The organism is Leptolyngbya sp. FACHB-541 (genome assembly GCF_014695875.1).
Taxonomy (GTDB): domain Bacteria; phylum Cyanobacteriota; class Cyanobacteriia; order Elainellales; family Elainellaceae; genus JAAUTN01.
Genome location: NZ_JACJPC010000098.1, coordinates 230687 through 274639, shown reverse-complemented (window position 1 = coordinate 274639; position 43953 = coordinate 230687). Strand labels below are relative to the sequence as shown.

The window sequence follows — 43953 nt, the reverse complement described above, 5'->3', positions numbered from 1 at the left end:
ATCCAGTTGGATAACGGTAGATTTCACAAAGCCAAGCGACTGAAGGTGCCAGACAACATCGTTTTGATGTTTCAGCCGCCCCATTGTCCCGAACTCAATCCGATCGAGCAGGTGTGGCAGTATCTCAAGCGACGACTGCGCTGGAGTTTGCCAACAACTTTAGACCAATTGCGCCAGCAGGTGAAAGAACAACTCGGCGCACTAACACCAGAAGTGGTTGCCTCAATTGTGGGGCGGCAGTCTATTTTAGATGCTCTATCTGTAGCCGGACTTTAGAGAATTGGTATTAGTTTGTATAAACCCTGCATTAGGGTAAAGTTTGCTTGATTTATGTTCCGTTTACATAAGTTCTGTAAGTGACAAATAACGAATGGCAAACAATCCATGCCCCGTCCATTTAACAATGGCTACCCTAGAACTATTCGGGTGAGATTTGGCATTTTTCCGCGAAAACGGCCAAACGTCAGCCTTTTAGTGAATCAGGAGATGAGGGTATGGGTATCGCCACAGTTAACCCAGCAACAGGAGAGACATTAAAAAACTTTGAGCCGCTCAATGATCAGGAAATTGCTCAGAAGCTAGATCAGGCGCAAAAGACGTTTGAGTACTATCGCCACATTCCGATCGCCCAAAAAGCTGAATGGATGAATGCAGCGGCAACACTGCTGGTTGATCGGCGAGAGGAGTTTGGCAAAATCATGGCACTGGAGGTAGGCAAGCCTATTGCTTCAGCGATCGCTGAAGCCGAAAAATCCGCCTGGGTTTGTCGCTACTACGCTGAAAATGCTGCTCAGTTTTTAGCAAACGTACCGATTGAAACGGATGCGAGCCGCAGTTTTGTGAGCTATCAGCCGATCGGAGTGGTGCTAGCCGTGATGCCCTGGAATTTTCCGTTTTGGCAAGTTTTTCGCTTTGCGGCACCTGCTTTGATGGCAGGTAATGTGGGGCTGTTAAAACACGCTTCTAACGTGCCCCAATGTGCCCTAGCGATTGAAGAAATTTTTCGAGAGGCAGGCTTTCCGACTAGGGCCTTTCAAACGCTGCTGGTCGGTTCTGATAAGGTGGCTCAGATTGTCACCGATGAGCGGGTGAAAGCCGCTACTTTAACCGGTAGCGAACCCGCTGGAGCTAGCCTTGCCAGCCTTGCCGGAAAGCTAATTAAGAAAACGGTGCTGGAATTGGGCGGCAGCGATCCGTTCATCGTGCTGGAAAGTGCCGATTTAGAAACAGCCGTTTCCACCGCTGTAACTGCCCGAATGATTAACAGTGGACAGTCCTGCATTGCGGCAAAGCGGTTCATTGTGCAGGAGGCGATCGCCGACCAATTCACCGAAAAGCTGGTGGCAAAATACGCTGCTCTGAAAGTGGGCGACCCAATGAATCCTGAAACGGACATTGGACCGCTGGCAACTCCTGGCATTCTCAAAGATTTGGATCAGCTGGTGCAAACCTGCATTGAGAAGGGCGCAAAAGCGTTAATCGGCGGAAATCCCCAGGATGTGCTAACCCGGTCAGTCGTAGCGCTTCAGCATGGAAACTTTTATCCTCCTACTATCCTGGCTGATTTTCCTCCGGGCACCCCAGCCGATGACGAAGAATTTTTTGGCCCGGTTGCGCTGCTATTTCGTGTGCCTGACATTGACGCTGCAATTCGCCTGGCAAATAGCAGTCCCTTTGGGTTAGGAGCAAGTGCCTGGACGGGAATACAAGAAGAAGGCGATCGCCTTGCCACAGAGCTAGAAGCCGGAGCCGTCTTCATCAACGGCATGGTCAAATCCGATCCGCGATTGCCGTTCGGGGGGGTCAAACGGTCAGGCTACGGACGCGAACTCGGCATCCAGGGTATTCACGAATTCGTCAACATCAAAACTGTTTGGATGAAATAACCCCACCCCCACTCGCTGCACCCACTCCATCTACAGTTCAAAGGAAATCAACATGAGTGAAATGAATACAGCAGAATTACTCGTGCAATGCCTGGAAAATGAAGGCGTTGAATACATCTTCGGCTTGCCGGGTGAAGAAAACCTGCAAATTTTGCAGGCGCTCAAAAACTCCTCAATCCGCTTCATCACCACTCGCCACGAGCAGGGTGCAGCGTTTATGGCAGATGTTTACGGGCGGCTAACTGGCAAGGCTGGAGTTTGTCTATCAACGCTAGGTCCAGGTGCAACCAACCTGATGACGGGCGTTGCGGATGCCAATCTCGATCGCGCTCCCCTGGTTGCGATTACCGGACAAGTGGGCACTGACCGAATGCACATTGAATCTCACCAATATCTAGACCTGGTGGCAATGTTCTCACCGGTCACTAAGTGGAATACTCAGATCGTCAGACCTAGCAACACACCCGAAATCGTCCGTAAAGCTTTTAAGGTAGCGCAGACGGAAAAACCTGGTGCCGTACACATTGACTTGCCGGAAAATATTGCTGCGATGCCAGCCGTGGGACGACCGCTGAAAACCGATGGACGAGAAAGAACCTTTGCAGCCTTTCACAGCATTGAGAAAGCAGCCACTCTGATTTCGCAGGCAAAAAATCCATTAATCCTAGTCGGAAATGGTGCAATTCGGGCTAATGCTAGTGAAGCGCTGACCGAGTTTGCGACCCGGCTTAATATTCCTGTCGCCAATACGTTTATGGGCAAAGGAGTAATTCCCTACACGCACCCTCTAGCACTTTGGGCTGTCGGGCTACAGCAGCGGGATTACATTAGTTGCGGATTTGACAACACAGATCTGGTAATTGCGATCGGCTATGACCTGATTGAGTACTCCCCGAAGCGATGGAATCCTACGGGCGAGATTCCGATTATCCACATTGATGACACCCCCGCCGAGATTGACAGTAGCTACATTCCGGCGGCTGAAGTGGTGGGAGATATTTCTGACTCGCTGGATGAGATCTTTAAGCGCAGCGATCGCCAAGATAAACAAGACCCCTACGCGCTGTCCCTGGGAGATGAGATTCGCGATGATTACAAGCAGTACTCTAACGATGATGGGTTCCCAATTAAGCCGCAAAAGCTGATTTACGATTTGCGCCAGGTGATGGGACCAGAGGATATTGTGATTTCGGATGTGGGTGCTCATAAGATGTGGATGGCGCGTCACTATCATTGCGATCGCCCCAACACCTGCCTGATTTCTAACGGTTTTGCAGCAATGGGCATTGCTATTCCAGGAGCTGTTGCTGCCAAGTTGGTTGCTCCCGATCGCAAGGTTGTTGCCGTTACGGGAGATGGTGGCTTCATGATGAACAGTCAGGAGTTAGAAACTGCTCTACGCGTCGGCACACCCTTTGTCACGATCATCTTTAACGACGGTGGCTATGGCTTAATTGAGTGGAAACAACTCAATCACTATGGGGAGTCAAACTTTGTTCACTTCACCAATCCTGATTTTGTCAAACTGGCGGAGAGCATGGGTTTGAAAGGTTATCGGGTTGAGTCCAGCACCGACTTTATTCCCAAACTCAAGGAAGCTTTGGCTCAAGACGTGCCTGCTGTGATTGATTGCCCTGTAGACTATCGGGAAAACCTGCGCTTCAGCCAGCGATCGGGTGACTTGAGTTGCAACATTTGAGCTAAATCCTGAGTTGGGCGATCGCCATCGCTCTAGAACAAGGGTCCTAAGCCCCTTGTTGCTTCTGGACATAGAACTGTCTTGTGTAGGACCGTATTAAGTAGTATTAAGTAGAATACTAAAGTGCAGAGGCAACTTATGCTCAAATCAGGATTAGCGCTCTTTTTTGGTTTACTCCTGACCAGTTTGTGCTGGATGAGTGGGGAGCTGCCTGCGATCGCCCAAACCACCTCAACCATAACCCTTGCATCTGCCACCGCATCATCAGGAGAAAAATCATTGTTTTCGTTTTCAGGAACACCCCCGACTAACTTAGGTGTAAAAGCAGGCAAACTGCTGGAATGCCCCAACACCCCCAACTGCGTCAACAGCCAGACCCCTGCATCTGATAGTGAACACAGCATCCAGCCGATTTCTTACAGCTCAACTCCAGAGCAGGCTTTAGCAAACTTAAAAGCTGTGATTCAAGACCTGCCACGGACCAAAATCGTGAGTGAAACCGACGATTATGTCTATAGCGAGTTCGCTACTGCCTTGATGGGCTTTGTTGATGATGTTGAGTTTTACCTGGACAAAAGCCAAAGTGTGATTCACGTCCGCTCCGCTTCCCGTTTGGGAAAATCTGACCTTGGCGTAAACCGCAAGCGTGTAGAAGAAATTAGAGCAAAATTTGCAGCGCTAGAAGCTTGATGTGAGTTTCTAGAAGCGTAAAAACGGGATGGAGGTAAAACTTCCATCCCGTTTTTCATATTTGTAGGTGTCTGTGGCGAAGTCGCCTTGATGTCTCAATCTGTAGGCGATCGCCAGTTTTGTAGTCAGTAAGGGTGCAATGCAGGCACCCGGCATTCTAGTTGAACCCTGCCAATACCAGTGCCGCACCGCAAATTAGCGCCAAGATCGCCAACACAGAACCAGCGTTGGGACTGCCTTTCCAGGAATAATTTTTATCTTCCATGATCCCTTTCCTATTTGTTAAGTTTATGCCTCTATTGTTGCACTATATTACGCGCAGTTCATTACCCCTTGGTCGGAGAAATTAGGGAAACGGGGGCGATCGCAATTCACCCTACAAATCTGGGCACTGTAGTTAGCGTAGTTTCACTTGAAGTATTGGCGATTTAGATAAATTGCTGCAATGCTCGCCACTTTTAGAAGAAAGATGATTATTAAAGAGTTAGATCAATTTACAGCAGAAGATAAGTTTGCTAAAGCCGGAAGAGTAGCCGAAGAACAAATGGCTCATTACTTGAACAGAGCCTTCAAGAATGATGAAAGTGTGCGAGTTTTTAACGGAATTCGACTAAAGAAAGAGCAGGATGCAGCACAGATTGATCATCTGATTTTGTCTCAACATGGAATCATCATTATTGAAAGCAAAAGTGTCACCAGCGAAGTTTATATTAATCCGCATGGAGAATGGAGCCGACAGTTCGACGGCAAGTTAAAAGGAATGCCTTCTCCAATCCTTCAAGCGAAACGACAAGGTGAGTTTCTTCGAGAATATTTGAATGATTATACTGAACTGTGTTTTAGGAAAATTTTGGGCTTTCAATTAACCTTTGAAGCAATGCCAATCGACCTAATTGTGGCGATCTCAGACAATGGAATTGTTCATCGTCCTGATGGAATCGCACTTGAAGAAGTTTGTAAAGCTGAGCAAGCTTGCGATCGCATTCGCACTATTTTAGAGAAATATCGCAAAGCTAATAGCTTGCTTGGCTTTAATTTCAGCTTAAACACCAGGGAAACAGGATGTCAGTTTAGTGAAGGAGCACTATCCAGACTTTCTCATCTTTTGTTGGAACAGCATAAACCTAGTCGAATGAGTCCTTCGCAGCAAGAAGAGAATCAGCCAGTTCTAGCTTCCACTTCAAAAAGTAAATCTGTTGTGGTTGCAAAATCTCAGCCTACAAAAGTAGACAAACCTGCTGCAAAACCTCAACCTGTAAAAGCTACGAAAATCCAAACTGGAAAGTACATTTGCCGTCATTGTCAAAGGAATGAACTATCAATAAGCTCTGGAAAATTCGGCTACTATTTCAAATGTTCGCAGTGTGAGGGAAACACCCCAATTCAATCCGTTTGCCAAGCCTGTCACACTAAGCAAAGGATTCGCAAAAGCGGTCTTCAGTTTTTTGCAGAATGCGATCGCTGCAACACATCCGGCTTGTTCTACACCAATCCTTCGGTTTAGAAAAGCTACAGAACCCGCAGCAAACTAGCAACGCTATTCACCGCTTCAAAGGTACGAATTTCGTCTAGCGCCTGATGAAAATTGCCCTCGCGCACATGATGCGTGACGACAACGATTTCAGCCTGGTTGTCTCGCAGTCCAATTTGCACAACCGATTCTAAACTGACGCTGTGATTGCCAAAACAGGTGCCCAATTTGCCGATCACGCCAGAACTGTCCTGGGTAAGGAATCGCGCGTAAAAGCGGGTGACTAGCTCAGACATGGGGGCGATCGCACAATAATGCTGATGAGAACAGGCTAACAGGGGGTCAAGCTGAGGTGGTTGGCCGTCTGTAGCTGCGCCTCGACCAACTTTGAGAATGGCGGCGATGTTGAGAATATCAGAAACAACCGCACTGGCTGTCGGTCCGGCTCCGGCACCTGGACCAAAGAACATGACCTGACCAATCGGTTCCCCTTCAACCAGAATGGCGTTGTAAACCTGATTGACGCTAGCCAGGGGATGGGTTTTGGGAATCAGCGTCGGGTGAACCCTGACCTGAAGCTGGTCGGGTGGGTCTGCCAGATTTGTTCCAGGTGAGGTGTCGCGTTTGGCGACCGCTAGCAGCTTGATCACAAAGCCTAGCTTGTCGGCATAGGCAATATCGGCAGCGCTGACCTGACGAATGCCTTCACAGTAAACCTCCGGCAGCTTGATCCGTCCGCCAAAGGCTAGAGATGCCAAAATTGCAATTTTGTCAGCTGCGTCAAAGCCATCTACATCAGTGGTAGGGTCAGCTTCGGCGTAACCTAGCTTTTGGGCATCGGCGAGAATTTCGGCAAAGTCGCCGCCCTCGGTTTGCATCCGCGTGAGGATGTAGTTGGTCGTGCCATTGACGATGCCCATCAGCGTATGGATACGGTTGGCGCAAAGCGATTGCTTCAGTGGCTCAATTACGGGAATGCCGCCGCCGACTGCTGCTTCGAGCAAGACGTACACGCCTGCTTCGGTAGCTGCGGCAAAAATTTCTTCCCCAAATCGGGCAATTACGGCTTTGTTGGCGGTGACGACGTGTTTGCCATTGGCGATCGCCTTCAAAATCAGCGATCGCGCCGGTTCCAACCCACCCAGCAATTCCACCACAATTTCCACAGCGGGATCGGTGACAATCGCTTCCAAGTCAGTGGTGACTACGCCAGGGGAAAAAGCCACCAAACGAGTTTTGTCAGGAGATCGCACCCCCACTCGGTAAATTTCTAGCTCTTGTACTAAAGGATGTCGCTGCGCTGGATCAAGCAAAATTTGCGCCGTTCCAGTTCCAACCGTCCCTAATCCCAACAAGCCAACCTTGAATGCCATCTGAATCCACTGTGAGAAAGTCTTTCACAATTGTAGGGGCTAGGGGCTAGTCCCTAGATAATGCTGGATCAACCCAATCACCGTAGCAGGCAATTCTAAATGAGGCAGGACTCCTGCGCCAACGATCGCACAAAAGGCTTCTACTGTCTCTGGATTGAGGTTGGCTAGCCGGAGCCCAGTGGAGAGGCTGCTAAAGCGAGATTGATCGCCCCAAAAGATGACGGTGGGAGTTTTAAGCTGCTCCATGTAGAGGGAGAGGTCAAAGCAGAGATCGCCTTTAAGCGAGGCGAGGGCAGAGTATTCGGCGTTGAGCTGTTGGGCAGATGCCAAATAGGCAGCAACCATTTCCTCGGTGACACGCGATCGCTCGGCAAACAAGAACTGCTGCAAGAAGTTGCGTACAGCCAGTTCGTTGGCGGCTCCGACAGTGTAAATCAGGCGATCGAGTCCGGGTGTTCCGGCTAGCTGGGCAGGGATGCCTTGTTTGTAATTTGCGCCAAAGTCGCTGTAGCCAGAAGGAGAAACTAGAAACAGCATTTTGAATAGGTCTGGACGCTGGACGGAAAGGCGAAGGGCGATCGCCGCTGTCAGTGAGGAAGCAAAGACTGTTGCTGGAACGCTGTTAGTGCGCTCTAGAAATTCTGTCAAAATGGTCAGGTAATCTTCTACTCGATAATCGCGAATAGGATGGGTGGATTGTCCCCAGCCGATCAGGTCAGGTGCAATAACCCGATGAGTGGCGGCAAAGGCTGGATAAACCTTTGACCACTCATAGGCGGAAGACCCACCACCCAGACTATGCAAGAAAACTAGCGGCGGCAAATTGGCTGAATCTGAGCTATCTCGCCAGGGTTCACCAACGGGTGTGTAATAGGCCATCACACCTAGTGAAGTGTCGATCACCTGCTGCCCAAAACCGATCGGCTGATATTGCAGCACAAAGCCTCCTCATACAAGTTCTGTCAGTCATCTAGATCTGCACAACGCAGAGAATTGAACTGGTGCTTCCCTTCTCTGCGAAAGTGGATCACTCCTGATTCTCGCAAAATTCTAATGGGGTGGGACAACGTTATAGTTTGAATGTTCGAGAACTTTGAACTATTGAACCGTAGCAGGAGCTGATTCATGCCACCACTGACGCTTTACTACTGGACAACGCCCAACGGTCACAAGGTCACCATGTTTTTGGAGGAAGTTGAGCTGTCGTATACGATCGCTCCGATTAACATTGGCGCTGGCGACCAGTTTAAGCCTGAGTTTTTGGCGATCGCCCCCAACAATCGGGTTCCAGCCATTGTGGATCATGAGCCTGCGGACGGTGGAGAACCCATTTCGATATTTGAATCTGGCGCAATTTTGCTGTATCTAGCAGACAAAGTTAGCAAGCTGATCTCTGATACAGTGCGTGGACGAGCCGAAGTGTTTCAGTGGTTGTTTTGGCAAATGGGTGGTTTGGGTCCAATGGCTGGGCAAAACCATCACTTTGTCCAGTATGCGCCTGAAAAAATCCCCTATGCGATCGATCGCTATGTAAATGAGACAGGACGGCTGTACACGGTGATGAATAAGCGGTTGAGCGATCGCCCCTTTCTTACTGGAGAAGAATATTCGATCGCCGATATTGCTTCCTATCCCTGGATTGTGCCCTACGAGCATCAGAGACAAAATTTGGAAGACTTCCCTCACCTCAAGCGCTGGTTTGAGGCAATTCAGTCTCGCCCTGCAACCGTTCGTGCCTACGCTAAAGCTAATGAATTCAAGAACCAGCAGATTGATATGGAGAAATCACGAGCAATGCTATTTAACCAATCCTCAAAAACCGTCCAATAATCAGCAAGACTGCTAGCTGGCGTAATAGCCTGGCTGTCCTAAGATGTTGAGTTCCGCTGCGCTTCACCCAACCTACGCAGCTCACACAGGTTGAAAAGAGTTGTAGGTTGGGTGGAGCAGAGCGAAACCCAACGCTTTGGATTTGCTGCACTATTGTTAATGAATTGTGAGGGGCATACCGCTTCGGGATATGTCTCTCACTTATTTGCTCACTTTTTAGCCAGCTAGTCGGCTTATGCCTCTGCCGCTTCTAATTGTCTGGGTTGTGTAGAAAACTGAGAGGCTTCAAGGTTGGCTATACTTGAACCATACAAGTCAACAAACCGCTTGAACAACCACATTGTTTCATGGTCTGAGATTCGAGTGCGGTTGAATAAACGACTGATATTGCGCTCAGCTAGCTTACTTAAGTAGGGCAAATCCTCAAATAGCGTTAGGCAAGAGGCGATGTGCAGAACCATTTGCAGCAGGGGCTTTGGCCATCTCAAGTCGCTATAGATGTCGATAAAGAACTTATGTTCCGTTTCACTCAGAGGTAGAACGTTAAACATCACGATGATACTCTTGCCGTTGTACACCGGAATCTTTAGTTCAACTGTGTGAGGCGTGTGCAATGTTAACTCTACCTCAACAACGGGCTGTCTCCAGATTCTCAGGGCGTTAAATGGCGAATCCAAAACGGTTTGAAACTTGATGATTCCCCCATCTTCGGTAGGCTGCAAATGGTTGACCGAAATGACTCGTAGGTTACTCAAACTAAAGTGATGGACGTTCTCCAAATGCTTCAGGTTGAGCAAATGATAAATTTGGCACAGGTGGGGAAAGGGTAAGATATATTCTTGGCTAATCAGGTGATACTCCTGGAGCTCCAGCATTCTTGTAAGAGCCTTCCCTTGAACTCCACACTGACTTAACTCACTGCGACGACAAGCCAAGTTAGAGTTTAGAGATTGCAATGCAACGGAGCCATCTGGATTAAGCTCTTTCTCCGGCTTGAGAAATAGCCAGCTAACGAAGAAGAAAGAAGCCGTAAACAGATGTGCAATCTCTATTGCTGAAAGGTACCCGTCGGCAAAAGCAGCAAAGCCTCGGTCGGTGATGCCAAATACCCAAGAGGGAATGCCCAAAGCCCAAATGCTGCTTTTAAATTGGTTGAAATAAAGGGCGGGGTGAATAGAGCGATCGCTTTCCATGACTTCACATCTTCTTCAGGCTTGATATTCTTGGAGCTTAGAGGCAGGCATCGTGGACAAGAGGGCTTGTCCCCGCTCATTCAAGTTCAGGCTCTCTTAAGAATCCTAAACTTTCTTGCATTTGTACCTTGCTTATGCATGTACTAATAATAAGCTAATAGTTTTGACTCCCGTTTACCCTCTACCTCAGGTTGAGCTTTGTTAAGCGACGAGGTAGAGCCCGTCCTTTGCCTCGTTGTCTCAAGAGGTAGCAAGACAGGTACCAAAAACGAAGGGATGTGTCCTTGTTTCAAGGAACGCATCCCTTCGCTTTGGCTAAAAAGGAAGAAGAACTTATCCTGCAGCAATCATCACGTTGTTGGATTTGATGACCGCAAAAACTTCTTTCCCTGGTTTCAAACCTAGCTTGTCAGCCGAAGTGCGAGTGACAATCGAGACTAGCTCGATGCCGGGAGCGATCGCCAAGGTCACTTCTGCGTTCACCGTTCCTTTGACTACGTGTTTCACTTTTGCTTTCAAGACGTTACGGGCACTGATTTGGATTTGGATTGCCTGAAGCGCTGTGGCATTCTCCGAATCCAGGGTTTCTTCCTTTAAATCCTCAGCCTCGATTGGGTTGGTGTCTGGATCAGGAACGGGCGATCGCCCCCTCTGTCGAATCATTTCTCGCAGGATTTCTGTTTTGGTGCGCTGAGTTTGCTGACAAATCTGCTCTAAAATTTGCCGCTCTTCGTCTGAGGATTGGAAGGTAATCCAGCCTTGCTCTTTTCTTGGCATTATCAAATACCAAATATGTTGGTATAAAGTTGGTACGATATGATTTCGAGTCTAGTTCAGTTGGAAGGTCAACCTATAGAACCCATAGAGCCAATGGCTTGCTCCCTCCGAACTAACAATACTAGCTCTTCTTTACTCCAACTCAGGTGTTATGAAACGAAGACGCATTCTCGCTTTGCTGGGCGGATTCCTGGCAGCCTTGTTACTGGCGATCGGCTTCAAAATAGTTATGCCTGCTGCAGTCGATGCTCAATCTGCAAGACTGTTGATTGCAGCAGCAGCCAGCTTGCAAGATGCGATTGAAGAAATTGATCCGCTGTTTGAGTCGGCTAACCCAGGCATAATAGTCAGCTATAACTTTGCAGCATCAGGTCCACTTCAGCAGCAGATTGAGCAGGGTGCACCTGTGGATCTATTCATCTCAGCCGCTGCCCGACAAATGAATGCTTTACAGGAGGGGAATCTGATCGTCTCCAATACTCGTCGCAACTTGCTCACCAACAGTCTGGTTCTGGTAGCGCCGCGTAACTCTACATTGGGGTTAACAGGCTTTCGGCAGTTAACTAACTCTGCCGTTGAACGAATTTCAATCGGGGAGCCGCGGAGTGTGCCAGCTGGACAGTACGCCGAGGAGTTATTTAGGAATCTAGGGATTTGGGATCAGTTGCAGCCTAAGTTTGTATTTGGCAACTCGGTTCGCAACGTTTTAGGAACGGTCGAAAGTGGCAACGCCGACGCTGGCGTGGTCTACGCGACTGATGCCAGAATTTCAGACCGGGTGACACAAGTCGCAACCGCTCCCAGCAATCTGCACACTTCAATTGTTTATCCCATGGCCGTTGTTGCAGCCAGTCGCAACCAGCAAGCCGCTCGTATTTATGCTCGATTCTTAAGGAGTAGACAGGCTCAAGCAGTGTTCAGACGATACGGCTTTGGGATTGCTTCTTGAAGGGAGTACTAGCATGACTGCCGATCTCTCCCCACTATGGATTTCTCTTAAAACCGCAGGGCTTGCAACGATCGCAACATTCTTTACTGGAATCGCGGCTGCTTATTGGATGCTGAGCTACCGGGGGCGATGGAAGTCAGTCATTGAAGGTATTTTTGTCGCACCGTTGATTTTGCCACCCACGGTTGTAGGTTTTTTGCTATTGCTCTTGTTTGGCAGGAATGGTCCACTGGGTCAGGTCATGGCCCAGTTTAATTTTACGATTGTGTTTACCTGGTATGCCGCAGTGATTGCAGCAACGGTTGTGGCATTTCCGCTGATGTACAAGACTGCATTGGGGTCATTTGAACAAGTCGATAGCAGTTTGCTCCAGGTTTCCCAAACGCTGGGTGCCTCAAAGGGGCGGATTTTCTGGCGAATACTCCTGCCGCTTTCTGTTCCGGGTATTCTGGCTGGAACAACGTTGTCCTTTGCGCGAGCGTTAGGGGAGTTTGGTGCAACGCTGATGCTAGCTGGGAATATTCCCGGTCAAACCCAAACGATTCCAATGGCAATTTTTTTTGCAGTGGAAGCGGGAGCCATGAACGAAGCATGGCTATGGGTACTGGTGATCATGACGATTTCACTGTCGGGTATTGTTGTGGTGAACCTCTGGCAAACTCACTATGAGCGCAAAATTCAAAGGAATCCTTTGAGTGTAGTGGAAGCTAATGAACCTTTGCCCGGCAGAGATAAAACGGCTGAAATTCCGCAGACTGTAACTCTAACCAAATTCCAGTCTCAGCTTGAACAAGGCTTGTTCGTTGATATTGAGAAACAGCTTGCAAACTTCAGTTTAAACACAGCATTTACCGCTCAGCAGGAAACATTAGGGTTGTTGGGTGGTTCCGGTTCTGGTAAAAGCATGACACTGCGATGCATTGCTGGAGTCGAAACCCCTACTCACGGGCAAATTGTTTTGAATGGTCAAACTTTATTTGATTCGGATAAGCGAATTAATCTCCCTAGCCATCGCCGCAAAGTCAGTTTAGTGTTTCAGAACTATGCCCTGTTTCCTCACATGACGGTTGCTCAAAATATTGCATTTGGCTTGCAGCATTTACCAAAAGTGATGCGATCGCAACAAGTAAATCAACAGCTTGCTTTGCTGCATCTACAGGGCTTGGGCAATCGCTATCCCCACCAACTTTCAGGTGGACAACAGCAACGAGTAGCCCTAGCCAGGGCACTGGCAACGGAACCGGAAGTATTGTTGTTAGATGAACCCTTTTCGGCGTTGGATACCTATCTTCGCAGTCAGGTCGAGCGTCAACTGGTTGAGACTTTATCTACCTATAAAGGTGTCACTTTGTTTGTCACACACAACCTGGAGGAAGCCTATCGGGTATGTGAAAAACTGATGGTAATGTCAGGTGGAAAAGCGATCGCCTTTGATTCTAAACACCAGATCTTTGAACATCCCCAAACCCTACGTGTGGCTCAACTCACAGGATGCAAAAACTTTTCCCGTGCTGTTGCTGTTAGACAAAATGCGATCGAGGCGATCGATTGGGGCATTACCTTACAGGTTATGGAAGCAATTCCTCAAGAGCTGACGGATATAGGGATTCGTGCTCATCAAATGAGTCTCATGCCCAGTCCTGCTCCTGGTCAAAACAATACATTTCCCTGCTGGTTAGCTTCAACCAGTGAAACTCCTCATCGGATGACCCTTTTCCTTAAATTAAATGCTGAGCCTCAAGGCTCACAGGACTATCATGTGCAAGCAGAAATGTTCAAAGAGAAGTGGCAAGCCATCAAAGAGCATCCGTTTCCCTGGTATGTGCGGTTTGATCCCTTGCGACTTATTTTGCTAGTTAATTAAAACCAAGTTTATGAAATTGAGCAAGGAGATACCATTCGATACTTGAACTTGGTGCCGACGGCTGACAGAGATAACACTATCATTTTGGAATTGCAACCCGGAGTAATTGCACATAATGCTTTGTTGTAACAGCATAATGCTTTAGTTAGGATGGTTGATAGCATAGAAGCCTAAGTTGTTGGCAACGGGACGTTGTCGCATTGGGACTTTGGTATGAATTGGGGCATTTAAAACGGTTGTACCCGAAGGAGTCGCAGCAACTAGTGTCGTTGAACCGCCGCCATCCAAATTTAGAGCACTGTAGGCACCCATTTCCAGGAGAATTTCGGTTAGCTCGGTGGTCGTGACACCCTCGCTGTAGAGGGGCTGTTTGCCATCTACGACAACCAAATATAGCTGATTGCCCTCTCGGTTAATTGCAGTGGCTACTCGTGGATAAGGAATGCGGTTGTTGTATGAATCTAGATCTGCGTCTAAGCGATCGCCCCGTTCAATCAAAATATCGCTCCCTGCGATCGCTTGGACGGTTCCTGGGGGACACGCTTCCTCAGAAATCCGCACCTGATTATTGTCCGCAAAACATAGCACCGACCAATCTGGATCAACAGGAGAATAGACGAATCCATTCGAGATGCTCTGCCCTAAAACATTAGTGCGATCGCCACTGTGAGGATAATAATTCCAGGGTGTTTTCTCCTCAAAAGGATAAAAAAAGTTGGCGTTGACTGCTAGCTGTAGGTCAAACTCATCGACAAACTCTGAAGTTGTTTGGGCATTGGTTTCTCGATTGTCTGGAGTAGGCATTCCTGGCGTTACGAATACTCCAACTCCCGGTACGGTTAGATCAATTGTAATAATGTGCATCACAATTGGACGGGGTGATGATTCAGCAATTCGTCGATACACTATGCCCTGAAAAAGGGTTTTCTCCTGGTCAGTGCGAGGTGGACGCTGAAAATGGAGCCTACCGTAAAAAAGTAGAGGCATTGTTAGCAGCCCTGCTCCAATCACAACTAAAAACCGCTTAACATACATCTGGTATTGATGGTTCATTAGCTCGTGAAATTTTCTAAGACTGGCACGAACAGAGTAATTTACTTCGACTTAAGCTTGACTCAATTATGACTACTTCATCTTCACTCGATTTTGCTAACCAGGACTTACGAAATCGTTCCTTTAAAAGAAAAAGTCTTAATGGCGCAAATTTTAGCGGTGCAAATATTCGGGGGTGTGACTTTAGCAACGCACTTTTGCGAGAGGCGAACTTTGTTCAAGTTCGAGCGGGTCAACCTCTGAATCGACTCATGCTTTTAGGGACAGTTGCTTTGCTCTTGGCTGGATTAGCAATTCACGCTTTTAGTCTTATGATTTTTGGAGTTTTAGGACGTACAGCAGCAGAGTCAGCCTGGTCTTATGCGATCGCGCTACACGCCAGTTTAGGATTGGCTGGAGCAGGAGCTGCTGTGCTTACGTTAGAAAGGCTTAAGCCAATAGTTAAACGCTTGTCTATGACTACTTCTGGATCGGCAACCGGAGCTTTGCTGGGCTTTTTCTATGTTGGAAGTCTAACTGACCAAGATCCTCAGGTTGCTACCATCGCAGCAGCGATCGCCAGTTTAAGTGTTGCACTTCTCACTTTTAGGGTGCAGCATCAGGCATTCGTGATGGCGATCGCTACTGTTGGCAGCGTTGCAGGATACGGGTTTGCATTTTTAGCATCCGCAACTGCCAGTGCATTTCTTAGCACACATCACATTTTGATGGGTCTTATTTGGTGTGCTTTATCGCTAAGCTATGTTGTCATCACTCTATCTACTCTAATCGGCAGCCTCAAGGCGGCAAGGCGTGCTTTTAGAACCTCTTTTAGAAATGCGGATTTAACAAACGCCAAATTTACAGGAAGCCAATTGCGTAATGTTGACTTTTCTGGAGCAATCGGGTCTCCATTTCGCTAAGAAGTGAGTGTAAGTTGGTCTTCCTTATTTATTCAGCTATGCGGGCTTGCTGTCTAGCGTAGTCAAGGTTTCGCTGATACTCTCCTATCTTTTGCTGAGCAGTGTTGTAGTTAGGATGAGCGGGGAGAACGGCTCTCAGCAGGGCGATCGCCCGCTCCCATTCTGCGACAATTTGCTGCCAATCTTGCTCGGTTTGCGCTGATTGAGCTAGAAGTGATGCATTTCCGGCAGTGTTAATTGCCCGTCGGAATGCTTCGTCAGGCTGTAGAGGTTGTGAGAAGTTTGGAGCAGCGGGAGAGCCTGGAATAACAGAAGTGCCTGGAACAGTAGAATCGGGTAGAGGTAGGTCAGGGGAAGGCTCTTCAAGAGAACCGATGATAAACAGGATAATACCAACTATGGTTAACACGGACAGGACGGTAGCAGAGATTCTCCAAACACTATAGGGGCGATCGCCCAACACTTCTCCGGTTTGGGCATTAACCATTACCTGATATTGCTTGTTCCTAAACCGATAAGCCGAAATCCATACGGGCAACAACAGATGCTTAAACGTGATAGCGCTATAGTTGGTCGAAACAGAATGGATACGCTGCTCATCTCCGCCAATGTCGTGCCGAACATCAGAGCGAATTGGTTCTTCCATCTTGCCTTTAGCCAGTTCAAACCCCTGCTTTAAATTCACCTGATACCGCTGTGCCTTAAAACCCGACAGATAAGATGCATCGTAGGGTGCCAGTTTGGATAAATCCCAAGGCTCTAAAGCTTCTAGTCGCTTTGTATTTACGGACTCACTACCTGGAATCAAAATGTCGTCAAAGGAACGGTCAACTCGTCCAGAGTGCGATCGCCATCGAGTCCGCTGTACCTGGCGTGTTTTGGTTTCTGACTTACCTTCTGAGTTTGTCTCTGTATATGTTTCAGTCACGTAATAGTGAGTTCCCTGCTCTCCGGTGTAGTGACTCACCGTATAACAGTCATACGTCCAGAAGGGCAGATACACACCCTGAATGCCTTCTTGCTGTGCCAGTTTCTTCAACCCGCCGGGGGCAAACCAGCGGCTGTTTATCCACTTCTGAATACCCGCTCTAGCAGCTTTTTGGCTAATGTTAAAGGGTAAAACTGCTTCTGGTGCCATTACCGGACTGGCAGAATGAGGTTGCGCTACAATGCTGGTATTACAAAAGGGACATTGTCCTGCCACATTAGGTGGCTCAAATGTAATTTGAGCTTTGCAACCTGGACAGTCTGCTTCCAGAGCCGTGTTAGACAGCGCTGCGAGTTGAGTGTGTTCACTGTCGAGATATGCATCGTAGGAGCGCTCCTCGACCTGTTCAGCACTTTGAGGAATCACCTCTTCTCGCCCACAATAGGGACATTTAAGCTGTCCAACTTGCGGGTCAAATTCCAGCGTGGAACCGCAGCCCGGACAAGGAAACTGCTTAATTAAAGGTTTAGCAATCGACATATCGCAGTACTAAAGTCATTTGTGAGATCAATGAGTTGTGAGGACGCACTCCCGAAACGGTATGTCCTCACAACTCACTTGAGGTTTACATCTGATTAATTTACGGGCGGTGGTGGTAGTGCTCCCAGGATGGATGCTAGTTCTGCAACTTCGGCGGCTCGTTTCCAGCCATCCATTCCAGCTCGCCACACATATGCTTGAGCGTTCAAACCGTTTTGCGTGAGTTGACTGGCTGGGAAGGGACCAAAGTTTTGACCGTCACGAGAGATATGCCACTGTGGCTCGGCGGGTGGGGGTGGAGGAGTTGCAGCCGCAGGTTGAGCGGTCTGGGGCGGATTGGTTTGCATGGCATTGGTCAACTGCTGACCCATCGCAATCCCTACGCCAAAGTCTAACGCCATGTTGCCACCAGATGGATTCCGAGCAGATTCTTCGATCGCATTTGCAGCTTGAAACTGAGCATACTGCTGCATGTTGCCCAAAATTCCCATTGAGGCGCGTTTATCCAACGCCTGTTCCACTTCGGGCGGCAGTGAGACGTTTTCAATGAGCAGTTGGGTTAGCTCTAGTCCAAATCGCTGTACCTCAATCTGAATGCCACCTCGGATGGTTTCGCCCAGTTCGCCATAACGAGCGGCAAAGTCAAATAAAGGAATGCGAGAGCTGCCAAACCAGGTTGCGAAAGCGGTCACAATCATGTTACGAATCTGATTGCTAATTTCGTCTACCTGGAACAGTCCATCGGTGCTGACCAGTTGCTTTAACAGTTCTTCGGGGTGTGCGACCCGAATATTGTAGCTGCCAAAAGCTCGGAGCCGCACTGGTCCTAACTCTGGATCACGAATAGTAATTGGGTTAGAGGTGCCCCACTTGAGGTCAGTAAAAATTTTTGTATTGAAGAAATAAACTTCTGCCTTAAAAGGTGAGTTGAAGCCATATGCCCAGCCCTTAAGGGTGCTGAGGATAGGCAAGTTTTGAGTTGTTAACTCGTACATGCCTGGCTCAAAGGTGTCTGCGACTTGCCCTTCGTTGACAAATACTGCTTTTTGTCCGGGGCGAACGGTCAGCTTAGACCCCATTTTGATTTCATTATTGTGTCGCTGGAAGCGATAAACCATCGTGTCGTTGGTCTGATCCAACCATTCGATGATGTCAACAAATTCGCCTCTGATCTTATCGAAGATACCCAATCGCTGACCTCCAGGACTAACTTAGAGTAACTGTATAGACTAATGCAAGTTAACTACAAAGTACCCTGATGGAATTCCAAAATCGCTAATAATAATGTTTCAATACTGTTTCGATGAAGATTGTTTCAATAAAGAAGCGATAAAGGAAAAAGATTCCGTAATGCAGAATCTTTTTCTTTTATCGCCCTAATTTCTGGAATTGCTATATTTCTCTACCACCACTTACGTGGGTTGGTGAACCATAGCTTTTGCTTAGGTTCAGGTGGGCAGCTTTTTTCTCCTAATACTCCCCAAGTGGAAGCGTTGACGATACCACAAGCTTTGAGATGATGTTTTTGCTGAAAGGCAATGACGGCTTGTTGGGTCAGTTCGTCAAAGATGCCGTTTCGCTGTAGTTGATAACCGTGGACTTGCAGTAGTCCCTGTAGCTCTAATACGTCTCTGCCTGTATCGCCTTGCTCAAGCGGACGATCGCCAGGTTTCACCGTTGTCTTCAGGGAAAGCCAGGTTCTAGGTCCGACAACGCCATCGACAACTAACTTATTTCGCTTTTGGTAAAGTCTGACCGCTGTTTCGGTGACGCTGCCGAAGTCTCCATCAATTCGCAAGGGAAAGCCGTGTGCCCGTAGCAGTTCTTGAACTTCAGCGACAGCGGAGCCTGCATCCCAGGGATATAGGACTGGGCCAGTAAAAGCAGTGGCAATGGGCTGATTGGGGTTAATACTCATCAAGGTATCCTCTGCCGCTTAACGCATCCTCTCTTAGAGTAGGCGTAGAGCGTTGTATATCTCAACACTCATGGCAGAAGTACCCAGTTATCTATTTTTCATCTCGCCCGTGGACTTGAGCCGGAGGGCAGGTTGCTTCAACGGCAGTGAAGGGCTCAAGAATTTTGTAGGTGTGGCTTGCTCCTTCAGGTACAGACCAGGAATCACCCGGTTCGAGTAGGACGGTTTGCCCTTCTAGGTGTAGCTCGGCTCGACCCTGAATCACATAGCCGACTGTTTCATACTCACGTTGTGCTTCGGGCTTTGGCTCGCTTGCGGGTGCTTCTTCCCAGAGACGCATTGCAACTTTTTTACCTGATGCCAGGTATTTCTGACCCATTTCACCTTTTGGAGAATAGGTGGAATTGATTTTTGTGACGGTGGTATCAGCCATATCTATTAACCATGAGTTTTACGCTCACAAAGCGTGAGTTCTCCTTTCATCCTCCAAATTTGAATAATGTTTTACCTCCTTCTAGGGAAGTAAGTCTGTTGGCGTTGCGATCGCGCGTTTTTCACCACTCTAGACCAAAGGTAAAACTTCACGTAGAACTTCACAACGCGCTGCAGAGTCTGAGGTGTATCGATCTGTGTGATTGCATGGTTTGAATTGGATTGGGAAGAATTTGCCCGTTTCGGTAATTCGAGCTAGGCAAGATTGAGTTGATTAATTCGTCTGACTGGTAGAGGACGATCGCTTCTGAGGATAGAGACAAACGGTATGTCACTTGTCCTATTCTGATTTTGTACAAATTGCTGTAATGCCCGCAGCGGAAAGCAATGTCTTAATATCGTCGTTCACAATGCCACGGGAAATTGCTGATTTAGTTCGTCAGCTTCGACAGCAGCTTGGTCTTTCTCAAGAGAAGCTAGCTGCTAAGCTAGGTGTTTCGTTTCGCACTGTCAATCGATGGGAAAATGGGCACACGCTACCTTCTGCTTTAGCCTTAAAGCAAGTTGAGGAATTACTGCACCAGATGAGCCATTCATCTAAGGCGACGGTTCGTGACTGTGGCAAAAATCTGTTATCCCATTACTTTCAGGAGAGGGGTAGAGACGGTGAATGAGGACGGGGCGGCGATCGCTAAAAGCCTCTTCATGGGTGGTGGAGAGATGGGGGCACTGATGCGATCGCACGATTGGTCGCAAACATTGCTAGGTCCAGTCGAGAACTGGTCACAAGGGCTAAAAACCGCTGTGCGGATTATGCTGACCTCCCGCCAAGCCATGTTTGTTTGGTGGGGTGAAGACCTGATCAATCTCTACAACGATGCCTACAGAGACATCCTGGGTGGTAAGCACCCACAAGCACTTGGACAACCTGCCTCCGAGGTCTGGCACGAGATTTGGGATCAGGTCGGTCCACGGGCTGAATCGGCAATGATCAAGAATGAAGGCACCTATGACGAAGCGCTGCTGCTAATTATGGAGCGCAACGGCTACCCCGAGGAGACATATTACACGTTCTCCTATAGCCCCATCCCTGATGATCAGGGGCGTACAAGTGGCATCATTTGCGCCAACACAGACGATACTCGACGCATTATCGATGAGCGACAATTGCTGCTATTACGGGAACTGGCAGCCAAGACGGCAGATTCACGAACCTTTGATGGAGCTTGTACGCTTAGCGCCAACTGCTTGGGCACTAATCTCTATGATCTTCCCTTCGCGATGATTTATTTGGTTGGTCCAGACGACCAATGCGCTGTTTTAGCGGGAACCAGTGGGATTGAGCGAGGACATGCGCTAGCTCCCGAAACAGTTGCTTTGGATGAGGACTCGATTTGGCCTTTTGCAGCGGTGCTCGAATCTCATCAGGTTTGTTTAATCTCTGATTTAAATGCACGGTTTAACCATTTGCCGATGGGACCTTGGCCGCGATCGCCCCATCAAGCGGTAGCCGTACCGATCGCCCCTTCTGGGCAGACGGGCAAAGCAGGCATCTTGGTTGCTGGATTGAACCCATTCAGGCTGTTTGACGACAACTATCGAGGGTTTATTGATCTGGTTGCGGCTCAAATCGCTGCCAGCGTTGCCAATGCGCAAGCATACGAGGAAGAACGTAAACGAACAGAAGCTCTAGCAGAGCTTGATCGGGCTAAGACGGCGTTTTTCAGCAATGTCAGTCATGAGTTTCGTACTCCACTCACGCTCATGCTTAATCCGCTGGAGGACGTTTTAGCCAACCCTTCCGGACCTTTGCCGAGCGATCGCCAACAATTAGAGACTGCCTATCGCAACTCTCAACGTCTGCTGAAGTTGGTCAACACCTTACTGGACTTTTCCCGCATTGAGGCAGGGCGAGTTGAGGCAACGTACGAGCCGACTGACTTGGCAGTGCTGACGGCTGAGCTAGCAGGTGTATTTCGCTCTGCAATTGAGGGCGTGGGAATCCAATTGCGAGTAGACTGCCCACCCCTACCCGAACCGAGTTATATCGATCGGGCAATGTGGGAAAAAATTGTGCTAAATCTACTCTCCAATGCCTTTAAATTTACCTTTGAGGGCGAAATTGCAGTTGTTTTGCGTTTCTGTGATGACCATGTTGAGCTAGATGTACAAGACACAGGGACTGGCATTCCTGCTAATGAGTTGCCTCGTATTTTTGAACGGTTTCATCGGGTTCAGGGTGCGAGGGGACGAACTTATGAGGGGTCAGGAATTGGTCTGTCGCTGGTTCAAGAACTGGTACATTTACACGGTGGCTCAATCCGGGTGAGGAGTGTGGTTGACCAGGGGACTTGTTTCACGGTGTCGATCCCTACTGGATATACTCACTTGCCTGGCGATCGCCTTCGCTTAAGTAAAACCCAACCCATTAGTGTCCCTCAAACCTTAACTTCAACGGTAATGGGTACCTCTTATGTTGAAGAAGCGTTACGTTGGCTCCCAGAAGAAAGTAGGGAAGCAGGGGGGGGAGAGGGCAAGAACTATTCCTCTACTCCTTTACTCTCAAACCCTATTGTCTCCTCACTCTCTGCCCCCCAAATTCTGCTGGTTGATGACAATGCTGATATGCGTGACTACATTAAGCGTCTGTTGAGCCAGCACTATAACGTGGAAGCGGTGTCAAATGGAGTTACGGCGCTAGCAGCCATTCGTCAGCAAATCCCTGATTTAGTGCTGACAGATGTAATGATGCCAGAACTGGATGGGTTTGGATTGCTGCGTGAGTTGAGGGCTGATCCGCAGACCCAGGAGTTGCCTATCATTTTGCTTTCTGCCCGCGCTGGAGAAGAGTCTCGCATTGAAGGACTGGAAGCAGGAGCCGATGACTATCTGGTTAAACCCTTCTCCGCTCGGGAACTGTTGGCACGAGTAGAGGCAATGTTGAAACTATCTCAAGTGCGGCAGGAGACGATTCGGCAGGAGCGAGTGCAGCGGCGGGAAGTCGAGATAGCTAAGGCGCAGTTGGAGTCTGTTTTATCCAGTATCAACGATCAGTTTTTGGTTTTAGATCGGGAATGGCGCTATGTCTACGTCAATAACCGAGTCGTGGAAACTGTTGGCATGTCAAGGGAAGCACTGCTGGGCAGAAGCATTTGGGAGGTGTTTCCAGAGATCGTGGGTAGTGAGTTTGAGACACAGGTGAGGCAGGCGATCGCAAACGAGACGGCGGTTCATTTCGAGTACTACTATTCTGATTGGGACCGCTGGTTTGAGAATCATGCGTATCCTTCTCTGGATGGGCTGACGATCTTTGTGACGGATATTAGCGATCGCAAACGAGCTGAAGCAGCACTACGAGAAAGTGAGGCACGCTTCCGTACTCTTGCTAGTCATGCCCCTGTAGGTATCTTTATGACTGACATGAATGGAAATTGCGTGTATGTTAACGAAAGCTGGTGTAGCATGGCAGGCATGTCACCGGAGGCAGCTCAAGGAAAAGGATGGATGACTGCTTTACATCCGGACGACCGAGAGCGAGTCGCTAACGCATGGTATGAATCTGCTCAAAATGCAGAGATTTTTGCGGCTGAGTATCGCTTTCAAACACCACAAGGCAGTATTACTTGGCTGCAAGGGAGTGCAGCAGCCTTACAGCGTGATACTGGGGAGATTGTAGGCTATCTCGGCACGCTAACAAATATCAGCGATCGCAAACGAATTGAAGAAGCCCTACAGCAACGCGAAGCAGAACTTCGATTAGTCACGAATGCTGTTCCTGCCCTTATCTCATTCGTAGACTCAGAGCAACGCTTCCGCTTTAACAATCGAGGATATGAGGAATGGTTTGGACATTCAGCAACGGAGATCTATGGCAAGCACATTCGAGAGGTGTTAGGTGAAGCTGCCTATGAAGGAATTCAACTTTATGCGGAGCAGGTTTTAACAGGACAGCAAGTTACCTTTGAGAGCCAAGTTCCTCACCAGGATGGTAGTCTTCGTTATGTTAGTGCAACTTATGTTCCTCGATTCAACAGTGATGGAGCTGTTGAGGGTTTTGTAGCACTGGTTAACGATATCAGCGATCGCAAACAAGCTGAAGCCACCTTGCGTCAGAGCGAGGATCGTTTGCGTATGGCAATTGAGTCAGCGCAGCTAGGTATTTGGGATTGGAATCTGAATACTAATGAACTGACCTGGGATATAGGCTGCAAAGCCATGTTTGGTTTGCCCCCCGAAGCAGAAAGCAGTATTGAAGTCTTTTATGAGGGACTGCATCCTGATGATCGCGAACGATTGGAACAGGTAGTGCAGTGGTCTCTCGATCCCGCTAGCAATGGCATTTATGATGTGGAATATCGCACCATTGGTATCCAAGATGGGGTTGAACGCTGGGTCAAAGCAAAAGGGCAGGTCTATTTTGATCATGCTGCACATCCACAGCGCTTTGTTGGTACGTTGTTAGATATCACTGAGCAAAAACAAGTAGAAATAGAGCGAGAACAACTTTTAGCCAGAGAGCAAGCCGCACGGGAACAAGCCGAAGCCGCAAATCGGATTAAAGATGAGTTTTTGGCAGTGGTGTCCCATGAATTGCGATCGCCCCTTAACCCAATTCTGGGTTGGGCAAAACTCCTGCGAAGTCGTCAGTTAGATGAGCAAAAAACACAACATGCTCTAGAAGTGATTGAGCGAAATACTCAGATACAGGCTCAATTGATTAATGATTTGCTGGATGTATCTCGAATTCTTCGAGGCAAACTTAGCCTGAACATTACCCCAGTTGATTTAGCCTCTACGATTGAAGCCGCACTAGAAACAGTGCATCTAGCAGCGGAAGCCAAATCTATTCAGATTCGTACTCTGCTCGACTTAGAAGCTGGACATGTTTCAGGCGACTCGGATCGATTACAGCAAGTCGTTTGGAACCTTCTGTCAAATGCAGTTAAGTTCACAGCTCAAGGCGGACAGGTCGAGGTAAAGCTAGAGCGTTACTCACCAAGCCATGCTCAAATCACCATTACTGATACTGGCAAAGGCATTGATCCCAGTTTTTTACCGCACGTGTTTGACCGTTTTCGACAAGAAGATGCTGCCACAACTCGACAATTTGGAGGACTGGGGCTAGGGCTAGCGCTTGTCCGCTACTTGGTGGAACTGCATGGTGGTACAGTCGAAGCAAATAGTCTTGGTGAGGGGCAAGGAGCAACCTTTACAGTTCAATTGCCATTAACATCGCCTCAGTTGGCGGCAGTTCAAGAGATGGAACTGTCTAAGCCAGTGTTGGATTTGAATGATATCCGAGTGTTGGTAGTGGATGATGATGCTAGCACCCGTGAATTTATATCCTTTTTGTTAGAGCTATACCGAGCAAATGTGATAGCCACCTCGACTGCAAATGAAGCGATCGCCCTATTAACTCAGTTCAAGCCAGACATAATACTCAGCGATATTGGTATGCCTGAGGTTGATGGCTACATGCTGATGCAACAGGTAAGAGCTTTATCCCCAGAGCAGGGAGGTCAGACTCCGGCGATCGCACTCACTGCCTATGCAGGTGAAATCAACTATCAGCGGGCAATTACTGCCGGATTTCAAAAACATATTTCAAAGCCCGTAGAGCCAAATATGCTGATTGAGGCGATCATGAGTTTAGTGGAAGGGAGATAGAGATTTTTTGGATCAACTATCCCTCTCCCGCAGGAGAGGGACTTTTCTAAATCACCGTGAATCTGCTCCAGCTTCTCTCAATCTTTTGAGGATTTGAAGTTCCTCAGGAGTTGCCCAGCGTGAAATCCTCTCCATGAGTAAAGGCATCAGACGGTTACCCCATACCGCCAAATAACTTTGCCAGCCCACCAAAATTTCTGGTGTTCCCTTTTGCAGACCTGCTATCAGGGATCGAGCAACCTGCTCAGGAGTAGAAGGTACAACCCACCGAAACCAGCGGAAGTTTCGCACCATATCGGTGTCTGTGAGTGAAGGCAATAAGGCGACGACTCGAATGTTGTGAGCCGACAGTTCGTTTCGCAGAGCTTGCGTGAAGCCTAGAATCGCAAACTTGGTTGCAGAATAAGTTGCCATTGTGGGAGCGGCGATCTTTCCCATCAGGCTTGATACGTTAATGATGGTTCCTTGCTGCTGCACAGCCATGCGGCGGGCAATGAGTCGCGTGATGGTGTACATTCCCAGCAGATTGATTGCGATCTCTTCCTGCACTTGTGGCAGTTGAGATTGGAGGAAAGGAACTTGATGGGCAATTCCAGCACAGTTAACCAGCAAGTGGATTGGACCGTGATCTCGCCAGGTTTGGGCGATCGCAATATTCACGTCTACCGTTTGAGTAATATCTAAGGCTACGGGCACTGCTTCGGCTCCGATTACCTCAATTTCGGTAGCGACTTCAACTAAGTGTGCATGAGTGCGGGCGATCAGGATCAGCCGTTGAACTCCCTGATGGGCCAGTTCGAGTGCAATTGCTCGACCAATGCCTCTAGAAGCACCCGTAATGAGAACAGTTTTACCTTGAAGATGCATGGCTTTAGCCTCCGATGAGGGTCATTGATGATGCGATTAGCCAAGGAATGAATGGAGAAAGGGCAAATAAACCTGAGATTGGTTTGTGTGGGGGCTGTTATTTGCCAGTTTGTTGCTTGCCAGTCTGTTACTTGCCAAAAGCAACAGGTGAATCTGAGGGGTGTGAATGGAGGAGAGGACTCAAATTCACAGGAACGTTTCAGAACTTAATCAATGGCAGTTAATCAGGCTGGAGCCAAGATCGATATCAAGCATCAGTTGCGCGTTTTCTGAAAACAAGATTCAATCTGAACTCGTCAGTACACACCCTAGCAAGGGGATCAAGTAGCTGCAATCATTATTAATGAAAAACCTGAATCGTAACGGAGCGATACAAAGCTCTCAGAAATTGTTAGGAAATTAAGCAGGTCTGTGAAAGGCTGCTTTTGCTTTGCAGTTGTCGAATACTGGTAAGTGGAGAACCGTTGATGCAATTGTTAAGAAATGAGAAACTCTGATCTCCATCAAGATAGCTGAGTTTGCCCAGTCGTTGTTCGCCCGGTTGCTGCTTGCCCGATCGTTTCTAAAATGTTGGCTGCTACTGCTCGGCCGGTTTCACAGCCGCCTTCCATGTAGCCCTTGGCTCCAGGTGAGCAATGTTCTCCAGCGAACCAGAGGTTGCCAACTCGCTCTGACTCGGCTCCGCCAAACTTTGTCCACTGACCAACCAGATAGCAGGAATAGGAGCCTTTTTGGTAAGGTTCGCCTGCCCAAAAGGCACGAAGGGCACGTCCCTCTTTAACTTGGCTGATGCCTGGAAAGATTGGCTCTAGCTCAGAGGTCATTGCCCAAGCGTGAGCTTCGGGGGAGCCGCTGCCCAGTGCTAGACCGCGATCGCCTCCCGTCAAGCTGGCTAACCAGGCTTTCTCACCAGGGGCATAGCGAGTACTCTCCCAGGCGCTCTGGAAAGGCAGATCGGTAAAAACGGCTGCTGTTGAATGGTAGCGGGTGCGCCAAATGCGTTCTCGGAAGGGCGTGATCAGCTTAGTCCCTGTGCCATAACCCAACTGGTCGATGGCCGCACGCTTAATGGGCGGCAAATCAACCCTTAAATCGACGTGTCGCAGCACCGTGAAAGGCACGGTCAGCACCACATGCTCATAGGTGCGCTCAAAGCTGTTTTGTCCCTGACGCAAGCCAACCTGATAGCGATCGCCTGAGGTGTTGCGGAGTGATTCTAATACTGTTCCGGTTTCAATCGAGCTGTTTACCTGTTGCGCCAGTCGTTGGGGAATTTGCTCATTGCCACCGGCAACATGATATCGCTCGTCGCTGATGCCGTAGACCTGCCACAGACCGGCTTTGGTGCCAATCAGAAACAGCAGGTTGAGGCAAGACTGCTCTTCTGGGTTGCGTCCGTGTTCGGCGGTGTAAGCCACCCGCAATAGCTTGTTTAAGGTGGGGTTGATGGGGGCTGCGTTGAGGTAATCTGCAAGCGAAGTTTGATCGAGCCGAATTGCCTCAGGAGTGGTTGATCGATAGGTCAAATCCCAGCCTTCTAGGGATTCTAAATCCCGTTCAATCTGCCTTGCTAAAGGTAAAAAGTCTTCAATGACTGCTTTTAGATCTAGCTTGTTGCCATCAAAAAACAAGGTGCCTAGCTCCAATCCAGCATCGGCGGTTTCCAGATCGATGATTTCCAGTCCCAGGGTTTCTGCTAGCGATCGCAAATGGGTATGTCCTGTATCCAAAAACTCGCCACCCAGTTCGACCGCTGTGGGAATTCCTGCAGCGTTAGCAATACTCCGCATCCGTCCGCCAACGCGGTGAGTCGCCTCCACCACATCCACATCAATGCCTGCCTGCCGTAAATGATAGGCAGCCGTTAAACCTGCAATACCTGCTCCAACAATTAGCACTGTTGCGTCTGCATTGTTAGAGGTAAAGCCGATGGGAGAATGGGGCGATCGCGATAGTTGCTCAAGTTGTTTGTGGGGATTGGTGGCGAGGGTGGTGGCGATCGCTGCACTTCCATATAGCATTTGTCGTCGTGACATCTGCTCTCCCAAAAGTCCCTGAACTTCTGCCGGGGGAATATCAGATTGAACTGAAAGTTGAGCAATTCTATAAGCTCGACGTAACCAACTTGTTAAGGCATCTCTAGCCATAAAGAAAAAGAAAAAGGAATGAAGGGAAATCCCAATTAGAAGCGAAATTGGGAAACTAAGCCTATCCTAATTATCGCTTTAACGGCAATACAAAAGTGATTTGCCAATCTAGGTGCTTGTGAGAGAGTACTTTAAAGGCTGTAATTCAGGGAAGAAAGGGAGGCAGGGCTTCGCCCTGCCTCCCTTTCTTCCTTAACCTGTATGGCTACAGCTATAAATTTTAAATGATGACTTTTGAGGATAACGGATGAAAGTTTTTCAAGCTCACTTTGAGCATCTCGAAGAAGTGACGAAGTTGTTTGACCAATATCGCGTCTTTTACCAGTCATCCTCAGATCTGGAAGCCGCCAAAGAATTTCTTCAAGAGCGTTTCCACAAGCAGGACTCAATTATCTTTGTAGTCCAAGATGAAGGGCGCATCGTCGGGTTTACACAGCTTTATCCCAGCTTTTCTTCAGTGTCGATGAAGCGGGTTTGGATTTTGAATGATTTGTTTGTGGAGCTAGCTTGGCGAAACAAGGGAGTTGCAAAGCTGTTGTTGAGAGCAGCAGAGGATTTTGCAAGAGAAACGGAAGCCGTTCGCATCACGTTAGCAACGCAAATTTCTAATACTGCTGCTCAAGCGCTCTATGAATCGCTTGGGTATTGCCAGGATGAAGCGTTTTATCACTATTCGCTACCGTTAGTGGCGGCGTAACAAACAATTTCTCCAGTGGTGTAGCAAGTCTAAAGCGTTGGGTTCCGCTCTGCTCCACCCAACCTACACAAATTACAGACGGTAAAACCGTAGGTTGGGTGAAGCGCAGCGGAACCCAACAGAATTCAGGCAGGTGCCGAGTTTGTTAGAGCAAGCCGACAAAGTGCAACGGGCCATGTCCACTGATTAACTCAATCAGCAGAGCCAGGAATCCCAACATAGCCAGCCGACCGTTCCAGACTTCGGCAGCAGTGGTCATGCCCCATTCCCACCGCTCTTGGGGGTAAAGTTTGGTGTCTTTGTCAGGACGCATCACTTCAGAGAGGTTGACGCTAGGTGAGTTCAGGGCATCTGTCACCATTTCAGCCAGGTCTTCAATGAAAACGGGGTGGGTGTTGAGCGCAGGAACCCGATGAAACTCGTGAATGCCTGCTTCTTCAGCTACTTCCCGATATTCCATGTCGATCTCTTGCAATGTCTCGATGTGTTCTGAGACAAAGCTGATCGGCACGACGAGCAGGTTTTGTACGCCTTCAGCGGCGAGTTCGGCGATCGCATCTTCCGTGTAGGGCTTCAGCCACTCCACTGGACCAACTCGACTCTGATAAGCCAGGGTGTGAGCGTTGGAGCGGTTGAGGGTTTGCATGATCAGGGCAGTGCATTCCTGGATTTCCCGCTGGTAGGGATCGCCTGCCTCTTCCACATAGCTAACTGGAACCCCGTGAGCGCTAAAGAAAATATGCACGTCGTCAGGATTAGGGAACTTGTCTAGTTCTTGGGCGATCAGTTGCGCCATTGCCTGGAGATATCCAGGTCGGTTATACCAGGAGGTAATGACAGTATGTTCTACCTGATGCAGAGCTGGATCTTCCTGCCAGAGCGCTTCCAGCAGCCGGAAGCTAGAGCCGCTGGTGCTAATGGAGAATTGCGGATAGAGCGGTAGGATGACGAGCTTTTCAATGCGATCGCGCTTGATCCGGGCGATCGCCTCTTCGGTGAAGGGATACCAATAGCGCATCCCGATGTAAACCTGAGCGTCCTGTCCTTTTGCCTTCAACGAAGACTGAAGTGCCTTTGCTTGCTCTTCGGTAATCCGCCGCAGTGGAGAGCCGCCACCAATTTGCTTGTAGTTTTCTTGAGACTTTTTGGCTCGGCTAGTAGATATCAGCCATGCCAGGGGTTTCTGCAACCAGGGGAACGGCAGACGAATGATCTCCGGGTCAGAAAACAGGTTGAACAGGAAAGGACGGACATCCTCCAACTGGTCTGGCCCACCTAGATTAAGCAGTAAAACCCCAACACGCCCCATAACGGTTACAGCTTCCCAATGTTTTAATATTTGTTAATGATTTTAACAATGAAACTTACTGACTAACTCAGTCAGCAGCAAGATCAGCACCAAAATCCTCTCCATTCTCAGTGAAGTTGTTCACGAAATAGAGATTCCTATAGATGTTGACGTACTGTGCGGTTTTTGAGCCACCCATGACATTATCGTTAAACTCACTGCTGAAATCAGGAAATTCCTCAACGGATCTTCCTGGTTCATCCAGATTTGGTTTAATGCTCATGGACTACTTGCTATCTTAAGTTCTTATTAAAGACTGGACGCTTGTTGATACGCAAGTTAAAACTTGCCATTTTGACTAGATTCGTCGTTATTTGTCGTTATGACTGATTCAACTGCGATCGATGCTCGAATTGTTCAGCTTAATCAACGCCTGAAGGTGGCTCGTCTGGGGCTACAGGTCGAGCGGCGGGGACAAAAGCTGAGCTTGCGGGGCACACTGCCGCCGCGACCGGGGAGCGATCGCCTGCGATCGCATCAGCAGCGCATCAGTTTAGATATTCCCGCTACAGCGGCAGGGCTAAAACAAGTAGAACAAACCGCTAAGGTCATTGCGGCACAGTTGATCCAAGATACGTTTGACTGGCGTGATTATTTGCCTCTGGTGGGCGGTGGGCGGCTGCATCAGATGGATTTGGCTGAAAAGCTGGACGCCTTTGAGCAGCATTTTCTGGCACAGTCGCATACGGCTGACATGGCTTCGGTAAAGACGACCTGGAAGAAAGCCTATGCACCGTATTTGAATAAGCTGGGGGCGATCGCTCAAGCTCGTAATTTTACTTTGACGGAAGCAATCTACGCGACGGTGCAGTCCACGCCAAACAATTCCCGCAGCCGCCAGGTTTGCTGTACGGCTTTGAATGCTCTAGCCGAGTTTCTCAATCTGGAGTTGCCCACTCCACTAAAGAGTTTGTGGGGAACCTACAGCCCCAGCCGGACTCAGATGCGGCGTTTGCCTTCGGATGAGGAAATTGTGAGGGCGATCGCCCAAATTCCCAACCCCAATTGGCGCTTTGTCTATGGGATCATGGCGACCTACGGACTGAGAAACCACGAAGTTTTTTTCTGTGACTATTCTGCGCTGGAACAAGGCAACTCTGAAGCCACAGTCGAGGTTTTACCCACAACCAAAACAGGGCAGCACGAGGTTTGGCCCTTCTACCCAGAATGGGTGGAGCAGTTTAACCTGCGAGAGATATGCCTGCCACCAGTCAACACCGACCTGACGCAAACAACCCTACAGCGAATTGGGCAGCAAGTTACCGCTCAGTTTCGCCGCTATAAGCTGCCCTTTTCACCTTATGACCTGCGCCATGCTTGGGCTGTGAGAACAATTCACTTTGGTTTGCCCGACACCGTCGCTGCTCAGATGATGGGACATTCGGTTGCAATTCATAATCGCACTTACCACCGCTGGATTACCCGTCGTGATCAGCAACAGGCGGTTGCCTCAGCTTTGAGTCAGAGCCAGATGAGTTGGCAAGGATGACTTGTCGCTCTGCAATTTCGGTGTCATAAAGGACACAGTAAACAGGAAGCATCTAACAGCTACCCGTTTTTCACCTGAAGTTCTTATTTCTGGAGCCTGTCTGAATGATGCTAGCCACAAAGCGAGTAGCAACCGTAGCCCTATTAGGGTTGTCCTTTAGCCTGCTATCCAACGACTCTGCTCACGCTATCAGCTTCACTTTTACTAAGATCGTTGATACTAGCACTTTCATTCCCGACGGGACTGGGACTTTCACTGAATTCCGTGCGCCTTCTATCAGTGGCAGCAATGTGGCTTTTTTAGGCAGGGGCAATGGCTTTCAAGCGGGAATCTACACCAGCATGGGAGATGGGTTAGACAAAGTGGTTGATACTAATACTCCTATTCCTGGGATCTCTAATGGCTCTTTCACTGATTTTAGCGATCCTTCTATCAGTGGTAGCGATGTAGCTTTCTTGGGGTTTCTTGATGGTGGCTCTCGAACAGGCATTTATCTCAGTACTGAGCAAGATTTGGCTGTAGTAGCAGATTTCAACACTCCTATCCCGGGTGGCAATGGTAACTTCACTGGCTTCAATGTTCCCGATCTTAGTGGAAATAATGTAGCTTTCTTAGGAACTGATGGTCAGGGCAGTCCAGGAATTTATATTGATAGCGGAGATCAACTGACTGTAGTAGCAGACCGCAACACTCCTATTCCGGGTGGCAATGGTAACTTTGTCAGTTTCCTCTCTCGTGCCGTAAGTGGAGACCGCGTAGCTTTTCTGGGGAGTGATGGTGGTTCCCAGGTGGGTATTTATACTAGTGTTGGAGGGAGTTTATCTGTAGTAGCGGATCGCAACACGCTTGATCCTGCTAGCAACAATAACTTCACTCCTGGCTTTTTCACTCCTCCTGCCTTAAGTGGAGATAACGTAGCATTTGGGGGAATCAGTGTTGGATGGGATCAGGCTGGAATTTATACGAAAGTAGGAAGCCAACTGAATGTAGTGGCAACAAATTCCCTCAATGGCGGAGTACTGGAATTCATTAACTTCATGAGCGCTCCTTCAATTAGCGGAAGTAATACAGCCTTTTTAGCGGGTTTTGACTCGGCAATCTATACAGATGTCGGTGGCTCTTTTGCAAGATTGATTGGGCGCGATGATACCTTAGATGGCAAAACGTTAACGTCTGTTGATTTCAGCCCAACTTCTAATGGGTTGAGTGCTAATTCTTTAGCATTCTTAGCTCGTTTTTCCGATGGTTCTCAAGGCATCTTTCGTGCAGATTTGGTTTCTCAACCTCCTCAACCAGAGCCAGTGCCAGAGCCTACCCCACTGTTGGGTTTGCTGCTAGTGGGAATACTGGGAGGAGCTAAAGCCTTGCGTCATGCAGATTTGTCTTCAGCAGAAGAGTAAATAACCTCGGCTCTGCTAGAGGCTTTAGCATAGGAAGCCGCTGTAAGCGGCTTCCTCACCCTCAACTCGATTCTAGAAATACTCGATTTTAGAAATACAACGCAATTCTGGAATGCTGCCATCCAACCTCGAAAGTGGGGATGGCAACATTTCAAATATTTCTAACCCACCAGCTCAGGCTGTTTCTTAGCGGGCTCTTCTTCGGGTAAACCGGCTGCTCGGTTGTAGACTTTGACGTATTCCTTGGCGTATTTTTCCCAGCTAAAGTCCTGGCTCATGCCGCGTTTTTGCAGTTCTTTCCACTGCGGCTTAAACTGGAAGCCTTCCCAGGCTCTTACCAGACAGGTGTACAAATCCAAAGGTTCGTAGCGATCGAAGCAGTACCCGGTTCCGGTTCCTGTTGCCGGGACGTGATGCTCGACGGTATCGACTAAGCCGCCTGTGCGTCGCACGATCGGAACGGAGCCGTAGCGCAAAGCCAGCATTTGGCTAATGCCGCAAGGCTCAAATCGGGATGGCATTAGGAAAGCGTCGGTGCCTGCGTAAATTCGTCTAGACAGGGCATCGTTATAGAGCAGGTAGGCGGACATGCGACCGGGAAAGCGGGAGGCAATTTGCCAAAGCTGGGTTTCGTAGTAGCGATCGCCCGTTCCCAACACCACAAGCTGAGCATTGGTATAAGCCATGAAGCGATCGAGCATCTGAATTACCAAATCCAGCCCTTTCTGCTCAACCAAGCGTGACACCATGCCGATGAGGAAGGCTCCAGAATTGACCTCTAAGCCGACCTCTTCCTGAAGCGCAATTTTGTTTGCTTTGCGGTTGTCTACTGTCTCTGCCGTGAAAGTTTTGGCAATGTGCTTATCCACAGCCGGGTCATACGCCTGAGTGTCAATGCCGTTGAGAATGCCAACTAGCTTACCGCTGATGAAGGAAAGCAAGCCTTCCAACGTTTCACCATAGGCTGGGGTTTGAATTTGCTGGGCATAGGTGGGCGAAACGGTATGCACGACATCCGCAAACTGTACGGCAGCAGCCATTGTGTTGTGTCCTTGCATATACCAGGGGCACCAGGTCATGCGCTCTAGCTTCCAGCGCCACGGCCCTTGATAAGCCAGATTGTGGATGGTGAATACGGTACTGATATCAGGAGACTGGTGCATCCACACGGGAATCATGCCCGTATGCCAGTCATGACAGTGAATGACCTGAGGTTTCCAGTAGTTCCAGGCAAACTCAGCCGCACCGTTGGCAAAGAGGGTAAACCGCCAGTCTTCGTTTTCGCCACCGTAGATGTTGCGACCGGCGAAGGACAGGTGCCCAAACAGGTAAAGCGGTATGTCTGAGCCAGGTAGAGTAGCCTCGTAGACATCGAAGCTCTCGAACATGGCAGAGCCAGACCAAACCGGATCTGGAGGAATCTCAATCTTGTCAGGCATGAAGCCGTAGTAGGGCATGAAGATGCGGACATCATGTCCCATGTCTTTTAGGACTTTGGGTAAGGCCCCAACTACGTCTCCCATGCCGCCGACTTTGGCAAGTGGCGCTGCTTCCGCTGCAACAAACAGAATTCGCATCTGACCTGATTTCCCTCGCGATATTAATCCACTAGAACAAGTCTAAGGGGGCGTGGCGATCGGGCCTAGAGCAGATTGAGAATACGTCAGTTTCTGATTAAGAACCGCGCTGAATTTGGGTAAAGATTTCGTTCAAAATCTCCTGTGCGCCCTGTTGCTTCAAGCGGTTCGCCAGGTCAATGCCTAACTGCTCTGCCTGATCAGCTGTGCCAGTCAGGGTATCTTTAACCAGGGTTTGTCCATCCAGGCTAGCGACAATGCCTGTTAGCGTCAGGGTGTCGCCCTGCAAGCTGGTGTTTACGCCGATGGGAACCTGACAGCCGCCTTCTAATTCACGCAGAAAGGAGCGTTCGGCATAGCAGCGGTAGGCTGTGGGCGGATGTTCTAGGGCTTTTAGCAGCGACAGAATTTCGTTATCTTCGGCGCGGCACTCGATGCCTAGTGCGCCCTGACCGACCGCATGGAGGGAAACTTCGGGGGAGAGGACTTGGTGGATGCGATCGCCCATTCCCAACCGTTGCAACCCCGCTACCGCCAGAATAATTCCGTCATATTCGCCTGCATCTAGCTTGCCCAAACGAGTATTCAGGTTGCCGCGAATGTCCTTAAAGGTGAGATGAGGATAGTGGTGACGCAGTTGAGCCAGTCGCCGCAAGGATGATGTGCCGATCACTGCGCCTTCGGGCAAGGTGTCGATTTGCTTATCCTGATGATTGGCGTGGACGACCAGCGCATCTGCGGGGTCTTCTCGCTCGGTAACGCAGCCGAGTATCAAACCTTCGGGCAGGCGGGTGGGTAAATCTTTGAGAGAGTGAACCGCAAAGTCAATTTCTCCCTCGAGCATCCCCACTTCTAGCTCTTTGGTGAATAGCCCCTTGTCGCCAATTTTGGCTAGCGCCACATCCAGAATCTTGTCGCCATGGGTGCTCATGGTGTGGACTTCAAAGGTTCGATCTGGAAAGGCTTTCTGTAGATGCTCTTGCACCCAGTGAGTCTGAACGAGTGCGAGCTGGCTCTTACGGGAACCGATGCGGATGGTACGGGGAGGACTTGCGATCATTTGTGAAGCGTTGTTTAGAAAACTTACGAATGTTAAGCGAGCAGGCGATTTCAGCCGCCTAATCAGCTTAGCGTAGGGGGTCATCTTTAGGAAGAGAAGGGGCTAGGGGCTGGGGGTTAGGGGTCAGGGGTTGAGGAGCTGCGCTCCGGTAATTCCCGATTTCCGCCCGTAATGAGTAGGCTAAGCCTGCTGGTTAAGAATAATTAACGCGATCGCCTTCCCCTAGCTCCCGACCCCTAGCTCCTCCCTCTCATCCCAGGTTGCGACGGGACGCAGTACAGCCGGAATTTCTTGGTCGTAGGGAAATTCTAAAATTGTTTCCCGCAAGCCCAGATAGCCTGATTCGCTGAAGGACAGCAGCATTCGCTGGAGCGCAAGCCAGATTTCGGATTCATATTCCCATTCCCGGTCGAAGGGAGCTTGAGCAGCGATCGCCTTCAACGCCCAGAAATAAGTATTTCGTACTACGGGTCCATTCTTCTTGTAGGGCGGCACATCTTCGGGATGCAAAAACAAAACCTGGTCTTCGATTCTCGCTCTCATGCGGTTACTTACGCCTTCGGCGCAATGGATTAGTGCATTAGTATTACTCTTTCAAACATATCAAATCCCTCATAGTGCTAGACGCACACTGTAGGACACGTCTTTGCGTGAAAGTTCCCACGCGGCGGGAACTTTCACGCAAAGACAATTTGGTCAAGGCGCGTAGCGCTGGATCGAATCACTCAAAAAGTGCGTTCTTGTAGGACTGTTCCATCGTTGGCTACAACGACATAGCGATATTGTTGGGGGGCAACCTGCCAGAAGCGTTCTAGCTGGGTTTGGCTGTAGTTGGTTGGAACGTTAATTTCAAAGTATCCGTTTTCAGGTACCCAGGCGATCCACCAGTCGGCGGCATTCCAGCCAAGGGTGCGCCAGAACTGAAGACGAGTGGTTCTTTCCTGTTCTGCGGAAATGGGGAATCGGACTTGTCGCCAGGAGGGGTTACCTGCGTTTCTCAAGCTATCGGGATTAAAGTTTGGGGTAATGATTGGCAAATAGTTGTAATACCAGCTATATCTGGCTTTTTCGGTGAGCAGCGTGTAGCTGGAGCAAGCGTCGTAGGGGGTAAAGAGCAAGCGACCGTCGCTGGCGTAGATGCGATAGGGAGCAGCACCTGTGACCTGATTCATGGCTTCTTGCTCTTCGGGAGTGAGCTGGTCGTAGGTTGGAAAGGCCCGTAGGGCTTCAATCACCTGCTGCTTTTGAGTTCCGGTGAGGCGCTCAAACTCTGCGGTGAGGGTAATGCGATCGCCCTCCAAGGAGCCGAAGGGATTGACTGCACCCCAGGGAGGGTTAGTTTGCTGCTGTAACTCGCGCCACATCCGTTCCATTACGGGTTGATAGGGTTCTAGGGTGCCAATGGAACCGGCACAGTTTGCTTGAGCAGGGGCGATCGGTAGCAGCAGATTGATCGCGACTGTAGCGGGAGCTAACCAGAGTAAAGCTTTAAGTTTGAGCATCTAGAAAGATTCGTAGCGTGGAAATTTGTGGCGTACAAGGTCAATTTTGTTACACCCAGATAGGCGATCGTTATCCTCTTATCGGGTGATTTGAGGTCGCTATCGGGTTGAGAAATCACTTTATAGAACTGGTCAAGCGGGTGAGGTGCGATCGCTCAGACAAATCTACGGTGGAATGTAGTTCTAGTAGCTCTTACAGTTCAAGCGGGGTAATCCGCCCAACAGCTTTGTTCAGTGAGTACTGAACATTTAGAATCTATCGATCTATAATGTAAACAAAGGTTAAAGCGTACTTGACAGCAAAGCATACTTAGCAGAATTGACAGCAGCATTGGACAGCAAACCGATTAAACGAGTTGAGTTAAGTCACTTCGTTGAAGAAGTGGGACTGAGGTTTGAGGCAGTTGGGTTGCCTCGGATGGCAGGGCGAATTTTTGGCTGGCTGCTGATTGCCAATCCGCCGCATCAGTCGATGGGTGATCTGGTTGAGGTTTTGCAAGCTAGCAAAGGTTCGATTAGCACCATGACTCGCTTACTGATTCAAATTAGTTTGATCGAGCGGGTTAGTTTTCCAGGACAGAGACGTGACTACTTTCAAATCAAGCCTCACGCCTGGTCGCAGTTGAGCCAACAGCGCATGACTCAAATTACCGCATTTCGCAAACTGGCTGAGCGCGGGCTTAACTTACTCGCCGACCAGCCTCTCCCACTGCAACAACGCTTGCAGGAAATGCGCGATATGCACGCTTTCTTAGAGAGAGAGCTGCCCCTGCTCGATCAGCGATGGCAACAGGAGCAAGAACAACAAGGACAGAAACGCCAGAATCCACGTTCTGAGTAATTTAACTTTTACCCACCTTTTCCCTATTTATGGTTATGGAACTTCCCTTAATCGGCAAAATTCGCCCGCCTGCCCGCTGGGTGCTGGGGTTGATTGCGGCTGGTTTAGTTGGAACTGGCGCAGCTTCTTTCCTGGTGATTCGGCAGCAGGCGACGGCACCTGATATTTCATCGCTGACGGTTCCGGTAGAGTCTGAGGCGGTGACGATTCGGATTAGCGCTAGCGGTACGGTGCAGCCTGTGCAGACGGTCAACCTTAGCCCCAAAGAGACGGGACTGTTGGCTGAACTGTATGTAGAGCAGGGCGATCGCGTCACCCAAGGGCAAGTCATTGCCCGGATGGAAAGCGAAACGGTCGAAGCAGAGTTAGCCCAGGCACAAGCGAGAGTTTCTCAGTCCAGAGCAAATCTTTCTGAGATCAGGGCTGGCAACCGTCCTGAAGAAATTGCTCAGGCCGAAGCAGGGGTTTCGCAAGCTGAGGCACGGGTCGAAGAAGCCCAGGCTCGCGTCAACCTGGCAGAAGAGCGAGTTCGGCGTAACCGCCAGCTAGAGGCTGAGGGGGCAATTTCTACCGACGATCTGGATCAGGTGTTGAATGAGGCTGAGACAGCCAGAGCAACCCTGGCGCAAAACCGAGCCAGCCTGCAAGAGACGCAAGAAACGCTACAGCTTCAAAGAAGTGGCAGTCGTTCCGAAGATATTGAAGAAGCCGAGGCTCAGGTTGCTGAAGCTCAGGCTAACCTGAAAGCAGTTCAGGTCAGGTTAGAAGACACCTACATTCGTGCGCCGTTTTCGGGCATTGTGACTCAGAAATATGCGACCCCAGGTTCCTTTGTTGCGCCTGCGACTTCTGCTTCTGATGTGAGTTCTGCGACTTCGACGGCAATTGTGGCGATCGCCACCGGACTCGAAATTTTGGCAGAAGTGCCCGAAGTGGACATCAACCAGATCAGCGTCGGACAAGCTTTAGAAATCAAAGCAGACGCTTACCCCGATCAGGCATTTCAGGGGCGGGTCAAGCTGGTTGCCCCAGAAGCGATCGTTGAGCAAAACGTGACCTCATTTCAGGTGCGAATTGACCTGGAAACAGGTGAGGACAAGCTGCGCTCTGGCATGAATGTAGACGTGGAGTTTATCGGCGACGAGTTGAGCGATGCGCTAGTTGTGCCAACGGTGGCGATCGTCACCCAGGATGGGCAGGAAGGCGTGCTAATTCCTGATGATAAAAACCGTGCCCGCTTCCAACCCGTCACTATTGGCTCCCAAATTGGCAACCAAACTCAAGTGTTAGAAGGCATCGAGGAAGGCGATCGCATCTTCATCGATCTTCCCCCCGGACAAAATCTAGAGAACCTTAACTTTGGTCAAGACTCCCAGGATGAACAATAATCAATCCCTGATATGAACATCACCGAAAGCCTCAAAATGGCGCTCAAGACCCTTACTGCGAATAAGCTTCGTAGTGGACTCACCATGCTGGGAATTGTCATCGGCAATGCCTCTGTGATTGCGATGGTGGGTCTGGGTGAAGGCGCACAAACCTATGTATCTGGTCAGATTGAAGGACTCGGCCCAAACGTTTTGTTTGTGTTGCCGGGAACGCCAGAGTCACAGCGGGCCACCTTCAACCAGCCGAAAACGCTGGTGCTGGATGATGCGGAGGCGATCGCCGCCCAAGTGTCCTCGGTGCAAGGTGTTGCGCCAGAGTTTAACGATGCAGGACTGGTAACTCAAGGCAATCGCAGTACCAATGCGACTATTGTTGGCACTACGCCATCTTTTCCAGAAGTGAGAAACTTTGAGCTAGCGGAAGGGCGGTTTTTCACGGACTCGGATATGCAGCGCAGCAGTCAGGTTGCGGTGATTGGGCAGCAAATGGCAGAGCGGCTATTTGTCAACGAAGACCCGATTGGGCAAAGTATTCGGATCAAAAACAATAGCTTTCAAGTGATTGGAGTGCTGGACGAAAAAGGCTCTAATCTCGGCTTGAACTATGACGATGCGGTGCTGGTGCCGCTGATCACGATGTCGAGGCGATTGGTTGGGCAAACGTCTCCCTACGGCATTGAGCTAACCTACATTGCGATTTCGGTCAACAACGAAAGCAACATCAGAGCGGCTGAGTTTCAGATCACAAACCTGTTGCGACTGCGGCACCAGATTGTTGATGAAGATGACTTTATCATCAACAGTCAAAAAGATTTGCTGGAGATTACAGGCACCATTACTGGAGCGCTGACGATTTTGCTGGCGGCGATCGCCGGAATCTCCCTCTTTGTGGGCGGCATCGGCATCATGAATATCATGCTCGTCTCGGTTAAAGAGAGGACTCAGGAAATTGGACTGAGGAAGGCGATCGGCGCTTCCCAGCAGGACATTCTGGTGCAGTTCATGATTGAGGCGGTGATTCTCTCTGCGGTGGGTGGCATTGTCGGCACAGGTATCGGAGTGGGCGGTGCATTACTCATTGGACTGTTCACCCCCTTTCAACCTGGTATCTCTGTTGCTGCCGTTGTTGTTGCTGTTGGAGTATCAGGCAGCATCGGACTCTTCTTTGGCGTTGTCCCTGCCCGACAAGCCGCTCGCCTCGACCCGATCGTAGCTCTTAGGAGCGCTTAGTTAGTCATGAGTTGTGAGCCTTGTGTAGGGGCGAAGCGTTCGGTAGATAACCGATTGAAAATGCCGAAAATTGTTGCCCGAACGCTTCGCCCCTACAAGCCCCTCGGACAAACTGAGAGTTCTCAAATATCCTCTCAAATTCAAAACTCCTACGCAAAACGCAAAACTCATGTCTAAAGCCATCATCCAACTCGAACACATTTCCAAAGTCTACGGTTCTGGCAACACTGAAGTAAGGGCACTGTCAGATGTGAGTTTGACCGTAGAAGCAGGCGAATATTGCGCGATTATGGGTGCTTCGGGGTCAGGTAAGTCTACGGCGATGAATGTGATTGGCTGTCTCGATCGCCCCACCGACGGTTGCTATTACCTGGATGGTGTAGATGTGGCGGGGTTAGAAGATACTGAGCTAGCCCATATTCGGAATCGCAAAATTGGGTTTGTGTTTCAACAGTTTCATCTGTTGCCGCAGTTGACCGCGATGGAAAATGTGATGCTGCCAATGGTGTATGCAGGAATTCCTAATCGCGATCGCCAAGACCGCGCCGCTGAAGCGCTAACGCGAGTGGGTCTGGCTAACCGTCTCAACAATAAGCCCACCCAGCTTTCGGGTGGACAACAGCAGCGGGTGGCGATCGCCCGTGCCATTGTGAATCAGCCTGTGCTGCTGCTGGCAGATGAACCGACGGGCGCTTTGGACTCTCACACCACTCAGGAAGTGATGAATATTTTTGGTGAACTCAATGCCAGCGGCATTACTGTTGTGATGGTGACGCACGAGTCAGAAGTCGCCAAAATGAGCAAGCGTGTCGTCTGGTTTCGAGATGGCAATGTGATTCACTCTCATCTTGCGCCCGAAGACTTGGGACAGGTAGCGATCGCCCCTTAGAAGATTTCTAGGAAGAATACCCTTTGCGTAGGCTGAGTGGAGTATCGCGAAACCCAACAATAGGAGCTTGCGTTGGGTTCTGCCTTGCTTCACCCAATCTAACGATTATGAAGATTGTGGGTTAGGGGAGTTTTCCTGCTTAATTCTCTTGGCTTCTGCTAAATATCGTCTATTAGCTTCTACGTGCACCTGAGCCGCTTTTAAATGTTCCTCAACGGCTTGCTCGTATGCTTCCACTGCTGTTTCTCCCCCTGCTTCAGCGAGCTGTGCAAATTCGAGCGACTTTTTTGCGTGCTGCTGAATCTTTTCACCCGCTCGCTTCATCGTCTGTCCCAGGTGTTCAGAACCTTGAGTTTCAAGCGATCGCCCTATTTCATACACATGTTTGCCGTGTTGCCATGATTCCTCTGCATGTTTTTGAGCAAGCCTGACATTCTCTAATGACGGCTGATGCATTAAGTTGAAACCTCTCTATGTTTTTAAGCGGTGTTTTTAGACGCTGGGTTCTATGTTTTTCAACGGCTGAAGGCGTTTGAGTTCTATTATTTTTTTGTAAGTCTTTAGCCGCACAATAGCCATCTGTCTTTAGGCAGTAGCTAATCCATTCAATTGCACACTGGAGTGTAGAGGTAAGCCGAAAGTATGAAGCGCTAATCTTATGTAGGGCAGGAATATAGGTTTGGCTATCAAACAGTTTTACTACATGAGGCGCAAAACCTTAATTCTTAATTGCTGAATTGATTCTGGTAAGAATCAGTGGAAGTTGGCTAAAGTTTAAGTAACAGTTAAAGTAAATGTGCGAATATGCGTCCGCTTCTCCAATCGTGGTAATTGGGGCCTCCGCTGGAGGAGTGCAGGCTTTACTAGAGTTAGTGCAGCTATTGCCAGCCAATTTTGGGGCAAGCATTTTTATTGTGTTGCACACTTCTCCTACCTTACCCTCACGACTACCCAAACTGCTACAAACCGCAGGATGTCTCTCAGTAACTCATGCTGTTGATCAGGCTGAAATTCACCCCGGACATATCTATGTTGCACCACCAGACCGTCACCTCTTGATTAAGCCTGGGTGGATGCAGGTAGTATTAGGCCCAAAAGAAAATCGCTTTCGTCCTGCGATTGATCCCTTGTTTAGAACTGCGGCTCTAGCTTACGGCGATCGCGTGATTGGCGTTTTGCTATCGGGTGCGCTCTACGACGGCACGGCCGGGTTGTTTGACATTAAGCAACACGGCGGACTCACGATTGTTCAAGACCCTGAAGAAGCTTTTGTTTCTGCTTTACCGAGACACGCAATTGCTCACGTTGCGGTAGACCACATTCTACCTATTGCTGGTATTGCTCAGTTGTTATCTACGTTTAGTGAGCAGCTTTCAGCTTAGGAGAATTACAGATGCCAAATGAAGAAATACAGCCCGATCCAGTAGAAATGAGCCAGAGCATGTTTGAAGACTACGACATGCCTGGAAAGCACACCGTCCTGATTTGTCCTGAATGCGGAGGGACGCTATGGGAAATTCGCAGAGACAGTCTAATTAACCTTCAATGTCATGTAGGTCATGCCTATTCGTTAGAGAGTTTTTTAGAAGACCAGGCTGAAGAGGTTGAGCGTAACCTATGGAAAACATTGCGAACGCTGAAAGATAGAGCCGAAATCTTTCGTCAACTGGCAGCCGAGCATGCTCGGCAGGGCAATTTAGTTGCCGCACAACAGCTTGAAGTGCAGATTGAGAATGCGCTACAACGGGCTAAACTGTTGTGTCAGGTCTTGCAAATCGGTGAGCTTAAACCTGACCCAGAACTGCTTTTCCCAAGTTAAACTTTAGGTTTAGGCTGACAGTTACTTGAACTGATTGTTAGTGAGGAGGGCGATCGCGCAAATGCAGTTAAAAAGTTAAAAAGTTAAAAAGTTAAAAAGTTAAAAAGTTAAAAAGTTAAAAAGTTAAAAAGTTAAAAAGTTAAAAAGTTAAAAAGTTAAAAAGTTAAAAAGTTACTTTCCTCAAAATTTGCCAAAATTCCCCTTTAATAGGGATGTTTGATTTCCCTTTTAAGGGGGATTTGGCTCCAGTTTTTTCCTTCTCAGGGGAGGCTAGAGGAAGCGAGCGCAAAGACTTTAACTTTTTGATTGTCCTTGAGACTCAAGCTAGACTTAGAGCAAAATTGCGAATCAGCCGATTGTTACGTTCCTTTAGAACTATCGGTTGCAAACCTTAACAAGCAGGTAATCTTAAGTTTGGTAGACGAGCCCGCTTTACCTTATTTGGTTGAAACTGAGCAATGCAATACTTTATCGCTGATCCCAATAGTGCTCATTTTGCCTCCTCTGCCGATGTCGCCTCTAAGGTC

At 49.1% G+C, this 43953-nt stretch carries 40 protein-coding genes (1 of these 40 running past the window's edge); 21 read left to right on the top strand and 19 right to left on the bottom strand.

All coding sequences use genetic code 11. The features are described from left to right. The 4 genes from H6G00_RS21020 to H6G00_RS21005 all read left to right on the top strand — a co-directional run. Positions 1–276: transposase (locus H6G00_RS21020; RefSeq protein ID WP_190798216.1), on the top strand; the 276-nt coding region annotated here is incomplete at its 5' end. Positions 277–494: 218 nt separating this feature from the next. After that, the gene (locus H6G00_RS21015; RefSeq protein WP_190798215.1) at positions 495–1886 is read left to right on the top strand and encodes an NAD-dependent succinate-semialdehyde dehydrogenase; all 1392 of its coding nucleotides are present in this window, start codon (positions 495–497) and stop codon (positions 1884–1886) included. Positions 1887–1947: 61 nt separating this feature from the next. Then, positions 1948–3585 carry an acetolactate synthase large subunit gene (locus H6G00_RS21010; protein WP_190798238.1) on the top strand — a complete coding sequence of 546 codons (1638 nt, stop codon included), beginning with the start codon at positions 1948–1950 and terminating at the stop codon, positions 3583–3585. A 279-nt stretch (positions 3586–3864) separates the two neighbouring features. Next, positions 3865–4275 carry a DUF1499 domain-containing protein gene (locus H6G00_RS21005; RefSeq protein WP_347278210.1) on the top strand — a complete coding sequence of 137 codons (411 nt, stop codon included), beginning with the start codon at positions 3865–3867 and terminating at the stop codon, positions 4273–4275. 9 nt (positions 4276–4284) lie between these two features. Here H6G00_RS21005 and H6G00_RS21000 read toward each other — a convergent pair whose 3' ends face one another. Beyond that, complete coding sequence (locus tag H6G00_RS21000) at positions 4285–4431, bottom strand: hypothetical protein (RefSeq protein WP_190798214.1); 147 nt, start codon at positions 4429–4431, stop codon at positions 4285–4287. Positions 4432–4744: 313 nt separating this feature from the next. On the opposite strand from H6G00_RS21000, the gene H6G00_RS20995 reads away from it, so the two are divergent. Continuing rightward, positions 4745–5779, top strand: coding sequence for a nuclease-related domain-containing protein (locus tag H6G00_RS20995; protein ID WP_190798213.1), 1035 nt, complete (start codon positions 4745–4747; stop codon positions 5777–5779). 5 nt (positions 5780–5784) lie between these two features. Here the strand turns inward: H6G00_RS20995 and H6G00_RS20990 are convergent, their stop codons facing one another. Together H6G00_RS20990 and H6G00_RS20985 are read right to left on the bottom strand one after the other, a co-directional pair. Further along, positions 5785–7119 (bottom strand): homoserine dehydrogenase, encoded by a 1335-nt coding sequence (locus H6G00_RS20990; RefSeq protein ID WP_190798212.1) that lies wholly within the window; start codon positions 7117–7119, stop codon positions 5785–5787. Between the two features lie 39 nt (positions 7120–7158). Beyond that, complete coding sequence (locus H6G00_RS20985) at positions 7159–8058, bottom strand: alpha/beta fold hydrolase (RefSeq protein WP_190798211.1); 900 nt, start codon at positions 8056–8058, stop codon at positions 7159–7161. 186 nt (positions 8059–8244) lie between these two features. Between H6G00_RS20985 and H6G00_RS20980 the strand changes: the two genes are divergently transcribed. Beyond that, the gene (locus H6G00_RS20980) at positions 8245–8949 is read left to right on the top strand and encodes a glutathione binding-like protein (RefSeq protein WP_190798210.1); all 705 of its coding nucleotides are present in this window, start codon (positions 8245–8247) and stop codon (positions 8947–8949) included. A gap of 233 nt (positions 8950–9182) precedes the next feature. On the opposite strand, the gene H6G00_RS35630 is transcribed toward H6G00_RS20980, so the two are convergent. Further along, a complete protein-coding gene (locus tag H6G00_RS35630; RefSeq protein WP_190798209.1) occupies positions 9183–10142 on the bottom strand; it encodes a hypothetical protein in 960 nt (319 codons plus the stop codon). Between the two features lie 333 nt (positions 10143–10475). Beyond that, on the bottom strand, positions 10476–10919 hold the full coding sequence (locus H6G00_RS20970; RefSeq protein WP_190798208.1) for a molybdopterin-binding protein: 444 nt from the start codon (positions 10917–10919) through the stop codon (positions 10476–10478). A 151-nt stretch (positions 10920–11070) separates the two neighbouring features. Here H6G00_RS20970 and modA point away from each other — a divergent pair, with 151 nt between their 5' ends. Together modA and modB are read left to right on the top strand one after the other, a co-directional pair. Next, positions 11071–11868 carry a molybdate ABC transporter substrate-binding protein gene (modA, locus tag H6G00_RS20965; protein WP_190798207.1) on the top strand — a complete coding sequence of 266 codons (798 nt, stop codon included), beginning with the start codon at positions 11071–11073 and terminating at the stop codon, positions 11866–11868. Positions 11869–11881: 13 nt separating this feature from the next. After that, positions 11882–13732: a molybdate ABC transporter permease subunit gene (gene modB / locus H6G00_RS20960; RefSeq protein ID WP_190798206.1), complete on the top strand. Its 1851-nt coding sequence runs from the start codon at positions 11882–11884 to the stop codon at positions 13730–13732. Positions 13733–13873: 141 nt separating this feature from the next. Here modB and H6G00_RS20955 read toward each other — a convergent pair whose 3' ends face one another. Beyond that, a complete protein-coding gene (locus H6G00_RS20955; RefSeq protein WP_190798205.1) occupies positions 13874–14785 on the bottom strand; it encodes a phosphodiester glycosidase family protein in 912 nt (303 codons plus the stop codon). Positions 14786–14853: 68 nt separating this feature from the next. Between H6G00_RS20955 and H6G00_RS20950 the strand changes: the two genes are divergently transcribed. Further along, the gene (locus H6G00_RS20950) at positions 14854–15687 is read left to right on the top strand and encodes a pentapeptide repeat-containing protein (RefSeq protein ID WP_190798204.1); all 834 of its coding nucleotides are present in this window, start codon (positions 14854–14856) and stop codon (positions 15685–15687) included. Positions 15688–15715: 28 nt separating this feature from the next. On the opposite strand, the gene H6G00_RS20945 is transcribed toward H6G00_RS20950, so the two are convergent. The 4 genes from H6G00_RS20945 to H6G00_RS20930 all read right to left on the bottom strand — a co-directional run bounded on the left by H6G00_RS20945 (position 15716) and on the right by H6G00_RS20930 (position 19506). After that, positions 15716–17155 carry a hypothetical protein gene (locus H6G00_RS20945; RefSeq protein WP_190798203.1) on the bottom strand — a complete coding sequence of 480 codons (1440 nt, stop codon included), beginning with the start codon at positions 17153–17155 and terminating at the stop codon, positions 15716–15718. Between the two features lie 95 nt (positions 17156–17250). Beyond that, positions 17251–18345: an SPFH domain-containing protein gene (locus H6G00_RS20940; RefSeq protein ID WP_190798202.1), complete on the bottom strand. Its 1095-nt coding sequence runs from the start codon at positions 18343–18345 to the stop codon at positions 17251–17253. 212 nt (positions 18346–18557) lie between these two features. Beyond that, on the bottom strand, positions 18558–19073 hold the full coding sequence (locus H6G00_RS20935; RefSeq protein ID WP_190798201.1) for a peptidoglycan-binding protein: 516 nt from the start codon (positions 19071–19073) through the stop codon (positions 18558–18560). Between the two features lie 91 nt (positions 19074–19164). Continuing rightward, positions 19165–19506 (bottom strand): cupin domain-containing protein, encoded by a 342-nt coding sequence (locus H6G00_RS20930; protein ID WP_190644882.1) that lies wholly within the window; start codon positions 19504–19506, stop codon positions 19165–19167. Positions 19507–19873: 367 nt separating this feature from the next. Between H6G00_RS20930 and H6G00_RS20925 the strand changes: the two genes are divergently transcribed. After that, positions 19874–20179, top strand: a complete 306-nt coding sequence (locus H6G00_RS20925) for a helix-turn-helix transcriptional regulator (RefSeq protein WP_242042402.1) — start codon at positions 19874–19876, stop codon at positions 20177–20179. 31 nt (positions 20180–20210) lie between these two features. After that, positions 20211–25172, top strand: coding sequence for a PAS domain S-box protein (locus tag H6G00_RS20920; RefSeq protein WP_190798235.1), 4962 nt, complete (start codon positions 20211–20213; stop codon positions 25170–25172). Positions 25173–25223: 51 nt separating this feature from the next. Here H6G00_RS20920 and H6G00_RS20915 read toward each other — a convergent pair whose 3' ends face one another. Together H6G00_RS20915 and H6G00_RS20910 are read right to left on the bottom strand one after the other, a co-directional pair. Further along, the gene (locus H6G00_RS20915; RefSeq protein ID WP_190798200.1) at positions 25224–26039 is read right to left on the bottom strand and encodes an SDR family NAD(P)-dependent oxidoreductase; all 816 of its coding nucleotides are present in this window, start codon (positions 26037–26039) and stop codon (positions 25224–25226) included. A gap of 503 nt (positions 26040–26542) precedes the next feature. After that, positions 26543–28186, bottom strand: coding sequence for an NAD(P)/FAD-dependent oxidoreductase (locus H6G00_RS20910; protein ID WP_190798199.1), 1644 nt, complete (start codon positions 28184–28186; stop codon positions 26543–26545). Positions 28187–28433: 247 nt separating this feature from the next. On the opposite strand from H6G00_RS20910, the gene H6G00_RS20905 reads away from it, so the two are divergent. Beyond that, positions 28434–28883, top strand: coding sequence for a GNAT family N-acetyltransferase (locus tag H6G00_RS20905; protein WP_190798198.1), 450 nt, complete (start codon positions 28434–28436; stop codon positions 28881–28883). 145 nt (positions 28884–29028) lie between these two features. Here H6G00_RS20905 and hemH read toward each other — a convergent pair whose 3' ends face one another. Both hemH and H6G00_RS20895 read right to left on the bottom strand, forming a co-directional pair. After that, positions 29029–30192 carry a ferrochelatase gene (hemH, locus tag H6G00_RS20900; RefSeq protein WP_190644887.1) on the bottom strand — a complete coding sequence of 388 codons (1164 nt, stop codon included), beginning with the start codon at positions 30190–30192 and terminating at the stop codon, positions 29029–29031. 67 nt (positions 30193–30259) lie between these two features. Next, positions 30260–30454, bottom strand: a complete 195-nt coding sequence (locus H6G00_RS20895; RefSeq protein WP_190798197.1) for a hypothetical protein — start codon at positions 30452–30454, stop codon at positions 30260–30262. 99 nt (positions 30455–30553) lie between these two features. Between H6G00_RS20895 and H6G00_RS20890 the strand changes: the two genes are divergently transcribed. Then, positions 30554–31720 (top strand): site-specific integrase, encoded by a 1167-nt coding sequence (locus H6G00_RS20890; protein ID WP_190798196.1) that lies wholly within the window; start codon positions 30554–30556, stop codon positions 31718–31720. A gap of 104 nt (positions 31721–31824) precedes the next feature. Then, positions 31825–33120 carry a PEP-CTERM sorting domain-containing protein gene (locus H6G00_RS20885; RefSeq protein ID WP_190798195.1) on the top strand — a complete coding sequence of 432 codons (1296 nt, stop codon included), beginning with the start codon at positions 31825–31827 and terminating at the stop codon, positions 33118–33120. A 161-nt stretch (positions 33121–33281) separates the two neighbouring features. Here the strand turns inward: H6G00_RS20885 and glgA are convergent, their stop codons facing one another. The 4 genes from glgA to H6G00_RS20865 form a co-directional block, all read right to left on the bottom strand. Next, the gene (gene glgA / locus H6G00_RS20880; protein ID WP_190798194.1) at positions 33282–34697 is read right to left on the bottom strand and encodes a glycogen synthase GlgA; all 1416 of its coding nucleotides are present in this window, start codon (positions 34695–34697) and stop codon (positions 33282–33284) included. A gap of 97 nt (positions 34698–34794) precedes the next feature. Continuing rightward, on the bottom strand, positions 34795–35757 hold the full coding sequence (gene hemC, locus H6G00_RS20875; RefSeq protein WP_190798193.1) for a hydroxymethylbilane synthase: 963 nt from the start codon (positions 35755–35757) through the stop codon (positions 34795–34797). Between the two features lie 222 nt (positions 35758–35979). Further along, the gene (locus H6G00_RS20870; protein WP_190644893.1) at positions 35980–36300 is read right to left on the bottom strand and encodes a hypothetical protein; all 321 of its coding nucleotides are present in this window, start codon (positions 36298–36300) and stop codon (positions 35980–35982) included. A 182-nt stretch (positions 36301–36482) separates the two neighbouring features. Then, the gene (locus tag H6G00_RS20865; RefSeq protein ID WP_190798192.1) at positions 36483–37259 is read right to left on the bottom strand and encodes a phosphoribosylaminoimidazolesuccinocarboxamide synthase; all 777 of its coding nucleotides are present in this window, start codon (positions 37257–37259) and stop codon (positions 36483–36485) included. Positions 37260–37578: 319 nt separating this feature from the next. On the opposite strand from H6G00_RS20865, the gene H6G00_RS20860 reads away from it, so the two are divergent. The 4 genes from H6G00_RS20860 (at position 37579) to H6G00_RS20845 (ending at position 41607) form a co-directional block, all read left to right on the top strand. Beyond that, positions 37579–38100 (top strand): MarR family transcriptional regulator, encoded by a 522-nt coding sequence (locus H6G00_RS20860; protein ID WP_190798191.1) that lies wholly within the window; start codon positions 37579–37581, stop codon positions 38098–38100. A 35-nt stretch (positions 38101–38135) separates the two neighbouring features. Continuing rightward, positions 38136–39488, top strand: coding sequence for an efflux RND transporter periplasmic adaptor subunit (locus H6G00_RS20855; protein ID WP_190798190.1), 1353 nt, complete (start codon positions 38136–38138; stop codon positions 39486–39488). A 12-nt stretch (positions 39489–39500) separates the two neighbouring features. Next, positions 39501–40718 carry an ABC transporter permease gene (locus tag H6G00_RS20850; protein ID WP_190798189.1) on the top strand — a complete coding sequence of 406 codons (1218 nt, stop codon included), beginning with the start codon at positions 39501–39503 and terminating at the stop codon, positions 40716–40718. Between the two features lie 169 nt (positions 40719–40887). Continuing rightward, complete coding sequence (locus tag H6G00_RS20845) at positions 40888–41607, top strand: ABC transporter ATP-binding protein (protein ID WP_190798188.1); 720 nt, start codon at positions 40888–40890, stop codon at positions 41605–41607. A gap of 105 nt (positions 41608–41712) precedes the next feature. Here H6G00_RS20845 and H6G00_RS20840 read toward each other — a convergent pair whose 3' ends face one another. Continuing rightward, a complete protein-coding gene (locus H6G00_RS20840) occupies positions 41713–42063 on the bottom strand; it encodes a hypothetical protein (RefSeq protein ID WP_190798187.1) in 351 nt (116 codons plus the stop codon). A gap of 338 nt (positions 42064–42401) precedes the next feature. Here H6G00_RS20840 and H6G00_RS20835 point away from each other — a divergent pair, with 338 nt between their 5' ends. From H6G00_RS20835 to H6G00_RS20825, 3 genes are all read left to right on the top strand, one after another. Then, positions 42402–42989, top strand: coding sequence for a chemotaxis protein CheB (locus H6G00_RS20835; RefSeq protein ID WP_190798186.1), 588 nt, complete (start codon positions 42402–42404; stop codon positions 42987–42989). A gap of 11 nt (positions 42990–43000) precedes the next feature. Beyond that, on the top strand, positions 43001–43426 hold the full coding sequence (locus H6G00_RS20830; protein ID WP_190644899.1) for a hypothetical protein: 426 nt from the start codon (positions 43001–43003) through the stop codon (positions 43424–43426). A gap of 458 nt (positions 43427–43884) precedes the next feature. Then, on the top strand, positions 43885–43953 hold the 5' portion of the coding sequence (locus tag H6G00_RS20825) for a chemotaxis protein CheB (protein ID WP_190798185.1). Its footprint extends 561 nt past the window's final position; 69 of the gene's 630 nt are visible here — the first part of the coding sequence; it begins with the start codon at positions 43885–43887; its stop codon lies beyond the right edge, outside the window.

Excerpts from the sequence above, each read along its gene's own strand:
- H6G00_RS20865 (WP_190798192.1), bottom strand. The coding sequence starts at position 37,259 with ATGCTCAAACTTAAAGCTTTACTCTGGTTAGCTCCCGCTACAGTCGCG.
- hemH (WP_190644887.1), bottom strand. The coding sequence starts at position 30,192 with ATGGGGCGTGTTGGGGTTTTACTGCTTAATCTAGGTGGGCCAGACCAG.
- H6G00_RS20925 (WP_242042402.1), top strand. The coding sequence starts at position 19,874 with ATGCCCGCAGCGGAAAGCAATGTCTTAATATCGTCGTTCACAATGCCA.
- H6G00_RS20955 (WP_190798205.1), bottom strand. The coding sequence starts at position 14,785 with ATGAACCATCAATACCAGATGTATGTTAAGCGGTTTTTAGTTGTGATT.
- modB (WP_190798206.1), top strand. The coding sequence starts at position 11,882 with ATGACTGCCGATCTCTCCCCACTATGGATTTCTCTTAAAACCGCAGGG.
- H6G00_RS35630 (WP_190798209.1), bottom strand. The coding sequence starts at position 10,142 with ATGGAAAGCGATCGCTCTATTCACCCCGCCCTTTATTTCAACCAATTT.
- H6G00_RS20830 (WP_190644899.1), top strand. The coding sequence starts at position 43,001 with ATGCCAAATGAAGAAATACAGCCCGATCCAGTAGAAATGAGCCAGAGC.
- H6G00_RS20835 (WP_190798186.1), top strand. The coding sequence starts at position 42,402 with ATGTGCGAATATGCGTCCGCTTCTCCAATCGTGGTAATTGGGGCCTCC.
- H6G00_RS20845 (WP_190798188.1), top strand. The coding sequence starts at position 40,888 with ATGTCTAAAGCCATCATCCAACTCGAACACATTTCCAAAGTCTACGGT.
- H6G00_RS20905 (WP_190798198.1), top strand. The coding sequence starts at position 28,434 with ATGAAAGTTTTTCAAGCTCACTTTGAGCATCTCGAAGAAGTGACGAAG.
- modA (WP_190798207.1), top strand. The coding sequence starts at position 11,071 with ATGAAACGAAGACGCATTCTCGCTTTGCTGGGCGGATTCCTGGCAGCC.
- H6G00_RS20995 (WP_190798213.1), top strand. The coding sequence starts at position 4,745 with ATGATTATTAAAGAGTTAGATCAATTTACAGCAGAAGATAAGTTTGCT.
- H6G00_RS20890 (WP_190798196.1), top strand. The coding sequence starts at position 30,554 with ATGACTGATTCAACTGCGATCGATGCTCGAATTGTTCAGCTTAATCAA.
- H6G00_RS20895 (WP_190798197.1), bottom strand. The coding sequence starts at position 30,454 with ATGAGCATTAAACCAAATCTGGATGAACCAGGAAGATCCGTTGAGGAA.
- H6G00_RS21000 (WP_190798214.1), bottom strand. The coding sequence starts at position 4,431 with ATGCCGGGTGCCTGCATTGCACCCTTACTGACTACAAAACTGGCGATC.
- H6G00_RS20930 (WP_190644882.1), bottom strand. The coding sequence starts at position 19,506 with ATGGCTGATACCACCGTCACAAAAATCAATTCCACCTATTCTCCAAAA.
- H6G00_RS20870 (WP_190644893.1), bottom strand. The coding sequence starts at position 36,300 with ATGAGAGCGAGAATCGAAGACCAGGTTTTGTTTTTGCATCCCGAAGAT.
- H6G00_RS20970 (WP_190798208.1), bottom strand. The coding sequence starts at position 10,919 with ATGCCAAGAAAAGAGCAAGGCTGGATTACCTTCCAATCCTCAGACGAA.
- H6G00_RS20840 (WP_190798187.1), bottom strand. The coding sequence starts at position 42,063 with ATGCATCAGCCGTCATTAGAGAATGTCAGGCTTGCTCAAAAACATGCA.
- H6G00_RS20910 (WP_190798199.1), bottom strand. The coding sequence starts at position 28,186 with ATGGCTAGAGATGCCTTAACAAGTTGGTTACGTCGAGCTTATAGAATT.
- H6G00_RS20980 (WP_190798210.1), top strand. The coding sequence starts at position 8,245 with ATGCCACCACTGACGCTTTACTACTGGACAACGCCCAACGGTCACAAG.
- H6G00_RS20920 (WP_190798235.1), top strand. The coding sequence starts at position 20,211 with ATGGGTGGTGGAGAGATGGGGGCACTGATGCGATCGCACGATTGGTCG.
- glgA (WP_190798194.1), bottom strand. The coding sequence starts at position 34,697 with ATGCGAATTCTGTTTGTTGCAGCGGAAGCAGCGCCACTTGCCAAAGTC.
- H6G00_RS20855 (WP_190798190.1), top strand. The coding sequence starts at position 38,136 with ATGGAACTTCCCTTAATCGGCAAAATTCGCCCGCCTGCCCGCTGGGTG.
- hemC (WP_190798193.1), bottom strand. The coding sequence starts at position 35,757 with ATGATCGCAAGTCCTCCCCGTACCATCCGCATCGGTTCCCGTAAGAGC.
- H6G00_RS20950 (WP_190798204.1), top strand. The coding sequence starts at position 14,854 with ATGACTACTTCATCTTCACTCGATTTTGCTAACCAGGACTTACGAAAT.
- H6G00_RS20885 (WP_190798195.1), top strand. The coding sequence starts at position 31,825 with ATGATGCTAGCCACAAAGCGAGTAGCAACCGTAGCCCTATTAGGGTTG.
- H6G00_RS20915 (WP_190798200.1), bottom strand. The coding sequence starts at position 26,039 with ATGCATCTTCAAGGTAAAACTGTTCTCATTACGGGTGCTTCTAGAGGC.
- H6G00_RS20935 (WP_190798201.1), bottom strand. The coding sequence starts at position 19,073 with ATGAGTATTAACCCCAATCAGCCCATTGCCACTGCTTTTACTGGCCCA.
- H6G00_RS21015 (WP_190798215.1), top strand. The coding sequence starts at position 495 with ATGGGTATCGCCACAGTTAACCCAGCAACAGGAGAGACATTAAAAAAC.
- H6G00_RS20850 (WP_190798189.1), top strand. The coding sequence starts at position 39,501 with ATGAACATCACCGAAAGCCTCAAAATGGCGCTCAAGACCCTTACTGCG.
- H6G00_RS20945 (WP_190798203.1), bottom strand. The coding sequence starts at position 17,155 with ATGTCGATTGCTAAACCTTTAATTAAGCAGTTTCCTTGTCCGGGCTGC.
- H6G00_RS21010 (WP_190798238.1), top strand. The coding sequence starts at position 1,948 with ATGAATACAGCAGAATTACTCGTGCAATGCCTGGAAAATGAAGGCGTT.
- H6G00_RS20990 (WP_190798212.1), bottom strand. The coding sequence starts at position 7,119 with ATGGCATTCAAGGTTGGCTTGTTGGGATTAGGGACGGTTGGAACTGGA.